This window comes from Gallalistipes aquisgranensis (assembly GCF_014982715.1).
Classification (GTDB): domain Bacteria; phylum Bacteroidota; class Bacteroidia; order Bacteroidales; family Rikenellaceae; genus Gallalistipes; species Gallalistipes aquisgranensis.
On sequence record NZ_JADCJY010000001.1, the window covers coordinates 1,441,016 to 1,498,686 of the forward strand.

The following is a 57,671-nucleotide window of genomic DNA, read 5'->3' on the forward strand; positions in this document are numbered from 1 at the left end:
AGAGATCGTTTTCATCCCTATCACCGGAGCCGAGTACCGGGAGTTACAGGCACGGGGTGAGAACTAACCGCCTATACCCCAGTGGCTGACGTCCAGCACGAGAAACGTGAAGTTCGCATCGTTGGCCGTTTCGTCGTCGCCCGTCCACACCACGAAACTGTCTGTGCTTTTCCACTCGGTGCGGGCATACCCGTATTCCGTGGTGAACAGCACGGCATAGTCGTCGGCCGAAGCGAACGGACGGCCCATTGTGACCAGATACTGTCCCTCCTGTCCGTTATGCCGCTGCACCCACCAGCCATCAATTCCCGGCGCTCTCCAACTGCGCAAAATCTGGGGTAAAGAACCATTCACCTGCCCCGCATAGACCACCCCCGGCATCATGCCGCACCACAGTTCGCCGTCGTTGGTGTGGAGCAGCCCCGCGTTGGTCACGCGCAGACCGTAGCGGCTGTTCTCCGCGAGAAAACGCATGTTGCCCTTGGCCCGGATCAGGTCGCTGTCCGTCTCCTCCGGACGGCTCACCACCGCGAAGTAGCGGTCCGAATCCCACACCGACGCCAGTCCGTTGGCGAATATCTTGGTCACCTGCGACTGCCCGGCCACCTGAATCACATCGCCCGCCGTCCCCGGATCGAGACTCACCGTCAGCCGCACGCTCGGCCCCGGATCGGCCGGCTGGGCCGGATGCCCCGTGTAGAACAGATGCCCCCTGAAAGTCACCTGGACCGAATAGGCTCCCGCCTCCAGCTCGTAGGCCACCAGCGGGGAGATCTCCGTGTCGTAACCGGGCACCCGGCCGTTGGTCATGAAGAACGAATCGGTATAGAGCTCCTGATAGTAGGTCCCGCCCTTGTAGAGCTCTATGCGCATGTCCGTGACGATATCGAAATACTCCACCACGCCCGTCACGGCTCCGTGCACCCCGACACGCAGCGGCGGAACCTTCATCATGTACTGCCCCGTATCCGGCACCAGGAAATTGCCCAGAATCCAGCTGTCGCTGTCGTCCTTGATGTACACGCCCGATTCGCTCGCCAGCCGCGACATCGAGAACGACGTGCCGGACAGCGGCGCCGGATCGACCGACTGCACGCCCGAAATATCCTCCACGCCCGTGTAGTTCTTCCCGTGAATCATCAGCCTCGGCGTATCGGTCTCGTCCAGCATCGCCACGGAGTTGTTCTGCGAATCAATCTCGATGTGCCAGTTGTTGCTCTCGTTGGGCACGGTGGAGACCTGTTCCACCACCAGCCTCTGCGTGTCGATCGCGTCGGTCGCCAGCTTGCCGCCCTCGATCAGCGTGCGCGTCTGCCCCTTGGCGTCGATGAATTCGATCCGGCCGGCGATCTGCCCCGTCGTAAGGTCGAAATAGGCGTTCCCGTCCCGGCTGGTGATGCGCGGGGTGACGATCTGCGAGGGCGACACCTCCGTGAAGCCGTACAGCGGCGTAAAGGTGCGGCCCTGTTCGTCCTCCGTGCCGAGCATCCCCACCAGCAGGTGATAGTAGCCCTCCGTACTCTTCAGTCCCACGGCCTCCTCGCTGAGCAGGTACTCCGCACTGCCGCCCTCGGTCGAGCCTTTCACATAAAGGTAATAGCGCGTTCCGGCATCCTGTCCCGTGAAGGTCCGCCCCTCCAGGGTCCACTCCAGCGCCTGCGGCGGGGTCTGCTCCCCTCCGTCCGCCGCGCCGCGCGTCAGCGTCAGGTGCGTCACCGTCCCCGCCGGAGCGATCAGCCGGCCCTCCTCCGTGCGGAACTCCGCCCCCTCGGTCTGCGGCACGAATTCGAACTGAAGGCCCGGATCGCCCAGCGAGATCATCATCGTGCGCACCGTGATCGGGTCGATCGACTTCCCGAAGTCGAGCAGCGACTTCTCCAGCATGGAGATCGCCTCCTGCGAATCCCGGAAGCGCCGCCGGGTGAAGTTCACCGCCTCCCGGTGACGGTCCTCGGCCACCACCTCCTCCTGTTCGATGCGGCTCAGCGAGGCGGCCACCGAACCGGGCGCCGTGGTGTTCGACAGTTCGATCGTCGGGCCGTAGGGATCGTTCACCATCTCACGGATACCCGTAATGCGCATCAGCGTCCCCTCCGGAGCCAGGTCCCCGTCCCTGAAAAGCACCGGACCGCCGAGCCGCAGCCGGTCCGATATGTTCAGCCACCTGCGTTTGGCCCAGATGCCGTCCAGCTCCCCGGTGAAACTGAAACGCGGCTGTTCGTTCTCCCAGAGATACTTCACGGCCTCGCGCATCATCTCCCACGAGGCGCCCGAGCGGTCACGGTCGTTGCGGATATACTCGTAGGGCATCTCCACATGGAACACCGAATAGCCGTCCCCCTCGCCGAACACATAGGCCCCGCCCGGCATCTCCACGCCGTCCTGCATCTGCGGAACGATCCGGAAGAGTTTCCGCTCCGGATCGAAATCCGCCTCGAACTCCCGCCCGGCCAGCATACCCGACTGGAAGATCACGGTCATCGTCTCGCCCGCGATCACGCACTGCGAGAAATCCGGACCGGAAGCCAGCCTCTCGTCCCCGAATTCGTACAGGCTGCCATCCCCGGTCATCTTCACCTTTCCCTGCCAGCGGGGATAGATATTCGACAGGTCGAGGCTCTCCTCCGTTCCGCTCTGCAGCGGACGGTCGGCCCGCCGCAGGGAGAGCCCCTCCCCGTCCGCCACGTAGCTGCGGGCCGACCGGGCATCGAACCCTTCCTCGTCCTCGAAATGCACCCCGTCGTAGCGGATCGTCTGTCCGGCAGGCAGCAGCAGCTCCTTGTTTCCGTACTTCCCGGGCAGCATGTTCTTGTCGCCGCCCTGCACGTAGAGCACCTCCACGGCCTTCGTGTCGCCCACGTTCGAGCGGCCCACGCCCGGCCGGAATCCGTTGTCCCGGCCGTAGGAGAGCTCCAGCGGCGTCCCCTCTCCGCCCGCTTTCCGCAGGCTGATCGTCTTTCCCTCCACCGACCACTCCGTAGAGAAGGTCTGGGCCAGCGTCTGCAACGCATCGTAACAATAGGTGTGGTTGTAGGCCACCGGCTTCTCCGCCGCATCCACGCACTCGCCCGCCGTCCATCCCGCATCCCGCAGGTTCATGTTGTCCACGATCAGCTTCAGGTGCTCCTTCGGCCGGGCCGTGTAGGAAAACTTGAGCCGGCTGTCTCCCGGCACCGTATTGTGCACCTTGAAGCGTTTCAGACGGGCCTGGCTGGCCTCGAACACCGCCGTGTACTCCAGATTGCGGGCCCCGTTCCGCTTCACGCTCACCGGCTTTTCGAGCGTGTAGGTCTCCCCCTGGAACTCGCACCTGGCTCCCACGGGAATCTCCGCATACTCCGTCAGCGAAAAGTACAGCGTCAGCGTATGGTCCCCCATCACCGCCCGGTAGCGGTAACTGTTGTCGTTCACGTCCACATCGACGTACGTATCCGAATAATATATCCTCACGATTCTATCTTCTTAAAATTCTTTCACCTCCGGCGATTTCCGCGCCTACGCATACGAAAGGCTTCCCCCGCCGCTCCGGGCGATATAGCTTTTTCCCACCAGGTCGTAGAGCATCGGCACCCCCTCCCGCAGGGCGGGCACCAGCTCCATGACCGGCACTCCCGCCTCGGTGATCCGGCAGCGGTAGAAACGGATGATCCGGCTGTAATAGCTGTGCGGCGCTCCGCCCTGGTTGACCGTGAAGAGGTAAATCGGCCACTTCGCCGTAAAACTCTGCGTCCCGATCACGGCCGAATACTGTCCGCAGAAATCGAACGTCCCGTCGCCCATCACCACCGTCTCCCGTCCGGAGGAGAAGCTCACCGATTCGTTGTTGAAAGCCCAGCCGCCCACCTTTCCCGTGATCTGGCCGCCCGCCCCGCTTCCCGTGGGCACGTAGCAGTACATCACGAACTGATCCGCCGACGAAGCCGAATCCCTCGATCCGAACAGGAACAGGCTCCGCAGGGAAGCATCGCTGTTCGGCAGAAGCTGGAAAACGAACTCCACCCTCGTCCGGGGCGTGGGCAGATACCCCGTATCGAAATAGCATCCGTCCGGCCGGAGCCACTCCAGCAGCTGCACCGCCTCTCCGCCCGGCGCAGCCAGCAGCCGTCTCTGCACGAGTTCCATCACACCGGATTTTGCGGATCGTAAACGATCTCGTGTTCCGTGAAACTCTCCACGATCCTCCCCTGCTCGACCCGGTACTGCGGCCGGTAATAGTACCCCGGACGGAACTCCACGGGTTCGGTCACCAGCTCCATCCAGCCGCACCTCCGCGCCGCCTCCGTATCCCGGTCGAACACCCGGTGCAGGTTCGAACAGGCTCTTCCGTCCAGCCACCCGTTGTAGGGGACCGGCATCATACGCACGCCCTCGGGCGTCATCCGCGCAAATCTCTTCTCCATCGTTCTCCTAACCTTTTTTGATTACCCCCACACACCACTGCTCCGCCTGCGGCTCGTAGGTGTAGATAAAGTCGTAATATCCGGCCTCCACCGTGGGCACTTCGCCCCCGTAAAACAGTCCGGCCCCCCAGTCGATCGTATAGTCGCCCTCCACGCAGGCGCAGAGCAGGATCGAATGGTCCGTCAGCGTATCCTCCGGCACGGGCGGCTCGAAAACAATGTCGTCCGCAACGACCACCCGGTAACGGCGGTCCGCCTCCAGCACCCCCTCGTACTCCCTGAGCCGCCGCTCCTCGGTCAGCGGAGCCCGCAGCTCCCCGATCTGTTCCGGCGTGAAATCCCCGAAGGTGAAGGGATCGCCCTTGTCTCCCTTGCCGCCCGCGGGACCTGCCGGTCCGGCAGGTCCCTCAGGCCCCGTCTCTCCCCTGGGTCCCTGCGCTCCGGTCGCCCCCGTCTCGCCCTTCTCTCCCCGGAGCGACAGCAGCCACTGTTCCGGAGTGCCGTCATACCCCTCTTCCACGGCCACCTCGTAGGCGCTCGCCCCCTGGTTCCCCTTGAGCAGCGCCACCGGCGTCTTCACGCTCCGGCCGTCGCCGTCCACCCCCAGGGCATAAAAACCCTCCAGCGTCTCCGCCTCCGGCAGCGCCGACACCTTGATACTCTCTACCATTCCCATCTTCCTTTACGAATTAACAATCTGATTCCTTTTCCCTCTTCCGTGACCAGTGGCGTCCCCTCTTCAGCCGCCAGCATCCACTCCCGCAGCTCTTCCGGCCACGAGGCGCACACCATCGTCACCGTGAAATGACAGTTCACTCCCCCTCCGGCCGTCTTCGCCTGCTGCACCTGTCCGTTCTTGTAGTAGCACACCAGCGACCGTCCCAGACAAGGCACGTAAAGCAGTTTTCCGCCCCGCTCCGGCCGGGCACCCCCTCCGGCCCGGGGCCGCACCAGATCGTGCAGCAGCGCCAGGTAATTGCGCCGGAACGAAGCCGCATCGGGAGCCTTCATGTAGCAGCCGAGCGTCACTTCGCCCGACTGGAAGCGCACCGTCTCCCCGTCGCAGATCAGTCCGTCCCGTCCGGCCAGATCGACCGACAGACTCTTTTTCGCCGCCGGCAGGACCCTCACCGACTCCTCCGTACCCTGCAACAGACGCACCCCGTAATGCGACAAATCCACCCCGTCGAGTTCGTACCCCTGCACGGGCACCCCGTCCCACATCCGGGGCGCCTCGTAACTGTACCCTTTCAGCGGCGTGTCGTCGTCCGCCAGTTTCAGCGTACACTGCTCCCGACCGTCGGCGAACTTCACCGCCGATTTCGACACCAGCCTCGCCCGGCGCACCCATCCGATCTCCCTGAACTCGAACGTGTGGTAGGCTTCCCGGGTCAGATCGCGGAACAGCGCCTCCATTCCCCGTTCGTTCACTCCGCACAGCGGCAGCGAAAACTCCGCCGAAGCCAGCGCCGGGGCCGAGAGGTCGGGTTCCGTCCCCTCCTCCTCCGGCCAGTCGTTCACCTTCACCTTCTTGAGCGGCGGCCACGTCAGCGGCCCCGCATATCCGCCTTCGCCCACGAACACGCCGTAACCTTCCCAGGCGTCGGCCCCGTCTATGTACATCCGTCCCTTCATCGTCTCAGCATCACACCTTTGTCCCTGATCGTCTCCAGACTCAGCCTCATCTGTCCCATGTCCGCCTCCATCGTCTCCAGCTTACGGCAGTAGGCCGTGTTCGATTCGATGCCTCCCAACAGCCGGAGCTGCTCCCCGCTCTGGAGCACCAGCTGCTTCATGTCTTCCGAAATCGACCACGTATGCCCCTGAATGGCCGTCACGCAACCGTTCAGCTCGTTCACGCTCTCCTGGCTGACCGCCTCGATACCCTTCGACAGCCCCCCTTCCTGCACCTTCTCGGGCGAAAGGTCGAACCCGTAGCTTCCGGCCAGTTTGTCCCACTCCTTCCAGAACTCCCCGGCCAGCCTCACCTGCCCCTCCATCTGCCCGAAGAAACCTCCCAGCAGGGCCTGCACGTCGCTGCCCAGCAGTTTCATGTCGTCTCCCTTGCGGTACACCTCCGTCAGGTCCTCCTGCAACTTATCGAACGACTCCTGGAAATAGAGCGTCTGCATCAACTGCTTCCCCAACCCTTCGAGCACCTTCACGAAACTGGCCTTCCACTCCTGCATGGCGTCCGTCCCGTTCGCAAAAGCCTTCACGATGCAGTCGCCCAGATCGTTGCCCAGATCGCCGAAGGTATCGGTCAGATACTCCTTGAACTGCTCCTCGGCCTCCTTCCACTTGTCGTACAGATCGACCACGTTCTGTATCTGCTTCTTGGCCTCGTCATTGAGCTGGTTGTTCGTCTGGAGCAGCACCCGGGCCGCCTCTACGTTGAACCCGCCCTCGAACAGCTCCGGATAGAGCTCCTTGAGCGTCTTGCTCCTTTCGCTGCGGAACCAGGTGCGGTGCCGGGTCACGATCCTGATGTTCTCCAGCTGGGAGTATTCGACCTCCTCGATCGGATTGGAAGCGAAGGGTCTGAATATCTTCCGCTTCTTCTTGGCGATACTTCCCTCGTACTTGTCGTGATACTCCTGCGCCACCTCCAGCGCATCGGCGGCCTTCTTCAGGGTGTCCGACCCGAAGGCGTTGGTCAGCTTCTCCCCTTCCAGCTTTTCATCCGCCAGACTGAGCGCATAGTCATGCAGAAACTCCTTCCTCTCCCGCGCCATCTGCGCCAGTGCCGCCCTTTCCTTGGCCTTGGCCGAGAATATGGCCGTCACCCCTTTGGTCACGGCCGAAAGGGCCGCTCCGATATAGTCGCCCGAAGCGGCCTTTCCCGCCACTTCGGCCACATCCGAAAAGGTCTTGCCGAAACTCTCCAGCCCCGCACTGCCCGTCGCCCGGCCGATCTGCTGAAACGCATCGCCCATCTCCTTGCCGTACGAGGCCACCGCCTGCGCCGCCTGCCTGGTCGACCCCTTGAGCAGTTTCAACTGGCGGTTGGAACTGTCCGTCACCTCGATGCTCTCCGAGGTCACCTTGTTCGTCTGCTGCTGCGCATCGGCCACCTCCTCCTCCGACCGGGCCAGTTTCCGGTTGGTGGCGATCTTCGTCTCGCTGACCTTGTCCTCGCCCTTCCCGTTCGCGGTCACCGAACGTATCCGCAGCTTGACCCGCTCGTAGCTCTCGGCCACCTGTTCGTAATTCTCCTTCAGATTGCGCAACTGTTCCGCATCGAATCCGAACCGGTCCGTGATGTCGTCCGCCGGGGTCTGCACCACGTAACTCATGGCCTCCCCGATCTGCCGGACCGCCGCCTCGGAGGAGCCGACCATCTCGCCCATCAGCCCCATCAGCGACTGTTTCAGCGCCACCACGTTCCGGGTCTCCTCCTGCGCCGTCCGTCCGGCCGTTCTCAGAATCAGCTTGATTCCCTCGGCCTCCTCCTTCAGCCGGTTGCGGTCGAAGGCCTCCGCCGACATTCCTGTATCATTGCTCATACTTCAACTGTTTCATGGCCTGCATAAAGCGGCCGAAATTCATTTTCCCGTTTCCGCGCCTCTTCTCCGCCCCGGAGGGCCCCTTCACGTCGTCGTAGCGCGGCAGTACGGAAGCGTAAAGGATCAAATTGGCGTAGCTCATCCCGTGGAGCACACGTTCCGTGTCCAGCCCGTAAGCCTTCGCCACGGCGGCCACTACCGCCCAGATGCTGTCGTTACCGTTTCCTTCGTCGGCCGGGTCAGGTTTACCTCTGCGAGGGAAACGGTAAGCCCGAAAAAAGCGGCTACCTCCATCTTCCCCAGCAGCCTCGCCACCAGCATGCCCAACTCCCGGGGCGAACAGCTCTCCAGCAGTTCCCGGGCCAGCTCGCCCTTGCAGTCCTGCGTCTGCCACACCCGGCGGCGGATCAGGCCGCCGAACCTTTTGCACACCACCCTGCGGCGCCGCTCCAGTCCCCGCGCTCCCAGTATGAGCACCGCCGCGATGTCCCCGAGCGCCCCGCAGTCCCGGGCTGTTCGCAGCACGTAGGGAAGAATATCCGTCTCTCCGTCCGTCTCCTCCCTCACGGGCAGGCGCGACACCTCGGCCGACACCCGGATAAGCGTCGCCACGGTCGGCGGCGCCACCCGGTAGCTCTTCCCGGCCACTTCCACCGTCTCCCACTCCTGCAGAATGGTCTCCGCCACTTTCTGTTCCACTGTCTTCTCCATACTTCTCTCTGTCGATTGATCTGGCGCCCGGAGCGGGATTCGAACCCGCCCGAAACCTCCGTTCCGCCGTCCGCCCGCAGACGTCCGGGCCGCGGCTGTCCTCCCCCGCCGCACGGGAAAAACGCTAAACCGCTGCGGCCACCACCCCGAAGTCGAACAGGTACCCGGCCTGTCCTTTCAGCAGACGGGCCGTACATTCGGCCGTAAAGCCTTTCTGCGAGGAATAGGCGGGCTTCATCGTCACCAGACAGCAGGGCGCCTCGAAGGTCTCCGAACCCGTCACCGAAGGATTCGCCAGTTTGAGACTGTACTTCTCCTGGGTGATGAGCGATTTGACCCGTTGTTTGCGGTCGTTGCCCGTACCGCTCACCTCCGTATCCCAGAACTTGCCGCGGGTCGCCTCCGAAGGCTTCAGCAACGTGAAGTTGATCGCCAGATCGGGCTCCTGCCGGAGCTCGTCGATCAGCTTGCCGTTGATGTCCTTGAGCTGATACACCGCGCCATCGGTCGTCTCGAACGAAAGCCCCTCCGCATCGATCGACCCGAGGTCCTCCAGCGTGGTACTCATCGCTCCGCTCTCGCCGGGTTTGCCCATCATCACATGCACGTCGCCCCACGAAGTCTCGGCCGTTTCGGTCGACAAAACATTTTCTGCCATTTTCTCTGATTTTTAAAAGTTTGTAAAAAAAGGTTTCTTTCCCATTTTGTTCCGGGACCGGGGGAGCGGCCCTTCATGCCGTCCCTCTCCCGGTGCGGGACACCTCCGTCCCGCTTCTCCGCCCTGCGGAGTCTCCATCCCGGCCGAACGCCGGGTCCGTTCTCTTCAGCAAATGTACGCCCCCCGGCAGGCGAAGTCAATACCCCCGTTCCGAATACCCCGGAACCCCCTGCGGCGCAGCGTCATTTTTTCCGTTTCCGTCCCGCAGCGAGGAGACGAAGGCCCTGAGCGACTCCGGCATCGGCACACAGTCCGCCCGCCGGCGTCCCTCCCCGCCTGCCGTCCTGCGCAGCAGCGCCTCCGCCCGCCGCACCAGCCGCTCCCGCTCCTGCATGAACCGCCGGAAAAACACCATCACCTTCAGGCCGTCCAGCGACCCGAAACACTCCCCGTAGGCACCTTTCTTCACCTCCCGGAAAAATTCGAACATCTCGGTGATCTTCAACCCGCTGCCCTCTTCGTAGAGCAGTTCGGCCAGTTCGACGATCTGCTCGGCCGTCATCCGCTGCTGGTTGCACGAATCGTTCAGTCCGATCACGTACATCCTCACCAGCCTCACGGCCACCGCCTCCCCGTGCGAACGCTCCACATCCGCCAACGCCGGAAAGGGCATCCTCACGCACATACCCAGTCCCCGTATCTCACGCCTCCTGCGCAGCTCCTCCATCCGGGGCACCGAGAAGGCCCGCGCCACCTCCATCGCCGTGGAGAACCGCTCCGCGAGCAGCCGCGGATAACTCTCCGAGCTCCCGCAGGAGCCTGCGCTTGGCCTCGTCCGTCGAGCCGTAACGACGCCCGTTCGTCTGATCTCTTCCATCTCCGTTTGCTTTGACCGTGTCCCGTTCCATCCATCTCTTCGCCGTCAGGTAGGCCGACCGGTTGCTGCGCAGCAGGGGCTGGTAATTGTGCATGGCCAGAAAAATATCCGCCACACGCTCCGCCCCGAACGCCGCCACCAACTCCGCAAACTGCCCTTCGGTCACCGGCTCCGCCATCCGGGCCGTCCGGGGCGCATTCCGCTCCACCCACCGGCAAAACCTGCCGAACCGCCCCGGCTCCCCGCCGCGAATTCCGTCCGCCGCTCCGCACTCCGTCCGGCCGGACTCCCCTCCACCGGCGTCCGGCCTTCCGCAGACCTTTCCCGGATCTTCCGGTCCGGCCCGCCGCTCTTCCCTCCGGGACCCCTCCTCCGGGGGATGCGCCGCCCCGGCCTCCTCTCCTCCGTCCTCTTCCGTTCCTCTCCTTTCCTCTCCGGCAGGAACGCTCCCGAACATTCCCGGCTCTTCCCGCCGCTCCGCACGCCTCACCCGGTCGATCACCTCCTGGGGAATCTTCGACCGCTGGGGCTTGTCGATACGCTCGCTCGAGAAGTCCATCATGAAGTAGCCTCTGCCCTCGTATGCAAAGGGTACGATCACGGAGTTCTCGCACAACTCGCGCAGCCAACCGCCCACCTGCTGCCTGCGAATATCCTCCCTCACGGGAAAAACCTTGTTCCGGATCAGCACCTCGTTGGCGACGATCACCCCCTGATCGTCCGCGAAGTTCTTCATACCGATGAAGAGCAGGAGCGCCGAAGGCGAAATCCGGGCCAGCCGTTCGTCCTCCCAGAACTCCGGGACTATCGACCGTATCCTGGGCATCGCTCCTCCACCTCCCTGCAAAATTCATCGGCCGGTCTGAACGCGGGCATCCTCCGCGCCGGAATCGCCACAGCCACCCCCCGGCCCATATCGCGTCCCCGGCGCGCCTTCCGCTCCCGGGGACAAAACGTCCCGAACCCGCGCAGCTGGACACTCTCGCCCCGGCCCACGGCCCCCTTCACCTCCGAAAGGAAATCCTGAATCACAACCGCCACCTGCTCCTGGGCAAGGGCCCTCCGGTACGCGATCCGCACCACCATCTCCTGTCTGTTCATCGCATCGTCGTCTTATTACCCGGACCCGCCTCCCCGGCCGGTCCGCACTGCATAGATAGCACCGCCCGCCCCGTTCCGTTTCCACAATTTCCGATTTTTCGCTATCTTTGTCCGTTGCAGCCTTCTGCGACAACCATTTCCGACCATGACACGACACGACGCCTCTCCCGCCCCCGAACTCCACCCCCTTCCCCCTTTCCTTCCCGCCGGAGCCCGGCTGCTCATGCTGGGCAGTTTTCCGCCGGCCCGCGAACGGTGGTCGATGGAGTTCTTCTATCCCAACTGGCAGAACGACATGTGGCGGATCATGGGCCTCGTCTTCTTCGGCGACCGCGACCGTTTCGTCCTGGAGGGCCGCAAGGCCTTCTGCCGCGAACGCATCGAACGGTTCCTCGCCGAACGGGGCATCGCCCTGGGCGACACGGTGGCCGAGGCCGTCCGCGAACGGGGCAACGCTTCCGACCAGTTCCTGAAAGTGGCCCGCCCGTTCGACGCGGCCTCCCTGCTGGAGCGGATTCCCGACTGCCGCACCCTCGTCACCACCGGCCAGAAAGCCACCGACACCCTGCTGTCGCTCCTGCCCGGCACCGCCGAACCGCCCGTGGGAGGCTTCTCTCCCTTCCTGTGGCACGGCCGTTCCATGCGCCTCTACCGCATGCCCTCCTCCTCGCGGGCCTACCCCAAACCCCTCGCCGAGAAGACCGCCGTCTACGAGACCATGTTCCGCGAAACGGGCCTGCTGCCCTGAACTCCCGAAATCCGAACCATTTCCATACGACCATGAAAAAAACACTTCTGCTGACCCTCGCCCTGCTGTCCGCGGCAACCGCACTCCGGGCCCAATCCCTGAAAGACCTGCTGAACTCCTCCGCCGTGAAAGAGGCCGTCTCGGCCCTCACGGGCAACCGGCTCTCGGCCGACGCCCTGCCCGGCACGTGGAACTACAACGCTCCGGCCTGCCGTTTCGAAAGCGACGACCTGCTCAAAAAGGCGGGCGGCAGCGTCGTCTCCTCCCAGATCGAAGACAAACTGGCGGACTACTACGCCAAAGCCGGCATCCGGAGCGGCTCGTTCCGTTTCGTTTTCGCCGCCGACAGCACCTTCTCCATCGCCTCCGGTTCGCGCACCCTGAGCGGCACCTACTCGCTCGACGAAGAGGCCCAGACCCTCGCCCTCTCGATCACCGCCGCCCGCACGGGCCTCCGGCTGGCCACCTTCAACACCCACGTCTCGCTCAGCGGCGAACGGCTCTCGATCCTCTTCGACGCCGACAAGATTCTCAAACTGGTCACCCTGCTGGCCAACGCCTCCGGCAGCAGCACCCTCCAGGCACTCGGCTCGCTCTCCGGCCAGTACGACGGCATGCAGCTGGGCTTCGAACTGCAACGGTAGACGGAAAGGATTTGCACGGATTTTGAGAGACGGAGGGTAAACCCCCTTATCTCTCGAAACCATGAAGACAAGACTTTCCCGATGGCTGCTCTGCGCGGCCGCCTTCCTCACGCTGGCCGCCTGCGACGACGACAAACGGCAGGAATCGCCGGACTACCCCTCCCAGGTTCCCGCCGCCGTCGCCCAAACGCTCGCCTCGCGCTACCCCTCCGCCCGCTACGTCTCCTCCGAGACCCTGCCCGACGGACGTCTCCTGGTGACCATCCGGGACGGCGACACGCAGAAAGAAGCCTACTTCACCGCCGACGACCGGTGGATACAGACCCGGTGGCCCGTGGCCGAATCCGCCTTGCCCGAGGCCGTCCGCAGCGCGCTGGCCTCCGACCCTGCTTTCGCGGGCTACACGTTCGACTTCTGCCACTTCGTGGAGTACCCCTCGGGCGTGAACGCCTATCGCATCAACCTGAAAAAAGAGGGCAGCCTCGACCTGGTCGCCGACCTCGCCCCCGACGGCAGCATGATCCCCGGCTGATCCGCCCCTCACTCATAAAAAAAATACCGGCTTTGCGAGCCGGTATTTTTATTTTTTAACTTTTCCGCAAAAATTTACCGAAAATATTTGCAAATCAACAAAGTCACATTTAATTTTATAGAACGGAACCCGGCGGTTCATCCGATCAGCACCTCCATGTCCACTCGGAAACCCAACCCGCATGAAGCACCTCTATCTCTTGTCCATACTGTTCATTCTGGCTGCCGTCCTCGATGCGGAGGGCCAGTCGTTCATCGTCGGCGACGACAACGCCGTGATGAGAAGCAGCACGGAGAAGATCACCCGCTACACGGAGATCAAGGGAGTCGTGATCGACTCCCTGACTTCCGAACCGCTGCGCGACGTGCTGGTTTCGATCCTCTCCCCCGAAATGGCCGTACGGCACTCGGGCACCGACGGCAAGGGCCGCTTCCGGTTCACCGACGTGAAGGCCGAAGGGCTGAAGATCGAGATCACCTGCCTCGGCTACAAGATCTACGCCGCCTACCCCGAATCGAGCGGCCGCATCCTCGACATGGGCAAGATCCGCCTCGGCCCCGACCCGCAGCACATCGACCAGATCACCGTCCGGGCACGCATGAGTTTCTTCACCATCCGGGGCGACACGGTCGTCTTCAACCCCAAGTCCGTCCGCACCCTCCAGGGCGACATGGCCGCCGACATCCTGCGCAAGATGCCCGGCGTGGAGATCGAAGGCGACCGGATACAGGTCATGGGCGAAAGCGTCGTCCGCACCTACGTGAACGGCCGCCCCATCTACGGTCCGGAGGGCAACACGGCCGTCAACTACGTCGAGGCATCGAACGTGGCCGCGATCAAGGCCTACGATGAGATCGACATGCGGGAATACGACCGCACGGGCCGCATCAAGCGGGAAAAGGTGCTGAACATCCTTACCTTCGACCTGTTCAGCCAGAACCTCACGGCCGACGCTTTCGTGAGCTACGGCGCCGACACGCGCAAAGACTCCGAAGGCCGCCTCCGGGAGCGCTACGCAGGCGGTGGCAACCTGCGTTTCTTCTCCGAGAAACAGACGCTGTCGCTGGACGCCTCGGTCACCAACACGGGTTTCGACCATATGCCCATGAGGGTCAGCGCCGCCTCGACCGCCTCCTTCAACTTCCTCCAGCCGGGCTACAACCGTCAGACGACCGCCGGCACCTCCTACCGCTACTCGAGGCCGATGGAGGAGGTGAAGATCACCCTCGAAGACGGCACGGAAACCGTCCAGAACCGGTTCGGCGACACCTACCGTTTCAGCTACCGGTACGACGACATGTTCAACAGCCAGTTCAGCGCCTCGCGCCGCGACTACTTTCCCGCCGCCGTCCTCTCCCGCATCGAGGGCGACACCTCCCGCAGACGGAGCCTCTCGCGGAGCCACGTGGCCGCCGTGAGCGGCAGCTTCGCCCGGTTCCCGATCTCCGACTTCTCGGTGGAACTCCGCACGAACGACGGCGAATCGCACCGTCTAGCCCGCACCTGGTCGGAAGCCGACGGCACGCTGCTCAACCGCTCGCAGACCGACTCCCGCTCCGCCTCGTCCCAATACAGCCTGAAGGCGAAAACCTCTTTCTACATTCCGGTCCGCTCCTCCAAAAGCCATCCCCTCCTGCGCGGCTATGCTTCGTTCACCTACGGCGACAGCGATCCGTCGGGCATACAGACCGACACGCTGCTCACCTCCGACCGCAGGATCGTCCTCACCACCTCCGGGTCGGACAACGACCTGACGGCCTCGGGCGACCTGGCCTATATGTTCCAGGTGAACCGGAAGATCAGCATGACCCTCCAGTACGGAGTATCCTACCAGAACACCGAATCGTCCAGCCTGGTGGCCGACTCCTTCTCGGGAGCCATCGACACGACCCTCACCCACGACTACACGGTCAACGAGACCCGTCACGGTTTTTCCCTGCGATGGGATCACCGGGTTTCGGACAAGGTGCGCTACACCTTCGATTTCAGCCCGGACTGGTCGGTCAACCACCGCGACGAGCGCTTTCCCTCGTCACAGCCGGACAACCGCCATTTTTTCCTGCCCAACCTGTCGGTTCAACTGTATCTCGGAGAAACATCGAACTTCTCGCTGTACTACAATCTTCACAGCATCGCCCCCCAACTCACGGATCTGCGCGACCGGCTCGACACCCGCTTTCCGCTCAGCCTCAAGGCCGGCAACCCCGAGCTGAAACAATCCTATACCCACAATATTGCGATATGGTACTATTCGACGAACGTCGAGACCCAAAGTTCCTACTCCGTCAGCCTGGAAGCCGACCTCTACCGCAATGAAAGCACCATACGGCAGACCTACTACACCGACAGCGTCTACCTGCCCCAATACCGGTACTGGGTGCAGCCCGGCGCCACGCTCACCGACCAGACCAACGTCAACGGAGCCTACTCGCTCCGCCTGAAGGCCGACTACTCCGCCCCGGCCAACTTCATGAAGTCCAAATTCACCTCCTCGCTGGAGATAGGCCACGGCCAGACACCCGACATCATAAACGGCCGGCTGGGATTCGTCCGCGACTTCACGCCGCAGCTCACCCTGGGCCTCGCCTCCAATTTTTCGAGCAAAATCGAAGTCAACCTGAGAACCCTGACCGGCTACCGCCTCTCGAAAAGCACGGAAAACGACACCGACCACGCCATCCGTGAGACGCTGGACGTGGGCCTCCGCTACAACCCCACGCCGAAAATCTTCATCAACAGCACCTACCAGTTCCACTTCTTCCGCAGTTCGCTGCAACCTTCGGCACTGACCCACAACCATATATGGAACGCCACCGTCGGCTGCCGCGTCTTCCGGAAGAACACGGGCAACATCAGCGTGACGGTCTACGACATCCTCAACCGGAACCGCGACCTCACCACCGGGATGACCTCTTCCTATGTCTCCCGGACCTGGCAGCAGCTCTTCTCCCGCTTCTTCACCGTGAACGTCAGCCTCCGGCTGAACCGGAAGAAATAGTCCCGATACGGCGACACGCCACCCCGGAGCCCCCAGGCAGGACGGGAACTCCGCACGCCCCCCCGGAAGCCGCTCAGTACTCCACCTTGTCCTCCTTCGCCTGCCACAGGCGGAAGGCCGACAGCGCCTCGTCCCGCAGCATCTCCGCCGAGGGAATCGTCCTGCGGTCGGGCGCCAGCGGAATCTGGTCGTAGATGAACGAATCGTCGAATCCGATCCGCGCGGCATCCTCCCGGTTGTTGGCGAAATAGATTCTCCGTATCCCCGCCCAATAGATAGCGCTCAGACACATGGGACACGGCTCGCAGGAGGTGTATATCTCGCAGTCCTCCAGCTTGAACCTGCCCAGCCGCTCGCAAGCGGCCCGGATGGCGCTCACCTCGGCGTGCGCCGTGGGGTCGTTGCGCAGGGTCACCGAGTTGGACCCCTCCGCCACGATCTCCCCGTCCCGGGCGATCACCGTCCCGAACGGTCCTCCGCCCCGCTCCACGCTCTCGCGCGAGAGGGCGATCGCTTTCCGCATCAATTCTTCTTTCGTCATAGGATATGTTTTTACGATACATTCCGTCCCGCACCCGGCCCCGTTCAGCGCAGTAAGGCGCACCGTTCCGTGCGCCTTACCCTCTGCCGTTCCCCGGAAGGAACGCTATTTCGTCTCACCGGCAGCCTTGGCCATCTCCAGCGCCTTGGTCGTGGTGTAGTATTTGGCCTTCATGTTGGCGATCTCCCACTCGGGCAGCTTGCCCTCCACCAGATACTGGAGATACTTCTCCGTCACCTGTCCGAAGTGCGCCTCGTGCCCCACATAGTATTTCTCGGGAATCACCACCTGCCACTCCTCACCCGCACGGGCGATCTCCAGACCGGGATACTCGCCGGCCAGCTTGGCGATGCTCTCGTTCAGCGTCTTCTCGAACTCCTCGTCCGACACGCCGCTCTTCTTCGCCACGTAGAGCATCGGCTTGTATCCCTGCTCGGCCCCCTGGCGGATCATCACGTCGGCATTCGAACCCTTCATCACCGAGTAGTGCGTGTCGCCCGCACCCTCCGGAGCCATGAAGTTCCACAGCACCACCACGCGCACGTTCACGCCGTCGAGCTTATAGTCGATCTCGCCGTTGGCATAGACCTTCAGCGTGTCGTTCTCCACGTCCTTGGCCAGGAAATCGGGATAGGTCTGCTTGCCCGACACCAGCTGGTACTGCTCCTTCGACAGCGGCGTGGCCCAGCGTTTGGCCCCGGTCAGCTCGATCTGCCGGGCCGGGTCGATGGGCTTCTCGCCCACCACGGCCAGCTGCACGAGGTCCACCAGGTGCGTGGTCACGTCCACGATGCCCTCGCCCTGCTGCTCCACGTCGAAATACCACTGCGGACGGGTCAGCGGCTGGCCCGACACGTATTTGAAGAAGTGGTGCACGCTCTCCTTCGTGATGGCGGGGTCTTCCGGCGTACCCTTCTGCAACTCGCCGAAAAGCTCCGGAATGTTGGCCAGTTCGCGCTGCAGGGCGTTGGTCACCTCGTAGCGCTCGGTCATGATGTCGTAGAGCAGCACGCCGTTCTTCTGGGCAGCGGCGAACGCCTCCTCCAGTTTCCTGTAGTTCGCGGCGTCTATGGCCATCGGCTTGTCCGACAAGACGTTGATTCCGGCCTCCACGGCGCCTTTGATATAATCGGTCTTCTTGCCGTTGTTTCCGGCCAGCACCAGCACGTTGCCGGGCTTCTCGGCGATCATCTTCTCGTAGAAATCGGGACCCGTATAGACGATTTCGTTCCACGTGGTGGGATTCTCCTGCCGTGTATTGTAGTTCTCGATACGTCCCAGGTGCATCTGCACGTCTTCGCCCTCGGGCGCGAACACATAGACGTCGGGGTCCACCTGCGGGTACATGTTTTTCTGCACGAGCGCGGCATGGAAGTGCCCCGGATCGAGGGTCATCAGCTTCACCTCGCCCGCGCTGCCGTCGAACCGGCTCTTCTTGGGGCTCTGCGAGCAGGAAACCGCCACGGCCGAAGCGCAGGCCACGAAGGTCAATAATGTCAGGTTTTTCATAACGGGTATTTTTAATGTTAAGGGTTAATATTCCGTTGTCCGGACAGCGTTCCGTCCGTTTCGCAAAGATAAGAATAAAACGGGATATTCACCCCCCCCCGGACGAACAAGACCGAAATTTCCCCGATCCGACGTTTTCTGAGGAACCCCACGGCCCGGCCCCGCACCGGGAAAGGGATTCCGGAATCTTCCGGAACCTTCGCGGACCTTCCCGCACCGCCTGCCCCCTACCGTTTCAGCGGGTTTCCCTCGTACCAGTTCATATAGGCCCGGCACACGAGCCGCACCCCGCCGGGAGTGGGATAGTCGCCCGAAAAATACCAGTCTCCGCCGTGGTTCGGACAGGCCCTGTGCAGGTTCTCCAGACTCTGGTAAACCACCGACACGGGACACCCGCACCCCTCGGGCGTAATCATCCGCGCGATCCTCTCCGAGATTTCCCGGTCCGTAAAGGGCGCGTAGATCTCCTTCACGTAGTTCACCGGCCGCACCCGGGGCTCTTCCGCCTGTCTGCGGCACTTGAGGTACACCTCCCGCGGCACCTCCTCCCGGCCCGATTCGCGGAGTAGCTCCACGGCGGCCGCGAAGGCGATGAACTCTCCCATGCGCGCCATGTCGATGCCGTAGCAGTCGGGATACCTCACCTGCGGCGAGGAGCTCACCACCACGATCCTGCGCGGGGAGAGCCGCCCCAGAATCTTGACGATGCTGCGCCGGAGTGTGGTGCCGCGCACGATGCTGTCGTCGATCACCACGATGGCGTCCTCGCCCGGAACGACCGTTCCGTAGGTGATGTCGTACACGTGCGCCGCCAGATCGTTGCGCGTGGAGCCCTCGGCGATGAATGTCCTCAGCTTGATATCCTTCACGGCCAGCTTCTCCGTCCGCACCCGGTGGGCGAGAATCTCCGCCACCCGCTCCCGGTCGGGCCGCTCCAGCGCCGCGATGCGTTCCGCCTTGCGCCGGTCGAGCAGGGCGTTCAGCCCCTCCGTCATGCCGTAGTAGGCCACCTCGGCCGTGTTGGGGATGAACGAGAAGACCGTGCGGTCGAAATCCCCCTCCACCTCCTCCAGGATCGGCCCGGCCAGCAGCCGGCCCAGCTCCTTGCGTTCACGATAGATGTCGCGGTCGGTCCCCCGCGAGAAGTAGATGCGTTCGAACGAGCAGGGCGTGGGCCCCACGGGCTCCGCGATCTGCGAAAGCCGCACCTTTCCGGCCCGCGTGACCACCAGCGCCCCGCCGGCGGGCAATTCCTTCACGGCCTCCGTCTCCACGTTCAGCACGGTCTGGAGCACGGCCCGTTCCGAAGCCACGGCCACGATCTCCCCGTCGGCGTAATAGTGGGCCGGACGGATACCCCACCGGTCGCGGAACACGAAACTCTCGCCGCTGCCCGTCGCCCCCACGATCACGAACCCTCCGTCCCAGCCCGCGGAGGCCCGGCGGATCACCCCCTCGATGTCCAGATGCTCCTCGATGCGGCGGTTGAGCGCCTCCCCTCGCAGCCCTTCGGGCCGGAAACGGTCGTAGAGCCGCTGCACCTCCGCATCGAGCAGGTAACCGAGCTGCTCCAGGATGATGAACGTGTCGGCGTTGTGCCGGGGATGCTGTCCCCGCGCCACGATGTCGGCCAGTATCTCGTCCACGTTGGTCAGGTTGAAGTTTCCCGCCACGCAGAGGTTGCGGCTCCGCCAGTTGTTGCGCCGCAAGAAGGGGTGCGTGTAGGAGATGCCCGACCGTCCCGTCGTGCTGTAACGCAGGTGTCCGAGGTAGATCTCCCCCGCGAAGGGCAGTTCCCCGTCCTCCGGCGTCCCGCCCCGCTCGGCGAGGAGGGAGGCCCGGTACTCCTCCATCGCCCGGTGCACTCCGTCGAACACCTCGCCGATGGCGCCCGTTCCCAGCGCCCGTTCCCGGAACAGATACTCCTCCCCCGGACGGGCCCCGAGCTTCACGCAGGCGATGCCCGCACCCTCCTGTCCCCGGTTGTGCTGCTTCTCCATCATCAGATAGAGCAGGTCCAGCCCCCGGAAGGAGGTACCGTATTTTTCCCTGTAATAACCGAGGGGTTTGAGCAGCCGGATCATAGCGATCCCGCACTCGTGCTTGATAGCGTCGCTCATTCGGATTTTTCTTTTTTCGCCGCGTTCAACATCGCCCCGTATTCCGACGGCATCACCTTCAGGAAACGGGGCAGAAATTCGCTCCACCGGTCCATCATGCGCCGGGCCAGCGGACTTCCCGTATGGTAATAGTGGGCACTCACCAGCCCGTGCAGCTCCCTTTCGTCCCCGGGCTCCTCCACCGGCAGCAGTTCCACCATCTCCATGTTGCAAAAATAGTCGAAATTTCCCTCCTTGTTCCACACATAGGCCACTCCGCCGCTCATTCCGGCCGCGAAATTGCGCCCCGTGGTCCCGAGCACCGCCACGCGGCCCCCGGTCATGTACTCGCAGCAGTTGTCGCCCACGCCCTCCACTACGGCCGTGGCCCCGCTGTTGCGCACGCAGAAACGTTCGCCCACCCGGCCGTTGATGTACAGTTCGCCCGAAGTGGCCCCGTAGAGCAGCGTGTTGCCCGCGATGATATTCTCCTCCGGGGCGAACGACGCACGCTCCGGCGGCACCAGCACCAGCCGTCCGCCGCAGAGCGACTTGCCCACATAGTCGTTGGCGTCGCCCTCCAGCCGGAACTCCACCCCGTGCGGCAGGAACGAGCCGAAACTCTGTCCCGCCGATCCGCGGAAGGTGATGCGGATCGTATCCTCCGGCAGCCCCTTGTCTCCGTACCGGCGGGCGATCTCGCCCGAGAGCATGGCACCCACAGACCGGTCGGTGTTGCGGATCGGGAAGTCCAGCTGCGCCGCCAGCCCCGACTCGACGGAGGGGGCGAGCATGCCGACCAGCGCCCGGTCCATCACCTTGTCGATCCGGTGGTCCTGCACTCCCGTGCACCTCACGGCCCGATCCCCTTCCGGCCGCCAGAGCAGCCGCGAAAGGTCCACCTTCGCCGGCTTGCTTCCCTCGGGATAGCGACGGGGCACGAGCAGATCGGCACGGCCGACCGCCTCGTCCAGCGTCCGGAATCCCATCGAAGCCAGTTCCCTCCGCACCTCCCCGGCCACGAACCGGAAATAGTTCACCAGATGCTCCTTCCGGCCCCTGAACTTCTTCCTCAGCGCCTCGTCCTGCGTGGCGATCCCCGCCCCGCAGACATTGGTGTGGCAGCGGCGGCAGAGCACGCAACCCATCGCCACCAGCGCGGCGGTCGAAAAACCGAACTCCTCGGCCCCGAGCAGCGCGGCCACCACCACGTCCCGTCCGGTCTTGAGCTGGCCGTCCGCCTGGAGAGTCACCTTTCCCCGCAGATCGTTGAGCACCAACGTCTGCTGCACCTCGGCCAGCCCCAGTTCGAGCGGCAGTCCCGCATGGCGCACGGAACTGAGCGGACTGGCCCCCGTACCGCCTTCGGCCCCGCTGACCACGATCAGGTCGGCCTTCGCCTTGGCCACTCCGGCGGCGATCGTTCCCACACCGCCCTCGCTCACCAGCTTCACGCTGATCCGCGCCTCCGGATTGACGTTCTTCAGGTCGAAAATCAGCTGGGCCAAATCCTCTATCGAATAGATGTCATGGTGGGGCGGCGGCGAGATGAGCGTCACCCCCGGCACCGCATGGCGCGTACGGGCGATCATGCCGTCCACCTTACAGCCGGGCAACTGTCCGCCCTCGCCGGGCTTGGCCCCCTGGGCCACCTTGATCTGTATCTCGTCGGCACTCACCAGGTACCGGGCATCCACCCCGAAGCGGCCCGAAGCCACCTGTTTCACCGCACTGCGGGCGGAACTCCCGTCGCGCCGGACCCGACACCGGGCAGGGTCCTCCCCACCCTCGCCCGTGTTGCTCCGGCCACCGATCGCGTTCATCGCCACGGCCAGCAGTTCGTGCGCCTCGCGGCTGATCGAACCGAACGACATGGCACCCGTCACGAAACGCCTCATGATCGCCTCCTCGGGCTCCACCTCGCTCAGATCGACCGGCGACTGCCGCACCTCCAGCATATCCCGCAGGAAGACCGGCTTTTCCCGTCCGTTCACCAGCGCGGCGAACTGCCCGTAGCGCTCCGCATCGCCTTCCCGCACCGCGGCCTGCAGAGCCGCCACGACCTCCGGCGTCCAGGCGTGTTGCTCCCCGTCCCGCCGGTAGGCATAGTCGCCGGAAGGGGCCGGCTCCGCCTTTTCGTCCGGGGGGCCCGAAAAAGCCTCCGCATGGGTGCGGATCGTATCGGCGGCGATCTCCTCCAGCCCCACGCCCCCGATGCGGGAAACCATCCCGTCGAAATAACGCCCGAGCAACTCCTCGCCCAGTCCCACGGCCTCGAATATCTTGGCACCCCGGTAACTGCGGACCGTGGAGATGCCCATCTTGGAAATGATCTTCTGCAATCCCTTGTTGACCGCCCGAATGTAGTGGCTCTCGGCCCCCGGGAAGTCGAGCTGCACACGTCCCCGCTCCACCAGGTCGCACAGCACGCCGAAAGCCAGATAGGGATTCACGGCACTGGCCCCGAACCCGATCAGCAGAGCCACGTGCATCACCTCGCGCGCCTCGGCCGTCTCGACGATCAGGGCGGTCTGGGCCCGTTTGCGCTGCCCGATCAGGTAGTGGTGCACGGCCGACAGGGCCAGCAGGGAGGGCACGGGCGCATGGCCGCCGTCCACCCCGCGGTCGGAAAGGATCACGTAGTTGTACCCCTCGTCCACGGCCTGCCCGGCCCGGCGGCACAGATCGTCCACGGCCCGTTCCAGCGCCCCGGCTCCGCCCTCCGGATCGAAGAGCATGGGCAGGGTCAGCGTGTGGAACCCCTTGTAGCGCAGGTTGCGCAGAATGTCCAGATCGCGGTTCGTGAGCACCGGGCTGGGCAGTTTGACCACCTTGCAATGATCGGGCGACGGATGCAGGATATTGCCGCCGATCGCCCCGATGTAGCTGGAAATCGACATCACCATCTCCTCCCTCAGCGGGTCGATCGGCGGATTGGTCACCTGCGCGAACTGCTGGCGGAAATAGGCGAACAGACGCTGGGGACGCTCCGACAACACGGCCGGAGGCGTGTCGCACCCCATGGCGCCGAGCGGTTCGGCCCCGTCGCGGGCCATGGGCAGAATCACCTGTTCCACGTCCTCCTTCGAATAGCCGAACGCCCGCAGCATCCGCCCGTAGTCGGGCACACGGTGCCGCACCTTCCGCCCCGAAGATATGTCGCTCAGAATCACCCGGTTCTTCTCCAGCCAGTCCCGGTAGGGATACTCCCCGGCCAGGCGGGCCTTGATCTGCGCGTCGTATTCGATGGTTCCCGTCTCGGTGTCCACCATCAGAATCTTTCCCGGATGCAGCCGCCCCTTCTCCCTGATCCGCGCCGGATCGACATCCAGCACGCCCGTCTCCGAGGCCACCACCATCATTCCTCCGTCGGTGATGAAATAGCGGGCCGGACGCAACCCGTTGCGGTCGAGCATGCCGCCCGCATACCGCCCGTCCGAGAAGAGCAGCGTGGCCGGTCCGTCCCAGGGCTCCATGAAAATGCTGTGATACTCGTAAAAAGCCTTCAATTCGGACGAAATCGGGTTCTTGTCGTTGTAGCTCTCGGGCACCAGCATCGCCAGCGCGTGGGGAAGGCTCATGCCGCTGGCCACGAAAAACTCCAGCACGTTGTCCAGCGTGGCACTGTCGCTCATACCCGGCTGCACGATGGGACAGAGCTCCTCCATCGGTCCGAGCCTCTCGGCCCGCAGCACGCTTTCGCGGGTGGTCATCCAACTGCGGTTGCCCCGGATCGTGTTGATCTCCCCGTTGTGGCCCAGCATCCGGAAAGGCTGGGCCAGCTCCCACGTCGGAAAGGTATTGGTCGAAAAACGGGAGTGCACCAGCGCCAGCCCGCTCGTGAAGTAGGGATTCTGCAGATCGGGGAAATAGTGGCGCAGCTGGGGTGAGGAGAGCAGTCCCTTGTAGACCAGCGTGCGCGTGGAAAGGCTCACCACATAGAGCGGCGACGCCCCCTCCAGCGCGGGCGAGGCGGCGAGCGCCCGCTCGATACGGCGGCGCACCAGATAACTCCGGCGCTCCAGATCGGCCTTGTCCTCGCCGCCCGTAACGAACAGCTGCCGGATGTCGGGCTCCGTCCGCGCCGCAGCCTCTCCCAGGATTTCCCGGTTGACCGGCACCCGGCGCACGTGCATCAGCGTCAGCCCGGAAGCCTGCACCACCTGCTTGATCACTCCCAGCGCCACGGTGGCCAGCGCCCCGTCGCGCGGCAGGAAGACCAGCCCCGTGGCGTAACGCCCCTTCTCCGGCACGGGAATCCCCTGCAAGAGAATGAATTCATGGGGAATCTGCACCATGATCCCGGCACCGTCCCCCGTCTTGTTGTCGGCACCCTCGGCCCCGCGGTGCACCATATGTTCCAGCACCTGCAGGCCGTTTTCGACCACTTCGTGGGTCTTCGCCCCGCCTATATCTATGACAAGGCCCACCCCGCAGCCGTCCTTCTCGTACTCCGGATCGTAGAGCCCCCGCTGTCGGGGGGCTTTTCCTACGGTATCGTCCCCTCTCATATCCATGATCTTCCTTCCGTTCGCGTCATTCGTCCGGATCACCGGATAAAGAGCAGTTCGCGGTACTTGGGCAGCGGCCACATCTCGTTGTCCACGATCAGCTCGAGCTTGTCGATATGGTAGCGTATCTCGTCGAACAGCGGCGCCACCGTATCGTGGTAGGCGATCGCTTTCTCCCGCTCGTCCGCGATCCTGTTGGCCACCTTGCGGGCATCGGTCAGCGCCTCGGTCTTAGCGTGGATTTCGGTCATGTGGTAGGAGAGCTTCTCGATCAGACCCACGTCGTACGAAGCCACCATCTGGCTCTTTCCCGAAGGGAACATACGGTTGATCTTGTCCACCTTGTCGAGCAGCATGGCCTGGTAGCGCGAAGCCACGGGGATGATGTGGTTCATCGCCAGGTCGCCCAGCACGCGCGCCTCGATCTGAATCTTCTTGGTGTAGGTCTCCGTGTAGACCTCGGCCCGCGCGCGGAGCTCCTTTTCGCTCAGCACGCCGGTCCCGGTGAACATCTTCACCGTGTCGGGCGCCATGAAGCGGTCGAAGATCAGCGGTACCGACGTCTCGCAGTCCAGTCCGCGCCGGGCGGCCTCCTCCTTCCACCGGTCGCAGTACCCGTTGCCGTCGAAACGGATCGGCTTGCACTCCCCGATACAGGCCTTCAGCACGGTGAAGAGGGCCTTCTCCCGGCTCTCCCCGGCAGCGATCTTTTCGTCCACGGCGGCCTTGAAATCGCGCAGCTGGGCGGCCACGGCCGTATTGAGCGTAATCATCGCCCCGGCGCAGTTGGCCGAAGAACCCACGGCCCGGAACTCGAACCGGTTGCCCGTGAAGGCGAAAGGCGACGTGCGGTTGCGGTCGGTATTGTCGATCAGCAGCTCCGGAATGTGCGCGATGCCTCCCATCCGGAATCCGCTCTTGCCGTCGAATACGATCGCCTGGTCGGCCGTGCTCCGCTCCAACCGGTCGAGCACCTCCGACACCTGGCTGCCGAGAAAGACCGAAATGATGGCGGGAGGCGCCTCGTTGGCCCCCAGCCGGTGGGCGTTCGTGGCGCTCGAGATGGAGGCCTTCAGCACGCCGTTGTGTTTATAGACCGCCATCAGGACGTTGACCAGGAAGGTCACGAACTGGAGATTCCCGGCCGGCGTCTTGCCCGGAGCGAGCAGGTTCACGCCCGTATCGGTCCCCAGCGACCAGTTGTTGTGCTTGCCGCTGCCGTTGATTCCCTTGAAGGGCTTTTCGTGGAGCAGGACACGGAACGAATGCCGGCGGGCCACCTTTTTGATCGTGGACATCAGCAGCTGGTTGTGGTCGTTGGCCAGATTGGTCTCCTCGTAGATCGGGGCCAGTTCGAACTGGTTCGGGGCCACCTCGTTGTGGCGCGTCTTGGCCGGAATGCCCAGCTTCAGACACTCGTACTCCAAATCCTCCATGAAAGCCATCACCCGCGTGGGGATCGCCCCGAAATAGTGGTCTTCGAGCTGCTGGTTCTTGGCGCTCTCGTGCCCCATCAGCGTGCGGCCCGTCAGCATCAGGTCGGGCCGTGCGGCCCACAGCCCCTCGTCCACCAGGAAATACTCCTGCTCCCAGCCCAGATAGGAGAAGACCTTCTCCACGGCCGGGTCGAAGTAACGGCACACGGCCGTGGCCGCCTTGTCCACGGCGTTCAGCGAACGCAGCAGGGGCACCTTATAGTCGAGGGCCTCGCCCGTGTAGGCGATGAATATGGTGGGAATGCAGAGCGTATCGTCCACCACGAAAGCGGGCGAGGTGGCGTCCCATGCGCTGTATCCGCGGGCTTCGAACGTGTTGCGGATACCTCCGTTGGGGAAACTCGACGCGTCCGGTTCCTGCTGGATCAGCAGTTTGCCGCTGAACTCCTCGATCATGCCGCCCCGTCCGTCGTGCTCCACGAAAGCGTCGTGCTTCTCGGCCGTTCCTCCGGTCAGCGGCTGGAACCAGTGCGTATAATGGGTGGCCCCCATATCCATGGCCCACTGCTTCATGCCCGCCGCCACACTGTCCGCGGTCTCACGGCTCAGGGGCGTCCCGTGCTCCATCGTCCGGGAAAGCGCCTCGAACGTCTGTTTGGGCAGATACTTGCGCATCGCCTCGCGGCCGAACACCCGGCTGCCGAAATATCCGGACGGACGCCCCTCGGGCGCTGCCACACACACTGCTTTCCGCTTGATGGCCTCTTCGACCATTTTGAACCGTAACGTTGCCATAACTGATTTTTGGTTTGATTGTGCGTAAAAAAGTTTCGTCATTTCAGATAAATCCCGTGTTCGGCACAGCGGGCCGTCATCTCCTCGGGCCAGAGACTCGCCTGTACCTCGCCGATATGGGCGCAGCGCAGCAGGAACATGCAGAGCCGCGACTGGCCGATCCCGCCTCCCACCGAGAGGGGAATCCGCCCCTCGAGCAGCGATCGGTGGAAATCCAGCTCCGCACGCCCGGGACACCCGCATATCGCCAGCTGACGGACCAGCGCCTCCGCATCCACCCGGATGCCCATGCTCGAGAGTTCGAAGGCATGTTCCAGCACAGGATTCCAGAGGATGATGTCGCCGTTGAGCCCGCAGTGGCCGGGGTCCGTCTCGGTCGACCAGTCGTCGTAATCCGGAGCCCGTCCGTCGTGCCTGCTGCCGTCGGAAAGCGCACCCCCGATCCCGATCACGAAGACCGCCCCGTACCTGCGGGCCGCCTCGTCCTCCCGCTGCCGGGGCGTCAGGTCGGGATACACCCTCAGCAGGTCCTCGGCATGAACGAATTCGATCCGCTCCGGAAGCACCGGCGTGATATGAGGGTATTTCGCATAGACGGCCGCTTCGGTCTGCCGCAGCACACCGTATATTTTCTCCACGATCCCCCTGAGGAAGGCGAGGTTCCGGTCTTCGGCCGCGATCGTCCGCTCCCAGTCCCACTGGTCCACGTAAAGCGAATGGAGATTGTCCAGCTCCTCGTCCGCCCGAATGGCGTTCATGTCGGTATAGAGGCCGTAACCGGGAGCGATCCGGTAAGCCCCCAGTTTCATGCGCTTCCACTTGGCCAGCGAATGCACCACCTCGGCCCGGCGTCCGCCCATCCCCTTCACCGAGAAGGAAACGGGACGCTCCGTACCGTTCAGGTCGTCGTTGATCCCCGTGCCCGAAAGCACGAACAGGGGTGCCGTAACCCGGCGCAGCCTCAATTCGCGTGCGAGGTGCCCCTGAAAAACATCCTTGATCTCCTTGATCGCCTGCTCCATCGTCTCGGGAACCAGGCTGGGCCGGTAACCGGCCGGAATACAAAGTGCCATAGCCATCTCTTTTTTCGAAAGTCACAACCCGGAATCACGGCCGGAATCCCCACCGCTCCGGTCTCCCTTCCGCCGGACCGGTCCCATACCCGGTCCGAAACTCCGCACATACACATTTCATCACTCCCTCACATCGCCCGCACCATCCGGCCGTGAATCCGGTGTCGTGTCTTTCATTCATCACTCAACAATATATCAGTACCCATTCGCTCCATTCAGGAAAAGCGGATCGGAAACAAACGAATCCACCCGAGACCGCCTTCCATCCGGCCCCTCCCCTTCCCGGCAACCGAACCGCCTGCCGGAACTCACCCGAGCAGAAACCGCCCTCATCTTCCGCCGCCCCCCTTTCGGAAAATAAAAAAAAGAACACCCCCAAAAAACAACCCACATCCCCCCAAAAAACCGAACAAATACACCCAAACACCCCATCAAACACACCATCACACCGCAAATATATAAAAATTTCAAACATACCCCCAAATTTTTCACCCCATATTTTCCGATTTCATCATTTTTCACAGAAAACACCCCCTCTAAAACACCCACAAGACACAAAAAAAGACACATCACAACAAAACACCCCATAAAATAACAACACATACAAACAAAAACATCCGACATCCCATAAAAAACACCATCCGGTCCGAGCCCCCCCTCTTTTTTTCAGCTACCCCCTCAAACAAGGAGGACACCCCACAAAGATCTGTCCGCCGAACGCAGGAAAACCGGGCAAAAAAACACCCGACCTGCAACAGCCCGTCTCCTTCCCCGTTTCTTCAGACCGGTTATACTTATATATATATTATATGTAGCCAGGACGACGCATCCTCTTTTGTATAATTTCCATATAAAAAGAAAAATATTTAACAACCGTTCCGAATTAATAAAAAAAGACATATATTTGTCCCCGAAGAGAACCCGTCGGATTCCGGTAACAAATATTACATTTCGACCCGTTCTTCCGTCCTGTCCGGACAAAACGACACAAAACACTGGAAAACAACGAACCATCACCAACCGAAAGAAGAAGATGAAGATAGTCGGTGAGCCCAAGGCATTCCTGAGCAACGAAGCGCTGCAACTGCTGGACCTCTACCGTTCGCTGGGCGAGCGGGCGGAGATATTTCTGCCGCGCCACATTTTCGACAACCTGACCAATTTCGTCAGCCTCTGCATGGAGGAACCCGACGACCCGGCCAAACAGCAGGCCGAGATCAACAAATACCTGCTCCGTTTCCGCGAAGACATACCCGGCTACGTGGATGTCTCGCTGATGCTGATCCCCCACAACAACTCGAAGGCGTTCGAGCTGAGCAACAAGCGGGGCCGCTTCGTGCGCAAGATCGACCGGCTGATCGACACCGACGGCACCACGGCCGAACTGAAGACCCTGCTGCGCAACATCCGCGAGAGCCACGACCTGTCGGTGGGCACGCCGCCCGTGAACAGCTACACGATAGACTTCATGAGCCAGCTCCAGCTGGGCGGCCACGTGCGCGACCTGCGCAAGTACCGCGACGTGATCGGCGTGACGGGCGACATCAACGAGGCCCACTGGAACTACATGATGGACACGCTCGAGCAGATGATCTCCCAGAGCACCCACTACACCACCAATGCCGAAAAGACCGATTTCCTGAACCGGAGCCGCTGGACGGTGAACTTCAAGGGGCTCAACGGCATGATCCGCACCGTCGTCTCGGGCAACGCCGACAAGGCCGTCGAACTGCTCAAGGGCGACGTGTTCAACGCCGCGTCGGTGGTGGTGATGGATTCGCCCTCGCCCGAGGAGCTCTACGAGCGGATGACCGCCGACACCACCAGCATCTTCGTGGTGAAGGTGCGCCACGCCCGCATCAACCACTACACGGGCGAACGGTGGTTCCCGCTGCTCACGCGGCTGGTGATCGTGGACGACTCGAAGGAGTCGCGCAGCTCGAACACCTCGCTCGTATTCTGCTTCCACAACGGCATCATCAACACCCTGAACAAGGTACACACCAAGAAGCTGGGATCGCCGGCCAACACGCAGCTCAACCTGCGGCTGATCCTGGAGAACGTCAACGCCTCCTACCTCACCGAATTCCGGGAGAAGATCGAAGCCCAGATCGAGACCTACTCGAAGGAGCTGGAACAGATGCTCGCCGAGCAGACGGGCGATCCCTCGGACATCGAAAAGCGGATCACCCTCTTCAAGCTCGACGCCTTCTCCCGCCAGGTGGTGCAGGACAAGTATTCGCTCGAAAAACTGCGCGACTTCATCTTCTTCCTCGAAAACTGCCACAAGCAGGAGAACAAGCAGGTGCAGACGCAGGAGCTCATCGACGAGTTCGAGAAGCGGATGAACAGCTATTTCTACGCCGGCAACCCGCACATCGACATCGTGACGATCCTCGAAGGCGGCGGCCGCAACCAGATCCGCACCTTCGGCCAGTACCTGCGCCAGAAGCCGTTCAACAACCTGAACAGCAAGATACGCTACGCCTGCCGGCTGATCCTGGACATCATCCCCAGCTGCTACGAGCGCACGCTGAAGAACCACTTCCACAAAAATTTCGGCATCAACCTCTTCCTCGAGAAATACAAGGAATACCTCACCAAAACAGGACGCGAGGCCGACAACAAGGGCCGTTTCGAGAAGTTCCTGATCGACCTGGGCATCCGCGACCGCTATTTCGCCCTGGGCGAGGAGGACCGCGACATCGTGAAGAACTTCCTTTCGGCGCTGGGCAACCTCGACCAGACCTCGGTGTCCGACTCCGTGCAGATGATCATCCGCGACCTGCTCTTCAACCCCAACGGCCGGCCCAAGCCCTACGTCATTTACAACGCCGTGCAGGCGTGGGAGTACAAGGACCTGCTGCCGGACGACCTGTTCGACATCAATCCGTTCGACATCGAGATCGAGAACCTGCCCGACGGACGGCTGGCCTACGACCGGCTGATCGACCGGCTGAAGCGGATCAAATCGACCCTTTCGCTCTTCGACGACAGCGGCTCGCTGTGGGACCTCTTCTGCGAAAACACCACCATTCTGGTCAACGACCCGAACAACCCCACGGGATACACCGACTTCAACAGCGAATCGGTCAACGAATTCCTCCGTTTCCTCAACAGCAGCCGGATCACCCTTTTCCTCGACGAGGCCTACGCCGAGAGCGTGAAGATCGAAGACCCCGAAATGCCCAAATGGCGCACCCTCTCGCGTTACATCATGAACAACATCAACGCCCAGAGCAAGATACGCGCCATCTCATCGCTCTCCACGACCAAAAACCTGGCCGCCACGGGCGAGAGGCTGGGCGCCATCGCCACCACGCCGCAGGCCGCCCCGTTCGCCGAGTTCGCCCGCCGCTGCAACAGCGCCGAACACGGCAACAACAATTCGCTGCTGATGCTCAACAATTCGCTGGAGACGGCGCAGGTGGCCAAGAGCATCAAGGACGAAATGGAGGCCAAGCTGCCCAAGAACGCTTCGCGCACCAATATCAAGAAGGCGATCGTGGGCTTCATCAAGGCTCAGATCGACAAGACCGAGCGCAGCAACCGCAAGAGCATCGCCAACCAGCTCCACCGCACGGCAGGATTCGAGGGTTCGCCCCTCTACCTCTTCCTGCTGGACGAACTGGTGGCCCTCGACAAGCTGGACGTACTGGGTCTGCCCGACGACTTCAAATACAAGGACGAACCCTTCTTCTCCTACTACCAGAGCAAACTGGTGGCCAACCTCAACCGCTTCCGCGTCAACAAGAATTTCCGCAGCGAATCGCTGCGGAGGCTCTCGATGGCCAAACAGACGGCCGCCCGCCTGCTCGAAAAGTTCGGCACGGACGCGCTGGAAGTGGTCGATTCGGACGGCTCCTACCTCTTCAACTTCCGCATCCGGGGCGGCGCCTCCTACGCCGACCTGCTCGCCTTCTGCGGCGCGCTGGCCGAGAACCGGGGCATCGCCACGGTTCCCTACCCCACGGGACTGGTGCGCTTCGCCGTGGGCGGTTTCATCCGCTCGGGCGCCGAAGGCATGAAGGTCTTCTCGGCCGAGATCGAGGACGCCTTCTCGATCTTCATCCGCTACTGGCTCCGTTTCGCCGAACTGCGCGCCGACGCCGCCAACAAGGAGGTCGGCTCGCAGGAGCTGCTCTGCCGCATGTTCTCCGCCGCGAAGGACCAGGAGTTCATCGACACGGTGATCGCCGACTACGCCGCCTCGGCCAAATACCCGAAGGACAAGGCCCCCTCGCTCCAGATACGCGACGTACGCTCGCTCTACCACGCCTCGCCCGAACGCAGCGGCGTGACGATCACCACCATCGGCCGCTCGGCCAACTCGGTGATCGAGCTCCACGGCGACCTGATCGGCTCGTGCAGCGACGTCTTCGAGTTCATCCGCAGCCAGGCGTTCACCAAAATCTACGAGAACCTGCTGGCACAGGTCTACAAGCGCGTTCCGGCCCTGGCCGACATGGACTTCAACACCGTCTCCTCGCGCTACTCGAAGGCCGTGCTGCTGAAATACATCACCAACAAGAAGACCTTCCAGCCCAACCATCACGTGCTGGACAACCCCGAGGAGAAGAACATCATGCGCGAGGTGCTCATCGAGATGGAGAACCTGCTCTTCTCGGACAGCAAGATGAAGATTCTGGCCATCAACGCCACGGGCGACCCCGCCCTCGACAAGGCCAAGCTGGAGGGGCTCAACTCGATCCTCAAGAAGTACATCCGCGAAATCCTGCTCCACTTCAACCTCCCCTTCGAGAAGGAGAGCCTGGAGCCGAGCCGCCGCGAGATCATCCGCACGGCCGGGGAGACCTTCACCGAGATCACGGGCATTCCGCTGAGCGAACTGAACCTCAACATCTGGGTGGACGAGTACATCCGCAACCTGCGCGAACTGCCCCGTTTCCGGGAAATCCCCCTCTCGGGCAAGAGCATCGGCTTCATCCAGGACGCCATCACGGCCGGGGTGAACAACTTCGCCGAGATCACCGACAAGATTCTCTACCTCTACCTGCTCAACAACGACAACTCGTTCTACCGCATGATCTGCGAGCGGCTCCGCTACTTCAGCGACCGCATCGGCGAGACCGAGGACGGCGAGATCAAGATGTTCACCGAGGAGTTCGTGACGAGCATCCTGCCCGACCAGCTGCAGGAGATCAGCAACTACATCATGCGCAAGCGCGACATCAAGATCGCCGAGAGCGAAATCTACTCCGTCGCCCGCCGCGTGGTGCGGTTCTACATCAGTCTGGTCAAACGCACCAAGGGCACCGACTACTACAACCGGTACGCCCATACCCTGGTCCGCATCGTGGAGACCGCCTTCCGCAAGCAGAACTCCAGCGTCAACGAAATGGTGCAGCACGGCATCTCCCTATACAAGGGCTTCGAGATGGAGAACAAGGCGCTCGAAACCTTCGAGGGCGGCCGCATCGGCTGGATCAACGAACTGATGAGCAAGTGCGGCGTGATCTCCTCCGAACAGCCCGTCCAGGAGCACACCCGCATCGTGACCGACGCCAAGAAGCGCGAATACCCGTTCCACAAGATCGACCGCGTGGAGCTGAAAAAGCGCGACGGGGAGCCCGATCCCGAGTCACCCACGGACTACATCCGCTGGATCAATCCGCGGCCCGAACCCGGCTTCTTCGCCGACCGCCTGGCCCGTTTCGTCGCCAACATGGACTCCGACGACTACCGCTGCAAGGTGGTCAAGCACGGCATCGTGAAGGAGCTGGTCATCTTCCAGAAGGGCTACATGAAATATCTGACGGACAACTACCGGCTCAACTACACGGAGGACATCAGCCTGCATGACATCCGCAATTTCGTGCCCGACGTCATCAGCCTGCTGGGCGCTCCCGAAAAGCTGATCTCCTTCCCACAGATCGGCTACTTCGACATCAAGGGGCCGGCCGGCAACATCAAGACGATCGTCACCCCGCTGAAATCCGAAGCCGACTACTTCGGCGACGTGAAGAAACCGCGCCTGACGGTCATCAACGAAAAGGTGAAGGAGTTGGGCGGCATCCCGCGGCACGGTTCGCTCTTCCTGGTGGAGGAGAACGACGGCAGCGTCTTCGTGGTGGAGATCTGCGGCGACAGCGGCGTGGGCAAGAGCGAGATGATCGCGGCCTTCGTGCTCAAGTGGATGAAGAACAATCTGGAGGGCATCCGCTCGGTGAAGATGATCGCCGGCGACATGTTCCACGAGTTCCAGGATGCCGAGGGCAACCTCTACGGCATCGGCACCGAGGTGGGCGACTTCTCCCGTACCACGGACTTCGACCCCGACTATATCAAATATTACAAATACCTCTTCGACACCAGCGCCGACAGCAACGTGGACGACCTCAACTCGCGGAGCACCGTGAGCGGCATGTGCGACATCACGATGCCCTTCAAGATCGACATCATGCTCAGCGCCAGCAACTATGCCAAGGAGGAGGGCGGCATCACGCGCGTCGACAATCCGGAAAACTTCCTGCTCTACATCGACGCCCACGGCGAACGCAAGGAGAAGGCCACCAGCCAGGACGGCCCCAACTTCCAGCGTACGCTCAAGCGGTACACGGCCGACAAGAACATCGTGGACGTGATCGCCCGCCACGGCAATTACCTCGACGACGTGCTCGACTGGGACTGGGTGGCCTCCGAACGGAAATACTACCTCGCCTCGTCGTTCAAACTGCTCGACAAGATCGACATCGTGGAGATCGTGAAGATGATCTTCGTGGGCAAGCGGTTCAAAGCAAACGACATCGCCTACACCATCCGCGACGTCGCCTTCGACATGATCCAGAACCGCTTTATCGCCACCACCGTCTACTGCGAAGGCGGCACGGAGATCGAGACCCGCACGAAGATCGACCGCCGGATATTCAGCTCCATCTTCGATTCACTGGCCTCCACCCCGGGCGGACAGCCCTTCATCGCCGAGGAGGGACAGGTCGAGTGCGTGCGTCACCTGATCGACTGCCTGCGCGGCGGCAAGGACGGCAAGGGCAAGGCCCGCCTGATCCAGTGCGGCGTGCTCTCGACCGAAATCGGCAAGAAAGGGCGCGAGATCACCGGCCCGCAGAAGGCCGCCGCCGCCCTCAAACAGCTGATCCAGGAGGTGCGCACCAGCAAGCCCGAGATCAACGAGGGCAAGATCAAGGTGAAACGCCTCATCAACGAGAAGTACCACCACATCTTCGGCGGACGGATGAACAGCAGCGAACTGTGGCGCTACAACTTCTACCTCTACCAGCTGGAGAACATGCGCAAGGCCGACCTGCGCCGCATGGACAACAAGAGCAAGAAGGTCGACATCAGCAACCTGGTGGACTTCACCCCCAGCGACCGCAGCAAGGAGTTCTCGCCGCTGCTGGTGACGCCCAACCTGAACATCGAACTCACGAGCTTCGGCGAGACGTTCGAGGAGCTGATGAGCCTGCCGAACTACCCCGACTTCGCCGAGGAGTTCGCCGCCCGCACGGGCAAGCTCTACGTGGCCGAAGGGTACAGCGAGGAGACCAACATCAACAACATGATCGTCCAGCTGCTGCTCATGGAGGACTACATCTCCCCGGACGACATCGCCCGCGGAAGCGTGATCGAGAAGGTCAACCGCGAGACGATCGCGGCGGCCAAATACGCCGTGGTGCAGTTCCTGGCCTCCCGGACGGCCGAGGCAGCGGCCAAGGCCCCCGCAGCCCGGACAGCCCCGCAGCGCACCTCGCAGGCCAAAGGGAAGAAATAACCCTTTCCCCCGGAGGGCCTGAATACGGTAATGGGCCGCAGCCGAAAAATCGGCTGCGGCCCGTTTTTTGCGGAGAGCCCGTACGTATATCCGAAGATTTTCACTACCTTTACATGATTCTTCAGCACGCACTTCCGTCCGGAGACACCGACTTAAACTTCGAATACCGATGCGAACGATCAGACGAATGAAAACGGTGCAAAACCTCCTGTGCCTGGTGGCCATCGCCGCCTACCTGTTCGGCCATCAGATCGTGGGACAGACCGGACTCGACATCCTCCGCTACACGTTCGCCGGCGAGGAGAGCGGACGGACGGCGGAGATACTCAAAACGCTGGCCCTCGTTTCGGGCTGCACGCTGGTACTGGCAGTCAACCTGATCAGCCTGGCCGCCGACGGAAAGGCCGCCGACCTGCTGCGCAGCCTCTTTTCGGCCTATGCGTCGTGGACGTTTCTCCATTTTCTGGTCATGCTCGTGGTCGCCGGTCCGCAGCACGGAGTAGCCCGGCCGCTGGGAGGCGGATTCTTTCTGGCCCAGACGGCCGTCCTGTGCATCTTCCTGCTTTCGGTGCAGATCGTCCGGATCAAAAAAGCGGGCCGTGCATAGGCACGACCCGCCGCAGCTCCGGTTTTCCGGACATCAGACATTCTCCTCCGCCCCGGCGGCATCCTCCTCCCCCTCTTCCCTCTCCCTGCGGAACAAGGACAGGGCGGTCTGGAAACCGCTGTATGCCGTGCGTACAAGAGCCTGGAGGTGCTCCATCTTCTGCGTCACCACACCGGTCACGTAACCGATCGAAAACATCTCCCGGAAACGGCCCCACTCGCGCACGAGTTCACCCTCCCGGGCCTCGATCATCCAGTCGAGACGCTCCCGTTCCGTCCTCAGCTCGGAGAGCGAACCGATCCGGTCGTAGCGTCTTTTATTTCGGGTCTCCGTCATCGTATTTGTTTCTCGGGTTAAAAAACATTTGGCTGAACATCCTCACCATCCGGTCGGTGATGAGCCTGTCGCGCAGCAGGAACACGATCCAGGCCGCCGCCAGATAGAGCGCCCCCACCAGGATAATGGACAACAGGAACGAGCCCAGCACCGTGCCCAGCCACCACACCAGCGCCGCAGTGAACAGCAGAAGCGCCATTCCGGCCAGCAGCGCGGCAATAAAGACGGCCGTCATGTTGCCGAACACGAGGGAGAGGTTCTCCACCATGTTCAGCTTGAAGGCGTCCAGTCGCAGGTTCAGATACGAGACCAGTTCCTGTATCAGGCGTTCAGCCCTGTTCGGCTGATTCTCCTGTTCCATGGGCTATTTTTCGATATTGGCGGAAGCCTGCTGTGCGGGCAGCACCTCGTCGATGGCCTCCTTGATCTGTTTTTTACCCCTTTTCACCTCTTTTTCCACGTAGGCTTTGATGTCGTGGCGCAAGTCGCCGCCTTTTTTGGGGGCGAGCAGCAGGGCAACGGCGGCACCGGCGATAGCTCCGCCGATAAACGCAAGAACGTTAGACTGTTTCATAATCGTAATGGTTTTAAACAAAGTTAGAAAATATAATCGTATATCCTGCAAATTCGGTTCCAAAATCCGGCTGGCCGTCGTAAAAATTTCCGTTTCCCGGTACCGAACGGGAATATTATACCTACCTTGTCCGTCGAACCGTCCGCCCCGGCGGACACAATTCCCAAAATATGAAGAGACTGAAATCGTTGAAGTCGCTCAGAATAGGCGACCTGAAAATATCGCTTCCCATCGTCCAGGGCGGCATGGGCGTAGGCATCTCCCTGTCGGGACTGGCCTCGGCCGTGGCCAACGAAGGAGGCGTGGGAGTCATCTCCAGCGCCGGACTCGGCCTGCTCTACCGGCGCCTCTCCCCGGACTACTGCAAGGCCAGCATCCTCGGCCTGAAAGAGGAGCTGCGCAAGGCCCGCGAACGGACCCGCGGCGTGATCGGCGTGAACGTCATGGTCGCCATGAGCAACTTCGCCGACATGGTTCGCACCAGCATCGCCGAACGGGCCGACATCATCTTCTCCGGCGCCGGCCTGCCGCTCGACCTGCCCTCGTATCTCGACGGCCGTTCCCGCACGAAACTGGTCCCGATCGTCTCCTCCGTCCGCGCTTTCCGGCTGATCTGCCAGAAATGGACGAACGGATACGACTACCTGCCCGACGCCGTGGTGGTCGAAGGGCCCAAGGCGGGCGGACACCTCGGCTACAAGCGCGAGGAGATCGACAACGGAGCCTTCTCCCTCGAAAAGACCCTCCCCGAGGTGGTGGCTTGCGCCCGCGAATGGAGCGACCGCTATGGCAAACCGATTCCCGTGATCGCGGCCGGCGGCATCTATACGGGCGAAGACATCTACCGCATCATGGAGCTGGGCGCCTCGGGCGTGCAGCTGGGCACCCGTTTCGTCACCACCGAGGAGTGCGACGCCGCCGAAGGGTTCAAACAGGCCTACATCGCCTCCCGCAAGGAGGATATCGGCATCATCCAGAGCCCCGTGGGTATGCCCGGACGCGCCATTTCGAGCGAATTCATCCGCAACGTGGAGCAGGGTCTCGAACGCCCCCGCACCTGTGCGTTCCACTGCATCCGCACCTGCGACTACAAAAAGAGCCCCTACTGCATCATGCTGGCGCTCTACAACGCGGCCCGGGGCAATTTCCGCCACGGCTACGCCTTCTGCGGCGCCAACGCCTACCTCGCCGACCGCATCACCACCGTGCGGGAGACGATCTCCACGCTGGTCGGCGAATACCGGGAGCGCCGCGAACGCGCCCGGAACGAAGCCGCCGAACGCTGGAAAAAGTAGCGGAATCTCTCCCGCGTTCCGGGAGAGAAAGCATACCGGCCTTTCAGAAAACCCGTCGCCAGTTTCCGTCTCGGAGAGTGACGTGCGAAAATTTTCCGGGGAAAATTAGGCGGTCCGGTCCGATTTGCCTATCTTTAACCGTTCAATTTCCACGCATCGCCGCATGACACCCAATCCCCAGCTGGACCTGGCTTTCGAATTTCTGGAATCGACGGGAACCAACCTGTTCCTGACGGGCCGTGCCGGCACGGGCAAGACCACATTTCTCCACGAGGTGCGCCGTCGCACCCCGAAACGGATGATCGTCGTCGCTCCTACGGGAGTGGCGGCCATCCATGCGGGCGGCGTGACGATGCACTCCTTTTTCCAGTTGCCGTTCGGCCCTTACGTGCCCGACACGCAGCGGACGCAGGATGGCCGGCAGATGGAGCACGCCCGCTATTCGCGCAACAAGATCGCCATCCTGCGTAGCATCGACCTGCTGGTGATCGACGAGATCAGCATGGTGCGGGCCGACACGCTCGACGCCGTGGATGCCGTCCTGCGCCGTTTCCGTGACCGGGAACGTCCCTTCGGCGGCGTGCAGCTGCTGATGATCGGCGACGTGCAGCAGCTGGCCCCCGTGGTGAAGGATGAGGAGTGGAACCTGCTCCGCAACCACTATGCCTCGCCCTTCTTTTTCGACAGCCGGGCCCTGCGGCAGACGCCCTACCTGAGCATCGAGCTCCAACACGTCTACCGCCAGCAGGACGAGGGATTTCTCGCCCTGCTCAACGCCGTGCGCGACAACACCCTCTCACCCGACGACCTGGCCCGCCTCAACTCCCGCTGCCGACCCGGTTTCGAGCCCGGCGAGGGCTGCATCACCCTCACTTCGCACAACCACACCGCCCGCGAAATCAACGCCCGCCGGCTGGCCGCCCTCCCGGGTCCGGCCCGCACCTTCACGGCCACCGTCGAGGGCGATTTTCCCGAATACTCCTTTCCCACCGATCCCGAACTGGAACTGCGCGAAGGGGCCCAGGTCATGTTCACCAAAAACGACGCCTCGCCCGAAAAACGCTACTACAACGGACTGATCGGCACGGTCACGGAGATCGGCGACGAACGTATCGTCGTCGCGCCCTCCGACGGCGGCGACCCGATCGAGGTGGAGGAGGCCGAATGGACCAACACGAAGTACACGCTCGACGAGCAGACCCGTGAAATCACCGAGAGCGTCGAGGGCCGCTTCATCCAATACCCGCTGAAAACGGCGTGGGCCATCACGATCCACAAGAGCCAGGGGCTCACCTTCGAACAGGTGGCCATCGACGCCACCGACGCCTTCAGCGCCGGGCAGGTCTACGTGGCCCTCAGCCGCTGCAAGACGCTCGAGGGCATCCACCTGCTCTCGCCGCTGCCCATGCGGGCCATCATCCGCGACCGCACCGTGGAGGCGTTCACCCGCAGGGTCGAAGATAACCGGCCCGGAACGGCGGAACTGGCCCGCCACCGCAAGGAGTACTACCTCTCCCTGCTGGACGAACTGTTCGACTACGGCCCGGTCAACCGCACCCTGCGCCATCTGAAACGAGTGCTCACCGAGCATCTCAACAAACTCTATCCCCGGTTGATCCAGCGTTGGGAGGAGTTCTCGCCCCGGTTCGTGGAAGAGGTCCTAGAGGTGAGCGAGAAGTTCCGCCGCCAGCTCGCCCGGCTGGGCGACGGGGCCGGAGACGACTACGCCCGCGACCCGCAACTGGCCGAACGGATCGCCAAGGGCACGGAATACTTCACGGGAAAGACCCGGGAACTGATCCTTCCGCTGCTCGCCCTGAGCCGGGTGGAGATCGACAACAAAGAGACCCGCAAAGCGGTCGGGGAGGCCCTCACACGGGCCAACGAACCGCTGGCCGTCAAACTGGCCGTACTCGACCGCGCCGCCGGGGGATTCACCATATCCGGATACCTGCAGGCCCGTGCCGAAGCCGTGGCGGGCGAAAGCACGGCCCCGAAACAGCGCACCCCGAAACCGGCCGCCGAACGCAGGGAAAGACCGAAAAAGGAGCGTGCGGCGAAAGATACCCTGCCCGGTCTGCCGGAGGAGGCGACCGCCGCGGAGGATGGAGAGGACATTCTCCACCCCGGCCTGTTCGACCTGCTGCGCGAATGGCGCCGCGAAGAGGCCCGCAGCCAGGGCGTTCCCGCCTACATCGTCCTGAAGCAGAAGGCGCTCATCGGAATCGCCAACACCGTTCCCTCCGACCGCCGAGCCCTCTCCCGGATCGCAGGGATCGGTCCCCGCTTCATCGAACGCTACGCCGACGCGGTTCTCGCCCTGACCGCCGAATACCGGGAAGAAAACACCGAAGAGGCATGACCGATCCCCGTCTCCATACGGTCGCCTTTTCCGGACACCGGACGTTCAAAATGAGCGGCGACGACCTGTTCTCCCCTTCGGCCGGGGAAGGGAGGCCGGCCGACACGCTGGCCCTCCGCCTCGACCGCCAGCTCGAACGGCTTCACCGCGAAGGATACGACACGTTCCTCTGCGGCATGGCCGAAGGTTTCGACCTGGAGGCCGCCGAAGCCGTCCTCCGTCTCAGGGACCGGACGGCCGGAGAACCGGACAGTGTTCCCCACGCCCCGGAAACGGAAAGCACACCGGGTACGGTGCGGCTGATCGCCGTCATTCCCTATGCCCGGCAGGCGGCGCAATTCTCCCCCGCCGACCGGACCCGGTACGAAGCCGTACTGGAACGGGCCGACGAACGCATCCTGCTTTCGCCCGTTTACCACGCGGGTTGCTTCCACGTCCGCAACGACTATCTGGTGGACCATGCCTCCCTGCTCCTGTGCTACTACAACGGCACGCAGGGCGGCACCCGCTACACCGTGCGCCGGGCCCTGAAAGCGGGTCTGCCCGTGGTCAACCTCTATCCCTGACCTATCTCCCGAAACGACTTCACCCCAGCCGCTAAGCGGCTGGGGTGAATCTCTCGCGGGGCATCGACGGCCCCTTCTTGCAGCGTCTGCGCCGGAGTACGGCCGGCGGAAAAACGCTACTTGAAATAACGGTTGTACAGTCCCTCGAAACCTTTACCGTGACGGGCCTCGTCCTTGCACATCTCGTGCACGGTGTCGTGGATAGCGTCCAGATTGAGCTTCTTGGCCAGCGTGGCGATCCGCTTCTTGTCCTCGCAGGCACCGGCCTCAGCCTCCATACGCTTCTTGAGGTTGGTCTTGGTATCCCAAACCACCTCGCCCAGCAGCTCGGCGAACTTGGCGGCATGTTCGGCCTCTTCCCAGGCGTAACGCTTGAAAGCCTCGGCCACTTCGGGATACCCTTCACGATCGGCCTGACGGCTCATGGCCAGATACATACCGACCTCGGTGCACTCACCGGTGAAGTGGGCCTTCAGACCCTCCAGCACCTCGGCATCCACGCCTTTGGCCACGCCGATCACATGCTCGTCCACGAAGGTCAGGGCACCTTCGGTCTCCTCCACCTCTACGAATTTCGACGCGGGCACACCGCACTGGGGACACTTCTCGGGAGCGGCGTCACCTTCGTGAATGTAACCGCAAACCGTACATCTGAATTTTTTCATAGCTTTACCGATTAAATTGAGTTAGTTATCGTTCTTTTTGCCACACTCGGCGCAGAGCCCCTTGTACAGCAACTGAATATCCGTCACACGGGTGCCCGCCGGAACCATCTCCCTCACATAGCCCGGATTCCCGACGGGAATGTCCTCAATCTTCCCGCACCTGCGGCACAGGAAATGGCCGTGGAAAAAGGTGTCCCCGTCGTAGCGGGTCTTTTCCCGATCGATGTCCAGCGAAAGGATCGCCCCCTGTTCGGCCAGACGGTTCAGCGTATTGTAGACCGTCGTGCGCGAGAGGGTCGGTATCCGGGGATAGAGCGCCGAGAAGATCTCGTCCGCCGTAGGATGCGTCTTGTGGGTCAGGAGGTATTCCATGACCGCCACCCGCTGCACCGAAGGCTTCACCCCGTTTTCCGCGAGGTAGCGCATCGCCCGTTCCGTCGTATCCTTCAATTGCATTGTTTTTAAATTTGTAACGAGTACAAATATAAGACAAAATCACGGAACCGCAAACTTTTTTCCGGATTTTTTCCGGAACCGTTCCGTTTCCTGCCCGCCCGTCCCTCCTTATCGCACAGACCCACAATGTATTGCACCGCATCTCCGCCCGTCCTGTTTTTCTGAACGGAACAGAGGAAACCGATTTCTCCGGACACCCTTCACCGGCGACGGTCACACCCGATTTATAACGGTACCTTTTCGCGGTCCGGACAGCAATTCCCCCATCCCGGACGGGAATAAGAAAGGAGAGGTCTCCTCTCCCCCGTTACTTTTTGAAGGCGAAAAAGACGGCCAGAATCAGAAAACCGAATGAAATCAGGTGATTGAGCCGAAACGTCTCGGTGCGGAACACCACGACGGCAAAGAGGGTGAAGACCGACAGGGAGATCACCTCCTGCAACACCTTGAGTTCGATCAGCGAAAAGGGTCCTCCGTTCTCACGGAAACCGATCCGGTTGGCAGGCACCTGGAAACAGTATTCGAAAAAGGCGATTCCCCAACTGATGACGATCACGCCGATCAGCGGCAGGGCGTCGAACCACTTCATCGTACGGAACTTCAAGTGGCCGTACCACGCAAAGGTCATAAAGATATTCGAAACGACCAGCAGGCCGATGGTCATCAGAGCTTTCATGCGGAGTAAAGAAACTGTTCCGGCCGCAAATGTAGCGTTTTTCACGACGCGGTGTACCCTCCCCGGCCGATTTTCGCAAAAAACGGCACGCAACGGCTCTCCGGAAGAGTGACGGACCGGCCCGTCACTCCCGCGTCTGCCCGTCGCCCGTAATCAGATACTTGTAACTGGTGAGCTCGGCCAGAGCCATCGGCCCTCGGGCATGGAGCTTCTGGGTGCTGATACCGATTTCGGCCCCCAGCCCGAACTGGGCTCCGTCCGTAAAGGCGGTCGAGACGTTGACATAGACGCAGGCGGCATCCACCCGCAGACGGAACTCCCGTGCGGCCTCCCCGTCCTCGGTGACAATCGCCTCGCTGTGTCCCGACGAATAGCGCCCGATGTGCTCCAGCGCCTCCTCCAGCGAATCCACCGTGCGCACGGCCATCTTGTAGTCAAGGAATTCCGTGCCGAAACTCTCCTGCGTGGCATGTTCCAGCAGGCGGCCGGGATAATGCCCCTCCAGCGCGTCATAAGCCCGGGGATCGGCATAGACGATCACGTTCCTGTCCGCCATCGCCCCGCACAGGGCCGGCAGGTCGCCCAGGCGGTCGGCATGGACGATCAGACAGTCGAGCGCATTGCAGACACTCACGCGGCGCGTCTTGGCGTTGCAGACGATCCGCGCGCCCTTTTCCGTATCGCCGGCCCGGTCGAAATAGGTGTGGCAGATACCCGCACCGGTCTCGATCACCGGAATCCGGGCATTCTCCCGCACGTAGCGGATCAGCGAAGAACTTCCCCGGGGAATCAGCAGGTCCACGTACCCCTGCGCCCCGAGCAGGGCCGCCGTAGCCTCCCGGTCGGCAGGAAGAAGCGTCGCCGCCGCGGGGTCGATCCCCTCACGGGAGAGCACGCCGCGGATCAGCCCCACGATCGCCTCGTTGGAGCAGCGGGCGTCATGTCCTCCTTTGAGCACGGAGGCGTTGCCCGTTTTGAAGCAGAGCCCGAAAACGTCGAAACTGACGTTGGGACGCGCCTCGTAGATCACCCCCACCACGCCGAAGGGCACGCGCACCTTCTCGATGGTCATGCCGTTGGGGCGGGTCGTCCGTCCGAGCACCTCGCCCAGCGGCGAGGGAAGCGAAGCCACATTGCGCATGTCGGCGGCGATTCCCGCGATCCGTGCGGCCGTCAGTTTCAGCCGGTCGTACATGGGATCGGCCGGGTCCATCCGCTCCAGGTCGCGCCGGTTGGCGGCGAGCAGCTCCTCCGTGCGTGCCTCGGCCTCGTCGGCCACGGCCCGCAGCACGGCATCCTTTTTTTCCGCAGAGAGCAGGTTCAGTTTCCGGCCCGCCTCGCGGGCACTTTCGAATATCGGGTTCAGATTCATCGCATCGTCCGTTATGGGGCCCCGAAGGTCCCGTTCCTATTCCAGATAGAGATAATCGTAATGTATGAGGGGCCTGCCTCCCTTGCGGCCGGCCGACTGGCGGGCCCGGGCGCTGTCGGCCGACACGCGGCCCACGCCGATCACCTCGCCCGACGGGGCCACGATCCGGACGATGTCGTCCTTCTCGAAATCCCCTTCGATCCGCTCCACGCCCACGGGCAGCAGGCTCGTGGCCTTGGGTTGCAGCAACGCTTCGAGCGCCCCCTCGTTGATGTGTATTTCACCCTTGGCGAACCCTTCGGAGTGGGCGATCCATTTGCGCACGGCCGGAATGGGGTGCGACGAAGGGACATAGCGCGTGCAGACCACCTCAGCGGCCTGCTCCCCGCCCAGCACCAGATCGGTGAGGATGCCGTCCCGGCGACCGTTGGCGATGATCACCTCCACGCCCTCGTCGGCCACTTTGGCGGCGATACGGCTCTTGGTGAGCATCCCTCCCCGCCCGAACTGCGACCCCCGGGCCTGCACGTAGGCGGAAATGTCGCGCTCCTCGGGGCGGATTTCGCGGATCACCGAGGAGGCAGGATCGGCAGGATTGCCGTTGTACACCCCGTCGATATTGCTCAGGATGATGAGCGCCTCGGCCCCCATCATGGTGGAGATCATGCCGGAAAGTTCGTCGTTGTCGGTGAACATCAGCTCGCTCACCGAAATCGTGTCGTTCTCGTTGACGATCGGGATCACCCCGTGGTCGAGCATCACCCGCATACAGTTGCGCTGGTTGAGGTAGTGCCCGCGCGTGGAGAGGCTCTCCTTGGTGGTTAGCACCTGGCCGCAGACGATCTGCTGATCGCGGAACAGGTCGTAGTAGCGGTTCACCAGTTTCGCCTGCCCCACGGCCGAAAAGAGCTGGCGGGCCGACACGGAATCGAGTTTCCGCGCAAGGCCCCTCAGCTCGCTCCGCCCGGAAGCCACGGCTCCCGACGACACCAGCACCACCTCCACCCCGGCACGGTGCAGCTCGGCCAGCTGGTCTACCAGCGCCGAAATGCGCGTCACGTCGAGCGTGGCATCGGCCCGGGTGAGCACGTTGCTGCCCACCTTGACCACGATCCGTCTATAATTGGACTGTCGCATACCCGCTCTCTATTTACTGGCCAGCAGACCCGCGATGACGGCCTCCGAAAAACCGGCCCCCTCCATCGCTTCGAGCCCCTTGAGCGTGATGCCGCCCGGGGTGGTCACCTTGTCGATCTCGGCCTGGGGCTGCGTGCCGTTGCGCTCCAGCATGGCCAGCGCCCCGCGCACGGTCTGCATCACGATGGGAAGCCCCTCGCTGCGGGGTATGCCCATCCGTTCGCCGCCCCGCACGGCCGCGTCGATATACCGGAAAATATAGGCGATGCCGCACGAAGCCAGCGCCGTGCAGCCCGTCATCTGCTCTTCGGTCACCTCCGTCACCCGGCCCAGCGCCCCGAACAGGCGCAGCATGGCCTCGTCCTGCGCGGCCGACGTACCCTCCTTGGCCAGGAAAGTCATGCTCTCGCCCAGCGAGATGGCCGTATTGGGAATGACCCGGTAGAGCCCCACGGCCCCCAGTTCCCCGCAGCGGAGATAATCCGCCAGCGTGCCGAAAGAGATTCCCGCCGCCACCGAAGCCACGGCCTGGCGGCTGCGGTCGAGCACCGGAGCGATTTCGGCCAGCACTCCCTCCATCAGCCACGGCTTGACGGCCGCGATCACCAGGTCGACCCCCTTCACCGCCTCGCGGTTGTCGTTCGTGAGGACGATCTCCGCCCCCAGCTTTTTCAGGTTTTCGAGCAGCAGGGGACGTGCGTGCGACACGGCCACATCGCCCGGGGCCACCACGCCCGCGGCAACGGCACCCGAAGCGACCGCCCCGCCCATGTTTCCTCCGCCTATGACAGCAATTTTCATCTTGTTCAAATTTATCGGTCAAAGTTAAAAAAATTTCCGCGGGCGGCAAAAAATCTTAATAACGGATTTGGACATCGTAAAATCGACCAAAATTTCGAGCCGTCGGGAGCGGCGATCATGTACTTTTGTTTAACAAAAAATTCACACAGCCATGACCGAACCGACAGGAGTAAAGATCAAACAGCTCAGAGAAGCGGCGAACCTTTCGCAGGAAGAGCTGGCGAAAGCGGCCGGCATCGCCTCCTCGCAGGTGGAACTGATCGAAAACGGGAAGGTGATCCCCACCCTCTCGTGTCTGATAAAACTGTGCCGCAGCATGGGCGTGCGGCTGGGCACCGTGCTCGACGGCGCGGAACACCCCGGGCCCGCCCTTTCCAAGAGGCAGGAACAGAAGCCCCGCACCGTGAGCCTCTCGTGCGACAGCGCCGGAGACCGCAGCAACCTCAATTTCTACGCCCTGGCCGCCGGCAAGAGCGACCGCAACATGGAGCCCTACATCATCGAGGTGGAGTGGATTCCCGAAAACGAGGAAAAGAAGTCGCAGCACGAGGGCGAGGAGTTCATCTACGTGATGAGCGGAAAGGTGGAACTGCGCTACGGCACGGACACCTACACGCTGGAGGAGGGAGACAGCATCTACTACGATTCGATCGTGCCCCACTGCATTTCGGCGGCAAAACCGGACACGCAGGCGAAAGTTCTGGCCGTAACCTATATTCCGTATTGAAAATTCACGGGACTGGACTTCGTAGAAAACCGTAATTTTATGGAACAGGAACTGAAGGACTACACGCTGGGCGGACTGCTCGAAGGCTGGGCGGCCTCACAGCCCGACCACGAATTCATGGTCTATTCCGACCGCGGGCTGCGTTTCAGCTACGCGGAATTCAACGAACGGGTGGACAACCTGGCCAAGGGGCTGCTCTCGATCGGCGTGAAAAAGGGCGACAAGGTGGGCGTATGGGCCAAGAACGTGCCCGACTGGCTCACGTTCATGTTCGCCACCTCGAAGATCGGCGCCGTCCTGGTGACCGTCAACACGAACTACAAGTCGGCCGAGGTGAAGTATATCATGCAGAACGCCGACATTCACACGATGTGCATGGTGAACGGTTACCGCGACAGCGACTACGTGCAAATGATCTACGACCTGGTGCCGGAACTGCGCACCCAGGAGCGGGGCCACCTGAAAAGCGAGACGTTCCCCGAACTGCGCAACGTGGTCTACATCGGGCAGGAGAAGCAGCGGGGCATGTACAACACGGCCGAGCTCATCATGGTCGGCGCCCACACCGATTCGGCCGAGCTGCGCCGGATACACGCCGGCATCGACACCCACGACGAGCTGATGATGCAGTACACCTCGGGCACCACCGGGTTTCCGAAGGGTGTGGTGCTCACCCACCACAACATCCTCAACAACGGATGGGACATCGGCGAGTGCATGGAGTACACGAAGGACGACAAACTGCTGGTATGCGTACCGCTGTTCCACTGTTTCGGATGCGTGCTGGCGCTCTGCGCCGTCATCACCCACGGGGCCACGATGGTGATGGTCGAGGACTTCGACCCGCTCAAGGTGCTGGCCTCCGTACACAAGGAGCGGTGCACGCTGCTCTACGGCGTGCCCACCATGTTCATCGCAGAGTTGAACCACCCGATGTTCGACATGTTCGACCTGACGAGCCTGCGCACCGGCATCATGGCCGGGGCCGTGTGTCCGATCGAGACGATGAACGAGGTGATGGAACGGATGCACTGCAAGGTGATCTCGGTCTACGGTCTCACGGAAAGTTCGCCGGGCATGACCGCCACGCGGGTGAGCGAATCGACCGAAATCCGCGCCACGACCGTCGGACGCCATCTGCCCCATGTGGAGGTGAAGGTGCTCGACCCGGAGACCAACCGGGAGTGTCCCGTGGGCGTGCAGGGCGAAATGTGCTGCCGGGGCTACAACATCATGAAGGGATACTACAAGAACCCCGAGGCCACGGCCGCCGTGATCGACGAGAACGGATTCCTCCACTCGGGCGACCTGGGCGTGATGGACGAAGAGGGTTATTTCCGCATCACGGGCCGCATCAAGGAGATGATCATCCGGGGCGGGGAAAACATCTATCCGCGGGAGATCGAGAACTTCCTGCACAACATCCCCGGCATCGAGAACGTCGAGGTGGTGGGCATCCCCTCCCCGAAATACGGGGAACAGGTGGGGGCCTTCATCAAGATGAAGAAAGGAGAGAAGATGACCGAAGAGGAGGTACAGCTCTTCTGCCGGGGCAACATCGCTCGGTACAAGATTCCGAAATACATCTTCTTCGTGGACGAATTCCCGATGACGGCCAGCGGCAAGATCCAGAAATTCCGGCTCAAGGACCTGGGGGTCGAACTGCTCGGAAAGGCGGGCATCGAAATCGTATAGAGGCCCTCCGGCGACTCTTTACGGAACCGCCCCTTACATCAGCTTGTTCTCCGCCATGTACTTCCAGAGCGGGGCGGCGTTCAGCGCCTGGGGTATGGCGTCGGCGAGCAGGAGCTCCTTCACCTCGTCGAGCGAGAGCAGATGGACCGAGATCGACTCGGTCGCCTCGAGGTGCTGATCGGAAATCCGCTCGACATCCGTAGCCAGAAAACAGTGGGTCAGGTTGTTCTGCGAACCGGGATTGGCCGAAATCGTCATGAACTCCCGCCAGTGTCCCCCGCCGTAGCCCGTCTCCTCCCACAGCTCCCGCTGCGCCGAGACCAGCGGCGAGGCGTCCTCCTTCTCGCACACGCCGGCGCAAAGTTCGTAGGCCGTCACCCCCAGTCCGTTGCGGAACTGGCGGATCATCACGAACTGCCCCTCGCGCGTGACGGCGATCGTATTCACCCAGTCGGGATACTCCAGCACGTAATACTCCGGCACGCGGTTGCCGTTGGGCAGTTGCAGACATTCCCGGCGCACCGTCAGCCACGGACGGCGGAAAAGGTACTCGCTGGAGAGCACCTTCCATCCCGATTCCTCCCGCCCGGTAATGAACCGGGACCTTTTCTCCTTCTTTTCCATATCCTCTCTCCGGTATGAATCCGGCCGGAATATGCCCGGCCGGAGCGTTATTTCTCGAGTGTCATCTCCTCTATCAGGTAACCCGCCCCGCCGAGCCGGTCGATCAGAAAGAGCACGTAACGGATATCCACGGCGATGTTGCGGCACACCGAGGGGTCGAACTCGATGTCACTCATGGTGCTGAGCCACGTCCGGTCGAAATTGATTCCCACCAGCCGTCCCCGGCGGTCGAGGATCGGACTGCCGGAGTTGCCGCCCGTGGTGTGGTTCGTGGCCAGGAACGCCACATGCACCGCTCCGTCACGGTCGGCCCAGCGGCCGTAGTCCTTCGCGGCATGGAGGTCACGAAGGCCCTGCGGCACGTTGTAGTCGTACACTTCGGGCGTGTCCTTCTCCATGATCCCCTCCAGCGTGGTGTAGGGCACATGCCACACGGCATCCTGCGGACTGTAACCGGCCACATGCCCGTAAGCCACGCGCAGGGTGAGGTTGGCATCGGGGTAGAAGTCCTGTTCCGGCGACATCTCCCGCAATCCCTGCATGTAGGTCCTGTAAAGCTCGGTGATCTCGGCGTTCAGCCTCTTCGCCTCCCGGCCGGCCGGGACCACTCCCTGCCGGGCCCGGCGGTAGAGAGCCGCCGCGGGATCGTCCGCCAGCGCCTTCATCAGCGCCGCACTGTCACTCTTCAGCGCCTCGTATCCCCCGGCCGTGGCGAAGGGCGAACGCTCCATCACCGAAGCGACATAGGCCGCCGCCCCTCCGGCCGCGTCGATCTCACGCCGCAGCGAATCGGGCAGGAACCGGGCGGGCAGACGCTTCACGTACTCCGTAAAGAGTTCGGCGGCCACCCGGCGGTCGATCGCGGGCGAATAGTCCTTGTAGAACTTCCCGGCCCGCTCCCGGATCACGGAAACCGGAGTGCCGGGAGCGATCCGTCCCGTGAAGACGGGCAGTTCGATACCGGCCATTCCCTCGTTGAAACAGTCCACCGCAAAGGCGTTCTCGTCCAGCTCACGGTAGAGTTTTTTCAACCGGGGCAGCACGTCGCGGTAACGGGGCTTGTCAGCCGCCCACGCCTCGAAAGCGGCCTCCTGCCGCTGCTTTTTCCCGATCGTACCGAGCCGGGCGATTCCCTTGCTCTCCCCCTGCCACTTTTTCCAGGCATTGGCCACCGAAGCGTTCTTGGCGGCATACTGGATGCGGGTACGGACATCGCGGGCCTGCTCCTCGTTGAAGATGCGGAGCCTGCGCGTGCGCAGGTCGATCTTGAGCGGATTCGAACGGTTCAGCACGAAATCGACCGCATCGGAGATCACGTACTGCTGCGTACGGCCGGGAAAGCCGTAGATCATGGTGAAGTCGCCCTCCTCCACGCCGCCCGTGGCGATCGTGAAGTGCCTCTTCGGACGGTAGGGCACGTTCTCCTTCGAGTAGGGGGCCGGTTTGTTGTCCTTGCCGGCATAGATGCGGAAGACGGAGAAGTCGCCCGTGTGACGGGGCCACATCCAGTTGTCGGTATCGCCGCCGAACTTGCCGATCGCCGAGGGCGGAGCCGCCACCAGGCGCACGTCAGGGAACACCTCGGTCACGTAGATGAAATACTGGTTGCCGTAGTAGAGCGGCTTGACCGACGCGGTGTAGTGCGTCCCCTCGGTCGCCCGTTCGATGACGCGGGCGGTGTTGCGGGCAATCAGCGTATCGCGTTCGGCCGGAGTCATGGTTTCGGCCACCCCCTCCAGCACGGCCTCTGTCACGTCGTCCATCCGCACGAGGAACGCGACGGTCAGCCCCGGATTGGGCAGCTCCTCGGACCGGTTCATGGCCCAGAAGCCGTTCGTGAGATAATCGTGCTCCACGCTGCTGTGCTGCTGGATCTGGCGGTAACCGCAATGGTGGTTGGTCAGCAGCAGGCCCTCTGCGGAGACCAGTTCGCCCGTGCATCCGCCGCCGAAAAGCACGATGGCGTCCTTCATCGAAGCGCGGTTCACGCTGTAAATATCCTCGGCCGTCAGGCGGAAACCCTTCTGCCGCATATCCCTGATCCGCTCCCCGATCAGGCTGGGAAGCCACATGCCCTCGTCGGCGCGCGAAGGGACCGTCATCACCAGGGCGACCAGCAGAAGGCCGCAGCGTCTCAACATTTTCATCATCTTTGTTTTCATGCCAGTATCGTTTTTATCTGTTTTCCAAAAAACGGCCGAGCCGCACGTAAAGTTGCTGGACCGGCAACCCCATCACGTTGTAGAACGACCCGTCGATCCGCTCGATGGCCGCATAGCCGATCCACTCCTGTATGCCGTAGGAACCCGCCTTGTCGAAGGGGCGGAACGTGTCGATGTAGTATTCGATCTCCTCCCGCGCGAGCGGCCGGAACCACACGTCGGTCGACACCGAAAAGTGCTCGCAGCGCTCCGCCGTGCGGATCGCCACGCCCGACACCACCCGGTGCCGACTGCCCGACAGGGCCGAAAGCATCTCCACGGCCTCCTCCCGGCCGTGCGGCTTTCCGAGGATGCGCCCGCCGAGCACCACCACCGTATCGGCCGTGAGCAGTATCTCGTCCGGGGCCAGCGCCTCCGGATAGCTGCGCGACTTGAGCAGGGCCAGGTATTCCGGCACCTCCTCTGCGGGCAGGGTCTCCGGATACCGCTCCTCCACCTCGTAATCGCCTGCCAGCCGGTACTCCAGCCCGGCCCCGGAGAGCAGTTCGCGGCGACGGGGCGACCGGCTCGCCAGAATCAGACGTTTGTCTCTGAGTTTTTCGTGCAACAACATAGTTTATTTCTCACATTTTTTCGTACAATGCGCGGGGCACCGCCCTCAGCAGCAGCCCCACGGCCCGCCAGCGCGGCGTGACGTACTGCACCGCCCTGCGGCGCCGGACGGCCCGGAGAATGACTTCGGCGGCCCGGCGGGGTGAAGCGATCCAGAAATGGCCCTCGCCCTTCATCATGGCCGTATCGACCGAACCGGGCCGGACATCGGTCACCGCGACCGGTTCGCGCCGCTTGCAGGCCCGCTGGCGCAGTCCCTCCAGATAGTTGATCTGGTAGGCTTTCGAAGCGGCATAGGCCGGTGCCGGGCCGCTGCCCCGCAATCCCATCACGGAAGTGACGGCCACCAGGTGACCTCCTCCGCATCCGGCGAAATAGTTATAGACGAAACCGGCCAGCCGCGTGAAGGCCGCCACGTTCAAGGCCACCGTTTCGAGCTCCGGTTCCGCGTCGAGCTCCGGATTGAGGTGACCCGTTCCGGCACAGAGCACCACGAGACCGACCCCGTCCATCCGGTCGATCAACGCCCCGACACGCTCCGCCGCATCGGATGCCGCAGCATCGAACGCCGCCGTCACGTAACGCTCCGGCGATTCGGCCCGCAGCGTTCCGAGCAGGTCGGCCCGCCGGCCCGTCACCCCGACCAGGTATCCGTCGGCCGCCAGCAACCGGGCCAGTTCGCGCCCGATGCCGGAAGTGGCTCCGATCACCACGGCCCGCCTTTCCCGTCCCCCGCTCATCGTATCTCGATATCGAGCAGCCGCTCACCTTCGAGCGATGCGGTGATACGGTCGCCGGGAGAGAGCCTGCCCACGCCCACGGGAGTCCCCGTATAGATCAGGTCGCCCATCTTGAGAGTGACGAAATGAGAGACGTAGGAGACGATCCTGTCCACCGTAAAGATCATTTTCGAGGTGTCGCCCGCCTGCCGGGGCTCTCCGTTCAGTTCCATGTCGAAATGCAGCCGCTGCACGTCTCCGCCCAGTCCGGCCAGCGGCAGGAAACGGGGCGAAAGGGCGGCTGAATAGTCAAAACTCTTGCACACCTCCCACGGCAGCCCCTTCGCGACACACTCCCGCTGCAGGTCGCGGGCCGTGAAGTCGATTCCGAGCCCCACCTCCTCGTAATAACGGTGCGCGAAGCGCTCTTCGATGGTACGGCCCACCCGGCAGATACGCACCACCAGCTCCGTCTCGTACTGCAGGTCGCGGCTGAAATCGGGCAGGTAGAACGGCTCGTTGTTGCGCAGCAGGGCCGTGTCCGGCTTCATGAAGAAGATCGGTTCGGAAGGGATGTTCGAATTGCGGTCGAGTTCCCGGATATGTTCGACGTAATTTTTGCCGATACAAATGATTTTCATGGTTCTATTCGGTTTTCGGTGTTTCGGACGAGGCGAGGCGTTCGCGCAGCAGGGTCACCATGCGGGCGGCGAAACGGTCGGATGCCCCCGGTCCCCCTACCCGCTCGCGCAGGGCGGCATAGTCGGCGAGCATTTTCTCGTGCTTGGCGCCTCCGGGCAGCACGGCCCGCAGCTCTTCGGCGGCATGGCGTACCTCCATGTCGCCCTGTATCATCTCGCGCACCACCTCGCGGTCCATAATCAGGTTCACCAGCGAAATGTAGCGGATCGAACGGATCAGCAGGCGCCCGATGGCGATGGTCACCGATCCGGCCCGGTAGCAGACGAACTCGGGCGTACCCAGCAGGGCCGTCTCCAGGGTCGCCGTCCCGGAGGTCACCACGGCGGCCTCGGCATGGGCCAGCAGGGGGTAGGTCTTGTCGCAGACGTACTTCACGGGACTCTCCCCGCCCAGCACGGCGTCGTACAGGCTGCGGTCGAGCCACGATACGCCCCCCACCACGAACTGATAGCCGGGAAACTCCGCCGCCAGTTTCGCCATGAAGGGCAGGTTGTACCGGATTTCGGTCTTGCGGCTGCCGGCCAGCAGGGCCACGATCGGACGGTCGTCCAGTCCGTTTTCCGCAAGAAACGCCTCGCGGGAGGGAATCGAACGCTTCTGCTCCACCAGCACATCCTCGATGGGATTGCCCTCGTAGATCGCCTCGATTCCCCGGCGGCGGAAATACTCCACCTCGAAGGGGAAGATGATGAACAGCCTGTCCACGTACTTGCGGATCAGCTTCACGCGCGACTCCTTCCACGCCCACACTTTGGGCGAGATATAGTAGAAAGTGGGAATACCCGCCAGATGGGCGAACTTCGCCATCTTGAAATTGAAGCCCGGATAGTCAATCAGGATCAGCACGTCGGGGGCATAGGCGGCCACGTCGGCCTTGCACTCACGCAACTGGCCGAGGATCGTGGGCAGGTTCATCACCACCTCCACGAATCCCATGAACGAAGCGGTCTTGTAGTGCCGGGCCAGATTTCCGGCGCCGCCCACGGCCGCCATCTTGTCGCCGCCCCAGAAACGGAACTGCGCCTGCGGATCGTGCCGCAACAGCCCCTTCATCAGGTTCGCCCCGTGCAGGTCTCCCGAGGCCTCGCCGGCAATCAGATAGTATCTCATACGGTCTCTTCTTTGGTTCGTTCGTCTATTTTTCCAGCAGGTCGGGCCTCAGCCGTTCGGTGCGTTCCAGCGCCGTCTCCTCCTGCCAGCGGGCGATCTCCGCGAAATTGCCCGACAGCAGCACGTCGGGCACCCGCCAGCCGTTGAACTCGGCCGGACGCGTATAGACGGGAGGCGCCAGCAGGTTGTCCTGGAAACAGTCGGTCAGGGCCGACGCCTCGTCGCCGATGGCTCCCGGCAGCAGGCGCACCACGCTGTCGGTGATGATGGCCGCCGCCAGCTCGCCCCCCGTGAGCACATAGTCGCCGATGGATATCTCCCGCGTGATGAGGTGTTCCCTCACCCGGTAGTCCACCCCCTTGTAGTGGCCGCAGAGGATGATGATATTGCCCAGCGTGGAGAGGCGGTTGGCCTCGTGCTGGTCGTAGGTGACGCCGTCGGGCGAGGTGTAGATCACCTCGTCGTAGTCGCGCTCCCCCTTCAGCTTTTCGATGCAGAGAAAGATGGGCTCCGGTTTCATCACCATGCCCGCCTCGCCGCCGAAAGGATAGTCGTCCACCGTGCGGCGCCGGTCGGAGGTGTAGTCCCTCAGGTTGTGGACCGCGATCTCCACCTGCCCGGCCTGCTGCGCCCGCTTCAGTATGGATTCGTTCAGCGGACTGGCGAGCAGCTCGGGCACCACGGTCAGAATGTCGATGCGCATCATGGCCTCAGCACTTTACTTCGCCGTTGATGACCTCCACCACGAATGGATTGTAGAGCGTCTCGTGGCCGATCGTGCTCTGCGGGCCGTGGCCGGGATAGAAACGCACGTCGTCGCCCAGCGGAATCAGCTTCTCGAGAATACTCTTCATGATCCAGCTGTAATCGCCCCCCGGCAGGTCCGTACGGCCGATGCTCTCGCGGAAGAGGGTGTCGCCCGTGAAGAGGATTTTCTCCCCCTCCTCGTAAAAGGCCACATGGCCCGGCGTATGGCCCGGCGTATGGATCACCCGCAGCGCGGTTTCGCCGAACGTCACCTCGTCCCGCCCCTTCAGGTCCACCTCCGCCGCGGGCACGCTCTTCACGTCGAATCCGTAGATCGCCCCGTGCTGCGGAGCCGACTCGACCAGGAAACGGTCGTCGCCGTGCAGGGCGAACGGCACGCCGAACGTACGCTTCACGTAGTCCACGCCCAGGATGTGATCCACGTGGCCGTGGGTATTGAGCGCCAGGACGGGAGTGAGCCCGTTCTCCCGGATATAGTTGGTCAGGGCATTGTCCTCGCGGGCCGAATAGTTGCCCGCGTCGATCACCACGCACTCTCCCGTATGATCGGAGACGACATAGGTATTCTCCTGAAAGGGATTGAAAGGCAGAACGCCGATTTTAATCATAGCAAACGGTTGTTTTGGAAACAAAGATAGTGATTCGCCGTCAATTTCCGGCATATTTCCTGCTCTGGTTGCAAAGATGAAAGCATTCCACTACATTTGCCGTATGATACGAAGCCTGTTTCTGATCCTCTGCGCCCTCACGCTGGGCAGCTGCTCCCTGTTTCGCTTCTCGGTCGACACGGGGGGCACGCCGCTGCCCGGACGCGACCTGAGCATCCGGACCATGACCCGCGCCTTCGGGGCGGAATTCATCTCCCGGGTGGCCCGGGCCGCCGATTCCATTGCGGAAGGGAGCGCCGATCCGGCCATCCGGATCGAGGCCCTGCGTTGGAAGATGAACGCCACGGCCGCCTGTGCGTCGGCCGTCTACCAGAGCGTGCCGGAAGTGGCCCTGCTCAACACCTGGGTGCTCTGCCGGCAGATGCAGCACTACATGGCCGCCACGCCCGACTCCCTGCTGCTGGGTCCCCGGAGCGGCATCGCCCGCACGGTATCCGACGAGTTGCTGAGCCAGATGGACACGCTGGCGGCGGGCCTGCTCGCCCCCGACCGGCTGGCGGAAATGGCGGAATTCACAGAAAAGTATGCCGCCGCGCATCCCGTGCAGCAGATGCGGTTCGCGGCCCCCGACCTGATGCTGGCATGGGTGCGCCATCTGGGCATCTCCGACCAGGACTATGTCAAGACGGTCGGTTCCGTACAGGAGGTGATCGCCGACATGGGCGACCGCATGTCGGGGGCGGCCCGGCAGTTCGGAGACCGGGTGGACTGGACGGCCGACCTGATCGCCCTGCGCATGGAGCAAGACAGCATCCGCGACCGGCTCTCGATGCAACTGGACAGCCTGGCGGGAGATTTCAGCCGCATGGTACTCATTCTGGAACACTCCCCGCAGCTGGCCGACACGCTCGCGGCCGGCTTCAACGCCCGGATCGCGGAACTGATCGCCACGCTCGACGGAAGCATGGCCCATGCCTTCGCCGCCATCGACCGCCAGCGCACGGAGCTCCAGCGGTTCGTCGACGCCCAGCGCGAAGTCCTGATGCAGGAGGCCCGGCAGACGGCACGGGACACCGTGCAGAACGTGCTGGACGGGCTTCCGGGCCTCGTGGGCAGCGTATTGCTCTATCTCGTACTGGCGCTGGCCGTCCTGTTCGGAGTGCCTTTCGCGCTCGGCTTCCTGCTGGGCAGGGCACGCACCCGCCGCG

Annotated in this window: 48 protein-coding genes and 1 tRNA gene (2 of these 49 running past the window's edge); 13 read left to right on the top strand and 36 right to left on the bottom strand. The window is 62.6% G+C overall.

Annotation, left to right across the window (positions count from 1 at the left end; all coding sequences use genetic code 11):
- On the top strand, window positions 1–67 hold the final stretch of the coding sequence (locus INF32_RS05810; protein ID WP_226387419.1) for a hypothetical protein. Its footprint begins 563 nt before the window's first position; 67 of the gene's 630 nt are visible here — the last part of the coding sequence; the start codon falls outside the window, past its left edge; the stop codon is at window positions 65–67.
- On the opposite strand, the gene INF32_RS05815 is transcribed toward INF32_RS05810, so the two are convergent.
- The 13 genes from INF32_RS05815 to INF32_RS05875 all read right to left on the bottom strand — a co-directional run bounded on the left by INF32_RS05815 (window position 64) and on the right by INF32_RS05875 (window position 11,253).
- Window positions 64–3,450 carry a hypothetical protein gene (locus INF32_RS05815; protein WP_226387420.1) on the bottom strand — a complete coding sequence of 1,129 codons (3,387 nt, stop codon included), beginning with the start codon at window positions 3,448–3,450 and terminating at the stop codon, window positions 64–66. The genes INF32_RS05810 and INF32_RS05815 overlap by 4 nt on opposite strands.
- Before the next feature lie 45 nt (window positions 3,451–3,495).
- Window positions 3,496–4,122: a hypothetical protein gene (locus tag INF32_RS05820; RefSeq protein WP_226387421.1), complete on the bottom strand. Its 627-nt coding sequence runs from the start codon at window positions 4,120–4,122 to the stop codon at window positions 3,496–3,498.
- A complete protein-coding gene (locus tag INF32_RS05825) occupies window positions 4,122–4,400 on the bottom strand; it encodes a hypothetical protein (RefSeq protein WP_226387422.1) in 279 nt (92 codons plus the stop codon). Before INF32_RS05825 ends, INF32_RS05820 begins: the two co-directional genes overlap by 1 nt.
- A gap of 7 nt (window positions 4,401–4,407) precedes the next feature.
- Window positions 4,408–5,076 (bottom strand): hypothetical protein, encoded by a 669-nt coding sequence (locus tag INF32_RS05830; RefSeq protein WP_226388137.1) that lies wholly within the window; start codon window positions 5,074–5,076, stop codon window positions 4,408–4,410.
- Window positions 5,064–6,035 carry a hypothetical protein gene (locus tag INF32_RS05835; RefSeq protein ID WP_226387423.1) on the bottom strand — a complete coding sequence of 324 codons (972 nt, stop codon included), beginning with the start codon at window positions 6,033–6,035 and terminating at the stop codon, window positions 5,064–5,066. Before INF32_RS05835 ends, INF32_RS05830 begins: the two co-directional genes overlap by 13 nt.
- Window positions 6,032–7,906 (bottom strand): hypothetical protein, encoded by a 1,875-nt coding sequence (locus INF32_RS05840; protein WP_226387424.1) that lies wholly within the window; start codon window positions 7,904–7,906, stop codon window positions 6,032–6,034. Before INF32_RS05840 ends, INF32_RS05835 begins: the two co-directional genes overlap by 4 nt.
- On the bottom strand, window positions 7,896–8,093 hold the full coding sequence (locus INF32_RS05845; protein ID WP_226387425.1) for a hypothetical protein: 198 nt from the start codon (window positions 8,091–8,093) through the stop codon (window positions 7,896–7,898). Before INF32_RS05845 ends, INF32_RS05840 begins: the two co-directional genes overlap by 11 nt.
- 8 nt (window positions 8,094–8,101) lie before the next feature.
- Window positions 8,102–8,617 carry a hypothetical protein gene (locus INF32_RS05850; protein WP_226387426.1) on the bottom strand — a complete coding sequence of 172 codons (516 nt, stop codon included), beginning with the start codon at window positions 8,615–8,617 and terminating at the stop codon, window positions 8,102–8,104.
- A gap of 21 nt (window positions 8,618–8,638) precedes the next feature.
- A tRNA-OTHER gene (locus INF32_RS05855) sits at window positions 8,639–8,707 on the bottom strand.
- Window positions 8,708–8,741: 34 nt separating this feature from the next.
- On the bottom strand, window positions 8,742–9,275 hold the full coding sequence (locus INF32_RS05860) for a hypothetical protein (RefSeq protein ID WP_226387427.1): 534 nt from the start codon (window positions 9,273–9,275) through the stop codon (window positions 8,742–8,744).
- A gap of 196 nt (window positions 9,276–9,471) precedes the next feature.
- The gene (locus INF32_RS05865) at window positions 9,472–10,035 is read right to left on the bottom strand and encodes a DUF6633 family protein (protein WP_226387428.1); all 564 of its coding nucleotides are present in this window, start codon (window positions 10,033–10,035) and stop codon (window positions 9,472–9,474) included.
- The gene (locus tag INF32_RS05870) at window positions 9,977–10,999 is read right to left on the bottom strand and encodes a hypothetical protein (protein WP_226387429.1); all 1,023 of its coding nucleotides are present in this window, start codon (window positions 10,997–10,999) and stop codon (window positions 9,977–9,979) included. Before INF32_RS05870 ends, INF32_RS05865 begins: the two co-directional genes overlap by 59 nt.
- Entirely contained in the window at window positions 10,957–11,253 is a 297-nt protein-coding gene (locus INF32_RS05875; protein WP_226387430.1) for an HU family DNA-binding protein, read from the bottom strand. Before INF32_RS05875 ends, INF32_RS05870 begins: the two co-directional genes overlap by 43 nt.
- A gap of 145 nt (window positions 11,254–11,398) precedes the next feature.
- Between INF32_RS05875 and INF32_RS05880 the strand changes: the two genes are divergently transcribed.
- The 4 genes from INF32_RS05880 (at window position 11,399) to INF32_RS05895 (ending at window position 16,175) form a co-directional block, all read left to right on the top strand.
- Window positions 11,399–12,001: a uracil-DNA glycosylase family protein gene (locus INF32_RS05880; protein ID WP_226387431.1), complete on the top strand. Its 603-nt coding sequence runs from the start codon at window positions 11,399–11,401 to the stop codon at window positions 11,999–12,001.
- Between the two features lie 32 nt (window positions 12,002–12,033).
- Window positions 12,034–12,645 carry a DUF4923 family protein gene (locus INF32_RS05885; RefSeq protein WP_226387432.1) on the top strand — a complete coding sequence of 204 codons (612 nt, stop codon included), beginning with the start codon at window positions 12,034–12,036 and terminating at the stop codon, window positions 12,643–12,645.
- Window positions 12,646–12,706: 61 nt separating this feature from the next.
- Window positions 12,707–13,177, top strand: a complete 471-nt coding sequence (locus INF32_RS05890; RefSeq protein WP_226387433.1) for a hypothetical protein — start codon at window positions 12,707–12,709, stop codon at window positions 13,175–13,177.
- A 181-nt stretch (window positions 13,178–13,358) separates the two neighbouring features.
- Window positions 13,359–16,175, top strand: a complete 2,817-nt coding sequence (locus INF32_RS05895) for a hypothetical protein (RefSeq protein WP_226387434.1) — start codon at window positions 13,359–13,361, stop codon at window positions 16,173–16,175.
- A 73-nt stretch (window positions 16,176–16,248) separates the two neighbouring features.
- Here the strand turns inward: INF32_RS05895 and INF32_RS05900 are convergent, their stop codons facing one another.
- From INF32_RS05900 to asnA, 6 genes are all read right to left on the bottom strand, one after another.
- Window positions 16,249–16,716, bottom strand: a complete 468-nt coding sequence (locus tag INF32_RS05900) for a nucleoside deaminase (protein WP_226387435.1) — start codon at window positions 16,714–16,716, stop codon at window positions 16,249–16,251.
- A 105-nt stretch (window positions 16,717–16,821) separates the two neighbouring features.
- Window positions 16,822–18,225, bottom strand: a complete 1,404-nt coding sequence (locus INF32_RS05905) for a putative oxidoreductase C-terminal domain-containing protein (RefSeq protein ID WP_226387436.1) — start codon at window positions 18,223–18,225, stop codon at window positions 16,822–16,824.
- Between the two features lie 227 nt (window positions 18,226–18,452).
- Window positions 18,453–20,345, bottom strand: a complete 1,893-nt coding sequence (locus INF32_RS05910) for an amidophosphoribosyltransferase (RefSeq protein ID WP_226387437.1) — start codon at window positions 20,343–20,345, stop codon at window positions 18,453–18,455.
- On the bottom strand, window positions 20,342–24,841 hold the full coding sequence (gene gltB, locus INF32_RS05915; RefSeq protein WP_226387438.1) for a glutamate synthase large subunit: 4,500 nt from the start codon (window positions 24,839–24,841) through the stop codon (window positions 20,342–20,344). Before gltB ends, INF32_RS05910 begins: the two co-directional genes overlap by 4 nt.
- A gap of 32 nt (window positions 24,842–24,873) precedes the next feature.
- Window positions 24,874–27,066 (bottom strand): glutamine synthetase III family protein, encoded by a 2,193-nt coding sequence (locus tag INF32_RS05920; protein ID WP_226387439.1) that lies wholly within the window; start codon window positions 27,064–27,066, stop codon window positions 24,874–24,876.
- Window positions 27,067–27,104: 38 nt separating this feature from the next.
- On the bottom strand, window positions 27,105–28,139 hold the full coding sequence (gene asnA / locus INF32_RS05925) for an aspartate--ammonia ligase (protein WP_226387440.1): 1,035 nt from the start codon (window positions 28,137–28,139) through the stop codon (window positions 27,105–27,107).
- Between the two features lie 1,033 nt (window positions 28,140–29,172).
- On the opposite strand from asnA, the gene INF32_RS05930 reads away from it, so the two are divergent.
- The gene (locus INF32_RS05930) at window positions 29,173–35,889 is read left to right on the top strand and encodes an aminotransferase class I/II-fold pyridoxal phosphate-dependent enzyme (protein WP_226387441.1); all 6,717 of its coding nucleotides are present in this window, start codon (window positions 29,173–29,175) and stop codon (window positions 35,887–35,889) included.
- A gap of 187 nt (window positions 35,890–36,076) precedes the next feature.
- Window positions 36,077–36,496: a hypothetical protein gene (locus INF32_RS05935; protein ID WP_226387442.1), complete on the top strand. Its 420-nt coding sequence runs from the start codon at window positions 36,077–36,079 to the stop codon at window positions 36,494–36,496.
- 33 nt (window positions 36,497–36,529) lie between these two features.
- Here INF32_RS05935 and INF32_RS05940 read toward each other — a convergent pair whose 3' ends face one another.
- The 3 genes from INF32_RS05940 to INF32_RS05950 are packed head-to-tail and all read right to left on the bottom strand — an operon-like array spanning window position 36,530 to window position 37,406.
- Window positions 36,530–36,832, bottom strand: coding sequence for a hypothetical protein (locus tag INF32_RS05940; protein WP_226387443.1), 303 nt, complete (start codon window positions 36,830–36,832; stop codon window positions 36,530–36,532).
- The gene (locus INF32_RS05945; RefSeq protein ID WP_226387444.1) at window positions 36,813–37,193 is read right to left on the bottom strand and encodes a phage holin family protein; all 381 of its coding nucleotides are present in this window, start codon (window positions 37,191–37,193) and stop codon (window positions 36,813–36,815) included. Before INF32_RS05945 ends, INF32_RS05940 begins: the two co-directional genes overlap by 20 nt.
- A gap of 3 nt (window positions 37,194–37,196) precedes the next feature.
- Window positions 37,197–37,406 carry a YtxH domain-containing protein gene (locus INF32_RS05950; protein WP_226387445.1) on the bottom strand — a complete coding sequence of 70 codons (210 nt, stop codon included), beginning with the start codon at window positions 37,404–37,406 and terminating at the stop codon, window positions 37,197–37,199.
- A gap of 188 nt (window positions 37,407–37,594) precedes the next feature.
- Here INF32_RS05950 and INF32_RS05955 point away from each other — a divergent pair, with 188 nt between their 5' ends.
- From INF32_RS05955 to INF32_RS05965, 3 genes are all read left to right on the top strand, one after another.
- Window positions 37,595–38,701: an NAD(P)H-dependent flavin oxidoreductase gene (locus INF32_RS05955; RefSeq protein ID WP_226388114.1), complete on the top strand. Its 1,107-nt coding sequence runs from the start codon at window positions 37,595–37,597 to the stop codon at window positions 38,699–38,701.
- Window positions 38,702–38,864: 163 nt separating this feature from the next.
- Window positions 38,865–41,063 carry an HRDC domain-containing protein gene (locus INF32_RS05960; RefSeq protein WP_226387446.1) on the top strand — a complete coding sequence of 733 codons (2,199 nt, stop codon included), beginning with the start codon at window positions 38,865–38,867 and terminating at the stop codon, window positions 41,061–41,063.
- Entirely contained in the window at window positions 41,060–41,629 is a 570-nt protein-coding gene (locus tag INF32_RS05965; RefSeq protein ID WP_226387447.1) for a DUF1273 domain-containing protein, read from the top strand. Before INF32_RS05960 ends, INF32_RS05965 begins: the two co-directional genes overlap by 4 nt.
- 116 nt (window positions 41,630–41,745) lie before the next feature.
- Here the strand turns inward: INF32_RS05965 and INF32_RS05970 are convergent, their stop codons facing one another.
- The 6 genes from INF32_RS05970 to INF32_RS05995 form a co-directional block, all read right to left on the bottom strand.
- Window positions 41,746–42,294 carry an NADH peroxidase gene (locus tag INF32_RS05970; RefSeq protein ID WP_226387448.1) on the bottom strand — a complete coding sequence of 183 codons (549 nt, stop codon included), beginning with the start codon at window positions 42,292–42,294 and terminating at the stop codon, window positions 41,746–41,748.
- A gap of 21 nt (window positions 42,295–42,315) precedes the next feature.
- Complete coding sequence (locus tag INF32_RS05975; RefSeq protein ID WP_226388115.1) at window positions 42,316–42,720, bottom strand: Fur family transcriptional regulator; 405 nt, start codon at window positions 42,718–42,720, stop codon at window positions 42,316–42,318.
- A gap of 337 nt (window positions 42,721–43,057) precedes the next feature.
- Window positions 43,058–43,426 (bottom strand): DMT family protein, encoded by a 369-nt coding sequence (locus INF32_RS05980; protein ID WP_226387449.1) that lies wholly within the window; start codon window positions 43,424–43,426, stop codon window positions 43,058–43,060.
- Between the two features lie 124 nt (window positions 43,427–43,550).
- Window positions 43,551–44,798, bottom strand: a complete 1,248-nt coding sequence (locus tag INF32_RS05985) for a glutamate-5-semialdehyde dehydrogenase (RefSeq protein ID WP_226387450.1) — start codon at window positions 44,796–44,798, stop codon at window positions 43,551–43,553.
- Between the two features lie 36 nt (window positions 44,799–44,834).
- The gene (proB, locus tag INF32_RS05990; RefSeq protein ID WP_226387451.1) at window positions 44,835–45,935 is read right to left on the bottom strand and encodes a glutamate 5-kinase; all 1,101 of its coding nucleotides are present in this window, start codon (window positions 45,933–45,935) and stop codon (window positions 44,835–44,837) included.
- A gap of 9 nt (window positions 45,936–45,944) precedes the next feature.
- Window positions 45,945–46,736, bottom strand: coding sequence for a pyrroline-5-carboxylate reductase family protein (locus INF32_RS05995; protein ID WP_226387452.1), 792 nt, complete (start codon window positions 46,734–46,736; stop codon window positions 45,945–45,947).
- Between the two features lie 151 nt (window positions 46,737–46,887).
- On the opposite strand from INF32_RS05995, the gene INF32_RS06000 reads away from it, so the two are divergent.
- Both INF32_RS06000 and INF32_RS06005 read left to right on the top strand, forming a co-directional pair.
- Complete coding sequence (locus tag INF32_RS06000; RefSeq protein WP_226387453.1) at window positions 46,888–47,463, top strand: helix-turn-helix domain-containing protein; 576 nt, start codon at window positions 46,888–46,890, stop codon at window positions 47,461–47,463.
- 39 nt (window positions 47,464–47,502) lie between these two features.
- Entirely contained in the window at window positions 47,503–49,158 is a 1,656-nt protein-coding gene (locus INF32_RS06005) for an AMP-binding protein (protein WP_226387454.1), read from the top strand.
- Between the two features lie 33 nt (window positions 49,159–49,191).
- Here INF32_RS06005 and INF32_RS06010 read toward each other — a convergent pair whose 3' ends face one another.
- From INF32_RS06010 to INF32_RS06045, 8 genes are read right to left on the bottom strand one after another with little or no spacing between them, the layout of a single operon-like run.
- Window positions 49,192–49,782 (bottom strand): NUDIX hydrolase, encoded by a 591-nt coding sequence (locus tag INF32_RS06010; RefSeq protein WP_226387455.1) that lies wholly within the window; start codon window positions 49,780–49,782, stop codon window positions 49,192–49,194.
- Between the two features lie 47 nt (window positions 49,783–49,829).
- A complete protein-coding gene (locus INF32_RS06015; protein ID WP_394368331.1) occupies window positions 49,830–51,923 on the bottom strand; it encodes a S46 family peptidase in 2,094 nt (697 codons plus the stop codon).
- A gap of 34 nt (window positions 51,924–51,957) precedes the next feature.
- Entirely contained in the window at window positions 51,958–52,557 is a 600-nt protein-coding gene (locus INF32_RS06020; protein ID WP_226387457.1) for a Maf family nucleotide pyrophosphatase, read from the bottom strand.
- 10 nt (window positions 52,558–52,567) lie between these two features.
- Window positions 52,568–53,296, bottom strand: coding sequence for an SDR family NAD(P)-dependent oxidoreductase (locus INF32_RS06025; protein ID WP_226387458.1), 729 nt, complete (start codon window positions 53,294–53,296; stop codon window positions 52,568–52,570).
- Window positions 53,293–53,916 carry a fumarylacetoacetate hydrolase family protein gene (locus tag INF32_RS06030; protein WP_226387459.1) on the bottom strand — a complete coding sequence of 208 codons (624 nt, stop codon included), beginning with the start codon at window positions 53,914–53,916 and terminating at the stop codon, window positions 53,293–53,295. The genes INF32_RS06025 and INF32_RS06030 overlap by 4 nt, the downstream gene beginning before the upstream one ends.
- A 4-nt stretch (window positions 53,917–53,920) precedes the next feature.
- A complete protein-coding gene (gene lpxB / locus INF32_RS06035) occupies window positions 53,921–55,087 on the bottom strand; it encodes a lipid-A-disaccharide synthase (RefSeq protein WP_226387460.1) in 1,167 nt (388 codons plus the stop codon).
- A 25-nt stretch (window positions 55,088–55,112) separates the two neighbouring features.
- Window positions 55,113–55,790 carry a tRNA (guanosine(37)-N1)-methyltransferase TrmD gene (gene trmD / locus INF32_RS06040; protein WP_226388116.1) on the bottom strand — a complete coding sequence of 226 codons (678 nt, stop codon included), beginning with the start codon at window positions 55,788–55,790 and terminating at the stop codon, window positions 55,113–55,115.
- Between the two features lie 7 nt (window positions 55,791–55,797).
- The gene (locus INF32_RS06045) at window positions 55,798–56,460 is read right to left on the bottom strand and encodes an MBL fold metallo-hydrolase (RefSeq protein ID WP_226388117.1); all 663 of its coding nucleotides are present in this window, start codon (window positions 56,458–56,460) and stop codon (window positions 55,798–55,800) included.
- A 106-nt stretch (window positions 56,461–56,566) separates the two neighbouring features.
- Here INF32_RS06045 and INF32_RS06050 point away from each other — a divergent pair, with 106 nt between their 5' ends.
- Window positions 56,567–57,671: the 5' portion of a hypothetical protein gene (locus INF32_RS06050; RefSeq protein WP_226387461.1), read on the top strand. It continues 26 nt past the right edge of the window; only the first 1,105 of its 1,131 coding nucleotides appear in the window; the start codon lies at window positions 56,567–56,569; the stop codon falls past the right edge of the window.

What these genes read in the sequence shown, in the direction of transcription:
- INF32_RS06005 (WP_226387454.1), top strand. Translation starts at nt 47,503, where the DNA reads ATGGAACAGGAACTGAAGGACTACACGCTGGGCGGACTGCTCGAAGGC.
- trmD (WP_226388116.1), bottom strand. Translation starts at nt 55,790, where the DNA reads ATGCGCATCGACATTCTGACCGTGGTGCCCGAGCTGCTCGCCAGTCCG.
- INF32_RS05965 (WP_226387447.1), top strand. Translation starts at nt 41,060, where the DNA reads ATGACCGATCCCCGTCTCCATACGGTCGCCTTTTCCGGACACCGGACG.
- INF32_RS05885 (WP_226387432.1), top strand. Translation starts at nt 12,034, where the DNA reads ATGAAAAAAACACTTCTGCTGACCCTCGCCCTGCTGTCCGCGGCAACC.
- gltB (WP_226387438.1), bottom strand. Translation starts at nt 24,841, where the DNA reads ATGGATATGAGAGGGGACGATACCGTAGGAAAAGCCCCCCGACAGCGG.
- asnA (WP_226387440.1), bottom strand. Translation starts at nt 28,139, where the DNA reads ATGGCACTTTGTATTCCGGCCGGTTACCGGCCCAGCCTGGTTCCCGAG.
- INF32_RS05960 (WP_226387446.1), top strand. Translation starts at nt 38,865, where the DNA reads ATGACACCCAATCCCCAGCTGGACCTGGCTTTCGAATTTCTGGAATCG.
- INF32_RS06025 (WP_226387458.1), bottom strand. Translation starts at nt 53,296, where the DNA reads ATGAGCGGGGGACGGGAAAGGCGGGCCGTGGTGATCGGAGCCACTTCC.
- INF32_RS05920 (WP_226387439.1), bottom strand. Translation starts at nt 27,066, where the DNA reads ATGGCAACGTTACGGTTCAAAATGGTCGAAGAGGCCATCAAGCGGAAA.
- INF32_RS05975 (WP_226388115.1), bottom strand. Translation starts at nt 42,720, where the DNA reads ATGCGCTACCTCGCGGAAAACGGGGTGAAGCCTTCGGTGCAGCGGGTG.
- INF32_RS05980 (WP_226387449.1), bottom strand. Translation starts at nt 43,426, where the DNA reads ATGAAAGCTCTGATGACCATCGGCCTGCTGGTCGTTTCGAATATCTTT.
- INF32_RS05950 (WP_226387445.1), bottom strand. Translation starts at nt 37,406, where the DNA reads ATGAAACAGTCTAACGTTCTTGCGTTTATCGGCGGAGCTATCGCCGGT.
- INF32_RS05875 (WP_226387430.1), bottom strand. Translation starts at nt 11,253, where the DNA reads ATGAACAGACAGGAGATGGTGGTGCGGATCGCGTACCGGAGGGCCCTT.
- INF32_RS05835 (WP_226387423.1), bottom strand. Translation starts at nt 6,035, where the DNA reads ATGAAGGGACGGATGTACATAGACGGGGCCGACGCCTGGGAAGGTTAC.
- INF32_RS05865 (WP_226387428.1), bottom strand. Translation starts at nt 10,035, where the DNA reads ATGGAGGTGGCGCGGGCCTTCTCGGTGCCCCGGATGGAGGAGCTGCGC.
- INF32_RS06015 (WP_394368331.1), bottom strand. Translation starts at nt 51,923, where the DNA reads ATGTTGAGACGCTGCGGCCTTCTGCTGGTCGCCCTGGTGATGACGGTC.
- INF32_RS05825 (WP_226387422.1), bottom strand. Translation starts at nt 4,400, where the DNA reads ATGGAGAAGAGATTTGCGCGGATGACGCCCGAGGGCGTGCGTATGATG.
- INF32_RS06010 (WP_226387455.1), bottom strand. Translation starts at nt 49,782, where the DNA reads ATGGAAAAGAAGGAGAAAAGGTCCCGGTTCATTACCGGGCGGGAGGAA.
- INF32_RS05900 (WP_226387435.1), bottom strand. Translation starts at nt 16,716, where the DNA reads ATGACGAAAGAAGAATTGATGCGGAAAGCGATCGCCCTCTCGCGCGAG.
- INF32_RS05830 (WP_226388137.1), bottom strand. Translation starts at nt 5,076, where the DNA reads ATGGGAATGGTAGAGAGTATCAAGGTGTCGGCGCTGCCGGAGGCGGAG.
- INF32_RS05945 (WP_226387444.1), bottom strand. Translation starts at nt 37,193, where the DNA reads ATGGAACAGGAGAATCAGCCGAACAGGGCTGAACGCCTGATACAGGAA.
- INF32_RS05985 (WP_226387450.1), bottom strand. Translation starts at nt 44,798, where the DNA reads ATGAATCTGAACCCGATATTCGAAAGTGCCCGCGAGGCGGGCCGGAAA.
- INF32_RS05890 (WP_226387433.1), top strand. Translation starts at nt 12,707, where the DNA reads ATGAAGACAAGACTTTCCCGATGGCTGCTCTGCGCGGCCGCCTTCCTC.
- INF32_RS05880 (WP_226387431.1), top strand. Translation starts at nt 11,399, where the DNA reads ATGACACGACACGACGCCTCTCCCGCCCCCGAACTCCACCCCCTTCCC.
- INF32_RS05910 (WP_226387437.1), bottom strand. Translation starts at nt 20,345, where the DNA reads ATGAGCGACGCTATCAAGCACGAGTGCGGGATCGCTATGATCCGGCTG.
- INF32_RS05940 (WP_226387443.1), bottom strand. Translation starts at nt 36,832, where the DNA reads ATGACGGAGACCCGAAATAAAAGACGCTACGACCGGATCGGTTCGCTC.
- INF32_RS05930 (WP_226387441.1), top strand. Translation starts at nt 29,173, where the DNA reads ATGAAGATAGTCGGTGAGCCCAAGGCATTCCTGAGCAACGAAGCGCTG.
- INF32_RS05820 (WP_226387421.1), bottom strand. Translation starts at nt 4,122, where the DNA reads ATGGAACTCGTGCAGAGACGGCTGCTGGCTGCGCCGGGCGGAGAGGCG.
- INF32_RS06000 (WP_226387453.1), top strand. Translation starts at nt 46,888, where the DNA reads ATGACCGAACCGACAGGAGTAAAGATCAAACAGCTCAGAGAAGCGGCG.
- INF32_RS05935 (WP_226387442.1), top strand. Translation starts at nt 36,077, where the DNA reads ATGAAAACGGTGCAAAACCTCCTGTGCCTGGTGGCCATCGCCGCCTAC.
- INF32_RS05850 (WP_226387426.1), bottom strand. Translation starts at nt 8,617, where the DNA reads ATGGAGAAGACAGTGGAACAGAAAGTGGCGGAGACCATTCTGCAGGAG.
- INF32_RS05895 (WP_226387434.1), top strand. Translation starts at nt 13,359, where the DNA reads ATGAAGCACCTCTATCTCTTGTCCATACTGTTCATTCTGGCTGCCGTC.
- INF32_RS06030 (WP_226387459.1), bottom strand. Translation starts at nt 53,916, where the DNA reads ATGAAAATCATTTGTATCGGCAAAAATTACGTCGAACATATCCGGGAA.
- INF32_RS06020 (WP_226387457.1), bottom strand. Translation starts at nt 52,557, where the DNA reads ATGTTGTTGCACGAAAAACTCAGAGACAAACGTCTGATTCTGGCGAGC.
- INF32_RS05840 (WP_226387424.1), bottom strand. Translation starts at nt 7,906, where the DNA reads ATGAGCAATGATACAGGAATGTCGGCGGAGGCCTTCGACCGCAACCGG.
- INF32_RS05970 (WP_226387448.1), bottom strand. Translation starts at nt 42,294, where the DNA reads ATGAAAAAATTCAGATGTACGGTTTGCGGTTACATTCACGAAGGTGAC.
- INF32_RS05860 (WP_226387427.1), bottom strand. Translation starts at nt 9,275, where the DNA reads ATGGCAGAAAATGTTTTGTCGACCGAAACGGCCGAGACTTCGTGGGGC.
- INF32_RS05905 (WP_226387436.1), bottom strand. Translation starts at nt 18,225, where the DNA reads ATGAAAAACCTGACATTATTGACCTTCGTGGCCTGCGCTTCGGCCGTG.
- INF32_RS05995 (WP_226387452.1), bottom strand. Translation starts at nt 46,736, where the DNA reads ATGAAAATTGCTGTCATAGGCGGAGGAAACATGGGCGGGGCGGTCGCT.
- proB (WP_226387451.1), bottom strand. Translation starts at nt 45,935, where the DNA reads ATGCGACAGTCCAATTATAGACGGATCGTGGTCAAGGTGGGCAGCAAC.
- lpxB (WP_226387460.1), bottom strand. Translation starts at nt 55,087, where the DNA reads ATGAGATACTATCTGATTGCCGGCGAGGCCTCGGGAGACCTGCACGGG.